Origin of the sequence: Shinella oryzae (assembly GCF_023038235.1) — a bacterium.
GTDB classification, from domain to species: domain Bacteria; phylum Pseudomonadota; class Alphaproteobacteria; order Rhizobiales; family Rhizobiaceae; genus Shinella; species Shinella sumterensis.
Window position 1 is genome coordinate 170,938 of sequence record NZ_CP081988.1, and the last position, 57,253, is coordinate 228,190.

A 57,253-nucleotide genomic window follows, 5' to 3' on the forward strand; every position below is an offset into this window, starting at 1 on the left:
GATCCAAGGCGCTTCCAGCTTCGCCCTGGTGTCATCGGGAAGCATGGCCGCAGGCTCTCGCTTGAGGTTCCGGTCTTCAATCCAGTACGCGACGAGTTTGCAGCGTTCCGCCGGTAGCTTTAGTGTTTGACGCACATATTTGCGGACCGTGCGGACCGGCTTTTCCTCGGCTGCCAGCCAGATATAGCCTGCCGTTGAGGGAAGCGGCAGCGTTTCGAATGCTTTATCGAGAAGGCTCGGGCCGATGCCGTTTCCACCCTCTATCCACGTTGCCGTCATAAGCGGATGCGCAGGAAGGTTCTGGCGATGCTCCGCTTCGCCGACCTCGACCACGACACGGGTTTGGACTTGTGGTGGAGTTTGTTCGAGGATGCGGGCAAGCGCGGGCAATCCGGTCGCGTCCGCCATCAATACCTGCCATTGCATGTCTGCGGGCGGGGCGTAGAGGCCGCGGGGACGATTGATCGTCATGCGGCTTCCCGGGGTGGCCGATCGCGCCCAGGTGGCGGCAACGCCGCCCTCGTGCAGGACGAAGTCTATATCGACCGCGCAGGCGGCGCGGTCGTATCGACGGACCGTATAGGTGGCGCAACGCACCGGTGGCTTGTCCTCTCTGTAGGTCCAACGACCCTCCTCGCTGATGATCGGCAGCACGACCTCGCCACTTGCCTCGTCGGGAAAGAAGAGCCGGAGATACTCATCGCCGATACCCGTCGATTGAAAATCCGCGAGCGCTTCGCCTTGGAAGGTCAGCCTCACCATACCCGGTGTCAGCAGCGCCTTATGGCTCACTTTCACATCATAGAACATCGCCGTCATTCCGCTCTCGTTCTCGCCCTACCACGTGTAACGAAGTGTGCCGATCACCGAGCGGCCGGTGTCGAGGTAGCAGTAGCCGCCCGTGCAGGTTGTGTCCCGGCGGTTGAACAGGTTCGTCGCGTTGACCTGCAGGCTCAGACCGTCGAATTCGGGGTTTATGGCCTTGAAATCGAAGCTGACCGAGGCGTCGACGAGTGCGCGCGCGCCGTTGATCAGCGTGTTCGTGTCGTCGCCGTAACTCGATCCGATAAACCGGACGCCGGCTCCCAAACCAAGGCCGTGCAATGGCGTGTCCTCAGGCATGGCATAATGCACCCAGAGCGACGCCATGTTGAAGGGAACGCTAGAGACGAAATTACCTTTTGTAGCGGCATTGCCTTCGCGGATTCTGAGGTCGGTGTAGGTATAGGAGGCCGCAATCGACAAGCCATCGTCAAGACTTGCGACGGCTTCCAGCTCGACGCCTCTGGAGCGCAGCTTGCCGCGCTGAACCTGGGTGTTGATGCCGTTGATGACCTCGTAAAACAGCCCGTTGTCCTGATCGATATTGAACAGCGACGCGGTGATCATCGCATTGTCGTCAGGGAGAAGATATTTGACGCCGACTTCCTGCTGCGTACTCGTAGTAGCCTTGAACGGTGAACCGGTGACGGCGCTGATGCCGATATTGGGCGAGAAGGCCGTCGAAAGGCTGGCATATGGAACAATACCGAACGGCGTCTCATAGGTGATGCCGACGCGGCCGGAGAACTCGCCATCGGTCTGCTTCATCGAGGTGGACGTGCCGCTCGCAAGATCCGTTGTCGTCGTTGATGTCGACACCCAATCGTAGCGCCCTCCAAGGGTCAGCGTCCACGCGTCGTAGCGAAGTTGATCCTGCAAGTAGAGGCCGGTGTGAAGTTGCTTCTGGTCCGAGCGCGAGGTCAGGTCCGGCGTGGCGATGAAGTCGCCGTAGTTGGGAACCAGGGTGTTGAGCGGCGACGCCGCGCCATAACCCGTCGTCGAGCTGAATTTCGCCCATGTGAAATCCACCCCGCCAAGCAGGGTATGCTCAACAGCGCCGGTGTCGAACTTGGCTTCCAGCTGATTGTCTATCACGAAGACATCAAGCGTCTGCAGCTCATAGCCGGTTCCGCGGTCGATGAGGGTCGGGTCCGCTGCATGTGCGACACCGTTGTAGGTGTAGACGTATTTCGAATCGATATCCTGCTTCGAATAGCGTGCGTTCTGCCGGAAGGTGAAGGTCTCGTCGAACGCGTGTTCGAACTCCCAGCCGAAGCGCCCCTGCTTGTGGTCGAGGTCACTGAAGGCGGGATCATCGGCCTGGAACGGGCTCACGTGACCATAGGCATCATTGTAGTAACCCGGGTTGCCGCCCGTCTGCGAGCGCGAATATTCTCCAAGAAGCGTGAGGCGTGTTCCCTCTTCCGGCTTCCAGGTAAGGCCTGGTGCCAGATAGAGCTTATCGTCCGAAACGGAGCTGAACTCGCTGTCGGCCGCCCTTGCGACGCCCGTCAGCCGGTAAAAGAGGGCATCGTTTTCGTTGAAGGCGCCGGAAAGATCGAACTGTCCTTGATAGCGCTGGTCCGTTCCCCATTGCATCGCCGCCTCACGCAGCGTCTCTTCCGTTGGACGCTTCGTGATGACGTTGTAGAGGCCGCCAGCGCCCGTTGCGCCATAGAGCGCGGAGGAGGGACCCCGCAGGATGGAGATGCCCTCGATGCCGTAGGGCTCCGTCAGAAAATATCCGTAGCCGGCAACAGGCTGGCGCAGATTGTCACGGAAAACACCGGTATTGGTGAGATTGAAGCCGCGTACGAAGAAGGAATCGAAGCGCGGATCGGTGCCGTAGGCACTCACGCGGGCGCCGGGAGTATAGGCGATAGCGTCGAGTAACGATTTCGGATTGCGGTCAACCATCTGCTTCTCCGTAACGGAGGAGATGGATTGCGGTGTCTCGACGAACGGCGTGTCCGTCTTGGCTCCGGTCGCGCTGCTTTTGCCGACATAGCCGTCCGCGTTGATGACGCCGCCGCTGCCGCCATCGACGATGATCGCCTCCAGTGTCGAGCCGCCGGCGTCCGAACCGACGGCCGAGGCGGCCTGGGGCGACGACGCAAGGACCGTTGCCGTATGGGAATTGGAAAAATCGTAGTAGAGACCCGTGCCCGAGAGCAATGCGGCAAGCGCATCCGGAGCCGTATAACGGCCGGTCAGGCCCGGCGTTGTCTTACCGGCAACGGTCGCGCTTTCGAAGCCTATATGGATGCCGCTCTGGCTCGCGAGTTGGTTGAGCGCCCGCGAAAGGGGGCTTGCCGGGATGCTGATATCCCGTGCGGCATCCTGCGCTATGGCGGGTTTGGCTATCATGACGGCCGTCGCCGGAATGCCCGCGCCGAGTATGAGCGCCAGCACGCTTGAAACAGAGATCCCGACCTGCCCCAGGACGCCTGACCGCTTTTCCATGACTTTTTCCCTCTTGTCTGAATGTGCGTTCGGATCGGTCCGAACGTCTGTCCGGCCATCAGACGAATGAAGGGCCGCCTTGAGGCTGTGCCCTTGAAACTTTTTTCAATAGATGATGGTGAGAAGGTCACCTGCGCGCACGATCCGCACGTTGAAGACCTCTCCGAAGCTCGCAAGTGCATCGGCCGGATTGCTGAGGTCGAACGAACCGCTGATCCGTTTGTTGGCAATTGACGGCCTGGCGACGACCACCCGGCCAGGAATGTGGCGGAAAATCTGTGCGGCGACGGAGGCGAGACGTTGTCGCTCGAAGACCAGGCGACCGCTTCGCCAGGGGGCTGCAAGGTCTGCGGGCAATGTTTCGACCCTGCCAATGGCCCCGGCGGTGTCATAGAAGACGGCCTCGCCGGCCTCTACGCGCACGGACTGCATTTCGTCGCGTCCTGTCACAACAACGCCGTGCTGCGTGACGGCAACCTCGGTGCCGCCGTCGACGAGGTTCACATCGAATGCGGTCCCCGTGACTTTGACTTCGCCACCGCCTGCCTGCACGATGAATGGACGGTCAGCGTCTTCCGTCACTTCGAAATAGGCTTCGCCCTTCAGGAGCTCGATCCGACGTTCGCCGGCACTGAAATGCTCGGCGATGGCGCTTTTCCCGTTAAGATGCACGCGTGAGCCATCGGTCAACGTGATGACAGGCATCTCGCTTGCGGCGGACGTGACATCGGCCTTCAACCAGATGAGTCCGTCCAACGACACGAAGAGGCCGCCGCCTATAAGGCTCGCAAGAAGGATCGTCACGGTCGGCATGCCGCCCGTTCGACCGCGCCGCAGCTGGCGGCGTGTGAAGCCGGGGTCTGCCACGAGCAAAGAACCGGTATCACCCAGCAACCGGCGCGCTCGTTCCAGCGCGGCGGCGTGTTCAGGGTTCTCCGATACCCATTCGTCGAGCGCTTGTCGGTCCGCGGCGGTCAGGTCGCCATCGTGAAGGCGAATGGCCCAATCGACCGCCTGCTCCTGGATTGTTGTGTGCTGCATCTGGCAATCCCGCGGTTAAATCCCTTCCATCCGCATCCTAGACGAATGAAAGCGGTCGAACGGGCTGTCATTCGAAAATTTCGGTTTTTGCCAGGCATGAAAGAAGTGCGTTGCGGATATGGCGGTCGACCATCCGGCGCTTGATGCAGAGGCTTTCGGCGATCTCGTCCTTGCTCATGCCGCCGATCCGGTAGGCGATGAAGACGGTACGGCATTGATGCGGCAGCTCGGCGATCGCGTCTTTCAGAACCATGATGCGCTGGCGCACCATGATACGATCTTCAGCGGAAAGGCGATGCGCAGGGATCGTCGCGGCCTGTTCGTCGAGAATGGCAAAGAGCCGGTTTTCGAAGGCGAGGCGCCGCGCCCTGTCTATGCCAAGATTGACGGCAGCGCGGATGAGAAAGGCGCGTATCGAAGATTTGCCGGCAAGGCGGTCCGGGTTTCGAGACAGAAGGACATAAAGATCGTGAACGACGTCAGCAGTCTGCCCCGCCGCAAGTCCACGCCGGCGAATGGCATGCTGCATGTCCTCATAATACGATACGACGGCATGATCCAGGAGATCCTTGCCCGCAAGCCCACCATTGCCCACTTGATTACTCGATATTCCCGCCGTCGCAGCTCTGTCTCTCTCCCTGCACCATTGCACGGACGACAGGACTGCGCAAGATACATGACGAAACAACTCATATTTTGCCGGACCGGCAACGCCCCCAGTTGTATCAACGCAACATTGCTCAAGACGGCCATCCAGCCATATCCATGTCGACGCGGGAGCTATCAAAGCAGCGTTGATGGGCGATTGCGGCGACGCCTATGGCGCATTCGTACGGCTCAAGGCTGAAAAGGCGGATCTCGGGCGCCGGCAGTCCCGGCACGATACCACCGGCCACATCCTGGCGGATGTCCTCGATAATGAGGGAAAGGACGGGACCCAGCGCGCCGCCGAGGAAGATCGTGGACGGATTGAAGATGTTGGCGAGGCTGACGACGCCCAATTTGAGCCAGCCCGTAAGATCTGCCACTGAGGCAATGGCGGTCGGATCGCCGGAACTGAAACGCTCTGCGACCTCGGCAGATAGAATCTCGAATTGCGCCTCTTCGAGATCGTCTGTTCCCCAGTAGGATCGGGCAAGTGCATCCAGCCCGACACGGCTTTCAAAGCAGCCACGATGCCCACAGCTGCAAATTGCACCGTCACGGGCGATCCGCATGTGGCCGAGTTCCCCTGTGGCACCGCTCGCGCCGCGCAAGAGCCGGCCATTCATGACCGCAGCCCCGCCACAGCCCCGGCCCATAACAAGAAAGACGGAACAGCCGGTCTGGAGTTCCGGCATGGTGTAGACCGAGCCGAACGCTGCTGCGCCTGCATCGTTTTCCACGAAGCAGGGCCGGTCTACGGCGGCCTGCAATGGTGTCAGGAGATCGACCCCCTTCCAGCCCAGGATCGGCAGGTTGATGACGAAACCTTCAAGATTGACCACACCCGGTACAGTGACGCCCACGCTGTGCACGCGGCCGGCGTAACGGATGTCGTGCTCCAGCGTCGCAATATGTGCGGCGATCGCATCGACGACTTCCGCCGGGGTAATCGTGCGACTGACATGTACATCCGACGTGGCAACGCTGTTTGCAGTCAGATCGATGAGTGCATAGCGCAGAATGCCGATGCCGATCTCGACACCGAGAAAGAAGACAGCATTCGGATTTAAAGCGAGTGCCACACCGGGCCGGCCGGCATCACGCGCAGTTCTCCCCCTTTTTGCTCCAGGTTGAACCTCGCGTACCAGCCCGCGCATCGTTAGCCCGTTGACAAGACGCGTTACAGAGGCCGGTGTCACTTTTAGGTGGCGGGCGATATCGGCTCTGCTAGCCGACCCGAAGAGCCGCAGGAAACGAAGGATCTGCCGCTCGTTGACTTCCTTGGCTAGGGTCTGATCCGCCATGTCGAGATCTTCCACCTTTCATTTGCGATCCGCGTTTCGTATCCGGCATAGCCGGATTTATGTCTTTTGTAAAAAAATGTCATTCCGTTCCGTTCGAAATTTTCCGTTAAAACGATGGAATTCAGAAAAAATGCTGAGATGATGGTGGCTTAAAGGAACCATGTCAGGCCTACTGACATAATTTTCGCGGTTTTGGCAAAAAAATATTGTTCATTGACAAAGAGAGATACGTTCTATTTCTTACTTTAAGAAAGATATCTATCCAAGCTCAGGGAGGAGGTTGGATGAGCAAGCTTGCCAGTCTCGAAAACATAGTCATGGAATTTGGCGCCATCCGCGCACTCGACGGCGTGTCCATCGACATCAACCGTGGCGAAGTGCTCGGCCTGATGGGTGATAACGGTGCGGGCAAGTCGACGCTCGTGAAAACCATTGCCGGCAATTTCCAGCCGACCTCTGGCCGCTATGTCTTCGAGGATCAGGATGTCCGTTTCTCGGGACCAGCCGATGCCCGCCGGCACGGTATCGAAGTGGTTTATCAAGACCTGGCGCTTTGCAACAACCTCACGGCTGCAGCCAATGTCTTCCTCGGCCGAGAGCCGATGCGGCAGGTCGGGCCATTCCGGGTGCTCGACAAGAAGCTGATGAACACGCGCTCGGCCGAAATCTTCCGGGAGCTGAAATCCGAGACACGGCCGGCCGATCTGGTTGACCGCATGTCCGGCGGCCAAAGGCAGGCGGTCGCGATCGCCCGCACGCGGCTTTCCAACTCCAAGCTGGTGCTGATGGACGAACCGACGGCAGCCATCAGCGTCCGGCAGGTGGCCGAGGTTCTGGCGCTGATCCGGCGGATGAAGGAGCAGGGCCTCTCGGTCATCCTTATCAGCCACCGCATGCCAGATGTTTTCGATGTCTGCGATCGTGTCGTGGTCATGAGGCGCGGCAGCAAGGTCGCTGACAAGCCTATAAATCAATCCAGCCCGGAAGAGGTCACCGGCCTCATCACCGGCGCCATCAAGACCGCCTGAGACGGGAGGAACCATGTCCCAGCAAGACGTCTCCGACATGAATGTCGACCTCCTGAAACGCCATGACCGATCGCTTTTGCGCCGGCTGATGCTCACACAGGAAATGTGGATCGCGATCGCAATCGTCGTCCTTGGCCTTGCCGTCTCGATGATCTCCGGCAAGTTCGCCACGTCCGGCAATCTCATGAACGTGCTGCAGAATGCCTGCTTTATCGGCCTGATGGCGCTCGGCATGACGCCGGTGCTGATCAGCGGCGGGATCGACATTTCCGTCGGCTCGATTCTCGGGTTGAGCGGCGTTACTTTAGGCGTACTGCTGAATGCCGGTGCACCGCTGCCGCTCGGAATCGCCGGCACGCTCGCCGTCGGCCTCGTTTTCGGCGGTCTCAACGGCGCTGTCATCACGCTCGCCAAGCTGCCACCCTTCATCGTGACGTTGGCGACCTTGTCGATCGGGCGCAGCCTTGCGCTCGTGGTCAGTGACAACCAAGTGTTCTACGAATTCGGCACGGCGACGGAATCGATACTGGCGCTCGGTGGCGGCTATACGCTTGGCGTTCCCAATGTCGTTTATGCGCTCGTGGTCTTCGTCATCGTGCTGCATTGCCTGCTGACCATGACGCGCTGGGGCCGGTACATCTTCGCGATCGGTGGCAACGAGAGCGCTGCGCGTCTCGCTGGCATCTCCGTCGATGCCATCAAGATCTCGGCCTATGCCTTCAGTGGCCTGATGGCCGCCATCAGTGCGATCTTCCTCGTCGGCTGGCTGGGTGCGGTCACGAACGCCATCGGCACCGGCTACGAATTGCAGACTATCGCCTCGACGGTCATCGGCGGCGCGTCCCTGGCGGGCGGTTTCGGCACAGCGCTAGGCGCAGCGATCGGCTCGATCCTGATCGAGGTGATCCGCAATGCGCTTCTCATCGCCGGCGTCAATCCGTTCTGGCAGGGCACGTTCGTCGGCGGTTTCATCCTCGCTGCCGTCCTTCTCGAACGCATTCGGTCACTGCGTCGCTGACGCCGCGTCCACCAAAGTCAGGGAGCGGGGGAGGAGTGCCGCCGCGCCGTGAAATGAATGTCTTTAACAGCGAACCAAGGAGGAGATACCATGTCGCTGTCAGGAAGCCTGAAATTTACCCTGTCATCCGCGGCAATTGCGCTTTGCGCCTTTGGCGCGACGGCCAATGCCGCAGACCGGGAATTCGCGCTGGTCTTCAAGGTGCTCAACAACGCCTTCAGCCCACCGATCGATGCCGGCTGCAAGGATGCTGCCAAAAAGCTCGGTGATGTCACCTGCACCTATATTGGCCCGACCGAGTATGACGAAGCCAAGCAGGTGCAGCTTGCACAGGACATGATCACGCGCGGCGTCGACGGGCTCGGCATTTCCGCCGGCAACCCGAAGGCCATGGCGCGCATCCTCAAGATGGCGAACGACAAGGGTATCCCGGTCGTCACCTTCGACACCGACGTGCTGCCCGAAGATGCAGGGCTGCGCGCCACCTATATCGGCACGGACAACTACTCCTTCGGTGTGGAACTCGCCAAGAAGGTCCTGGAGAACAAAAAGGAAGGCGGCACGGTCTGCATTCAGTCCGGTGCGCCGGCCTCTGAAAACCTGAAGGCCCGCGTCCAGGGTATTCGTGACACCCTCGCCGGTGCTTCGAAGGACCAGCCGGTCGCCACGCTCACGGGCCAGAACGGCTGGACGGAGCCGGCCGGCTGCCCGGTTTACAACAACGACGACATCGCGCTTGCGGCCCAGCAGGTTCGTGACGTCATGACCAACCATCCGGATCTCTCCGCCTTCGTCGCCGTCGGTGGTTGGGCGCAGTATGCTCCGCAGGCCTACAAGCAAGCAATGGAACCGCTGAAGGAACGCCTCGACAAGAAGGATCTCGTCGTGGTCTTCGGCGATAACTTCGGCCCACAGCTTCCGCTGCTCGCCGAGGGCCTGAGCCACTACAATATTGGCCAGCGCCCCTATGACATGGGCTACGAGACGATCATGGCTCTCGACAAGCTCACCAAAGGCGAGAAGCTCGAACCGTTCATCCAGACGGGCACGGAGACCTGCACGCCGGCCGACGCGCTGACGACCTGCGGCAAGGTCGCCGCCAAGTAAAATCGCTTCCGAAGGGACGGACCGGCGAAACCGTCGGGCCGTCTCACTCCAGACAGGATAGGACATGGGAACGCTGAAACTGGGTATGGTCGGCGGCGGGATTGGTGCGTTCTTCGGCGCCGCCCACCGTGCTGCCGCTGCGATGACGGGACGCTTTTCGCTGGTCGCGGGCGCCTTCTCGAGCGATCCGGTTCGCGCGCGCGAAAGCGGACATGCTCTCGGTCTGGCACCGGAACGCTGCTATGGCGACTTCGAGACGATGGCGAAGCGTGAGGCAGGCGACGACGGTATCGACCTCGTCGCCGTGGTGACGCCAAACCACCTGCACGCGCCCGCCTGCCACGCCTTCCTTAGCGCCGGTATCAACATCCTCTGCGACAAGCCGTTGACGGCCACGTTGGATGACGCGCTCGCACTCCAGACGGCGGCGGCCGGCAGTTCATCTTTATTCGGTGTCGCCTATACCAATGCCGGCTTCGACATGGTGCGCGAAGCGCGCTCGATGGTGGCGGCGGGCGAAATCGGCACGGTGCGCCTGGTTCGTGTCATCTTTCCGCAGGAATGGCTCGCGACCGCCGCCGAGACGACCGGCAACAAGCAAGCCGAATGGCGTACCGATCCGGCAAGAAGCGGTGCCGGTAGCCTTGGCGATATCGGCACCCACGCCTTCCACCTTGCGGAATTTGTCACGGGCCTTACGGCGACCGCTCTCTCAGCGGAAGTCGATACCTTCGTCCCGGGCCGCCGTGTCGACGACAACGTGACGGCGAAGCTGTGTTTTGCCGGCGGCGCCAAGGGAATGGTCTGGGCAAGCCAGGTGGTGATCGGCGAGACAAACGGGCTCAGGATCGATGTGCATGGCGACAAGGGTTCACTCGGCTGGACGGTCGAGGCGGCGAACCGGCTGACCTTCGCGCCGCTTGGCGGCCGGCGCATGGTGATCGACCGTGCCTCGCACGGAACGGCTTTCAAGGGGACAATGCCGCCTGGCCATCCCCAGGGCTTCATCGAGGCGCTCGCGCGGCTTTATCTCGACATGGCCGACCAGATCGACGCGTACCGCGGCGGCCGCGCCCCGGCGGCGGATGCCTTGCTGCTGCCGGGCATTCACGATGGCGTGCGCGGCTTGCGTTTCGTCGATGCCGCGCTTCGCTCGGGTGCCGAAGATGGCCGCTGGACAGATATCTGAAGGGAAATGTTCATGACCGCACCGTTCCGTACCTTCATCATGGCGCATCCGCGCCTCGTGGAAGATGTCTTCACAGAGGCCCATCTGGCGCGTCTGCGTGCGCTTGGCGACCTCGTCATCCACGAGGGTGACGTCCTGACGGATGAGGATTTCGAACGGCATGTCGTGCCGGCCGATATCGCGATGGGCATTTTCGACATGCCGGCCGAGCGGTTGGCGCGGTGTCGAAATCTCAAGGCCTTCGTTAACAGCGAGGGAAACTTCCTGCCTAATATCGACTACCGTCATTGCTTTGAGCACGGCATTCGCGTGTTGTCGGCAAGCCATGTCTTTGCCGAACCGGTCGCAGAAATCGGGCTGGCCATGGCGATCGACCTCGGCCGCGGCATTACCGAGGCTGACCGGTTGATGCGCGAGGGCAAAGAAGAATACGGATTTGCGGCGAACCGCACAGCACAGCCGTTGATGCGTGCCCGGGTCGGGCTGATCGGCTTCGGCGATCTTGCCCGCGCCCTGCTGCCCCTGTTGAAGCCGTTCACCTCTGCGATCGAGGTGTACGATCCATGGGTGCCGGCCCTTCTGATCGAGCAGGCCGGATGCCGCCCAGTGACATTGGATTCTATCCTCACCCGTAGCGATTTCATCTTTGTGCTCGCGGGCGTGACCTCCGAAAACACCGGTTTCCTTGACAAGCGTGCATTCGATTCGATGAAAATGGGAGCATGCCTGCTGCTTCTGAGCCGCGCAGCCGTAGCCAACTTTCCCGACATGCTGAATGCGGCCGCGTCCGGCCGCATCCGTGTTGCGACCGACGTCTTCCCCGTCGAACCAGTCGCTCCCGATGACCCGGTGCGCCGGACGCCGAACATCATTCTTTCGCCCCATCAGGCCGGCGCCATGGAAGCGACGCTCAACGCCATGGGCGCGTCGATCACCGCCGATATCGAGCTGATCGCCCGCGGGCTTCCGCCCGCCGTCTGCAAGGTGGCGCAGCCGGAGACCGCCATGCGCTTCCGCAGCATGCCTGTGTCGAAGAGCTGAAGAACAAGGGGCGGTCTTGAAAGCATGCCCACCACGGAAAGGACAATGGGATGAATGAGGGAAAGCCGCTGCTCAAGGTTGGCATTCTCGGTTGCGGGCCGATCTCGCAGGCCGGTCATTTCGAAAGTGCCGTGAAAGCGCGCAATGCAGAGCTTTACGCCATTTGCGACGTTGCCGACGATCTGCGCGCCCGCATGGCTGCGACCCATGCGCCAAAGAAGGCATTCTCCGATTACGATGTCATGCTGGCCGACCCTGAAGTCGATGCGGTGATCATCGCGACGGCGGATGCCTTCCACGTCGCGGCCGCGGCCCGCGCGCTGGAAGCCGGCAAACATGTACTTTGCGAAAAGCCGCTCGGCATGACCGTCGAGGAGGTGGAGGGCCTGCGGCCCGTCGTCGAGAAAAGCGGGAAGGTCTTCCAGGTCGGCCATATGAAGCGCTATGACGCCGGCCTTCAGAGCGCCAAGCACTTCATCGATACGGACATGGGCGAGATGCTTGCGTTGAAGGCCTGGTATTGCGATTCCACCCACCGCTACGCGGTGACCGACGCGGTCCAACCCTACATGATCCGCAGCGCCGATGCGAAGAAGCCATCGCGAAATCCAAAGGCCGATCTCGAGCAGTATTTCATGCTCGCCCATGGCAGCCACCTGCTGGATACCGCCCGCTATTTTGCCGGTCCCATCCGGGCCGTCGATGCGCGTCTGCGCCAGAGGTTCGGTGCATACTCTTGGTTCATCGATGTCGAGTTCGAAAATGGCGTCATGGGCCATCTCGATCTGACGGTCGCTGTGCGGATGGACTGGCACGAAGGCTTCCAGATCTACGGCGAATACGGCAGCATTCTCGGCAAGACCTATAATCCATGGCTGTTCAAGAGCAGCGAGGTGGACATCTTCAGCGAGAAGACGGGCGCGACCAGCCGCGTGCTGGGCGCGGACGGCCATTTTTACCGGCGCCAGCTGGAGGGCTTTGCGGATACCGTTCTCCAGGGCGGACCGCTGACCGGTGCCGGGATCGAGGACGGTATCGCGTCGGTGCGCGGCATGGCCGCGGTGATGCAGTCCGTTCGCGAAAAAACGCCGGTGAAGCTCGCCGACGCGCACGGGAGCGTCTAATGCGTGTCGGTATCTTCGCCAAGACCTTTGCAGGCACGACGCCGGACGTCGTGCTCGCGGCCGCGCGCAGCGCTGGCTACGCGTCGGTGCAATACAATTTCGCCTGCTCCGGCCTTGGTGCCTTGCCGCAGACGATTCCGATCGCTGCGGTCACGGCGATCCGTGAAGCATCGGAACGAACCGGCGTCGCCATCGCTGCGTTCTCCGCCACCTACAACATGATTCATCCGGATAGCACCGTGCGAGAGGCCGGCCGTCGCAGTTTCGCCGCGATCGCCGCAGCGGCACGCCCGGCGGGAGCGACCCTTCTCACGGTGTGCACGGGAAGCCGGGATGCGGCCGACCAATGGCGCGACCATCCAGACAACCAGGGCGTCGAGGCCTGGCAGGACATGGTTGCCGAGTTCGGACATCTGCTGGCTGTTGCGGAACAACACGACATCTTCATCGGCGTCGAGCCGGAGCTCGCCAATGTCATCAACTCTGCTGCAAAGGCACGGCGCCTGATCGAGACGATGGCGAGCGAGCGTATCCGCATCGTGCTGGATCCGGCCAATCTCTTCGAGAGCGAGGATACCGAGACACGCGGCCGCATCATCGATGAGGCCATCGACCTGCTGAAAGATCGGATCGCCATCGCGCATGCCAAGGATCGCAATGCTGACGGCTCCTTCGCCACCGCGGGCAGGGGCGTCATCGACTATCCGCGCTACGTTGCCTCACTGCGGAAAGGGGGGTTCGATGGCGACGTGATCACCCACGGACTTTCCGCGGTGGAAGCGCCGGGTGTCGCCGCCTTCCTTGGCCCGCTCGTCGCGTCGGAAGGGCCCAATACATGAAGCACGCCCGCCATCCCGTCGCAGGGGCGAGCCTCGCGGTCTACGAGGAAGGCGTGGGCATGCCTTTCGTTTTCCAGCACGGCCTTTGCGGGGATCAGGCTCAGCCGGGTCAGGTCTTTCCGGCTGACGTCGGCTTCAGGCGCATTACCGTGGAGTGCCGCGGCCACGGCGTTTCGGAGGTGGGTGCCAAAGCGGCCTTGTCGATCGCCACCTTCGCCGCCGACATTGCCGATTATCTTGCGGCACAGGGCTCGGGGCCGGCCGTTGTGGGCGGTATCTCCATGGGAGCGGCGATTGCGCTGCGGCTTGCCGTGCGCCAACCCGAACGGGTTCGGGCACTGGTTATTGCGCGACCCGCCTGGATATGTGACGCCAACCCCGCAAACATGGCGCCAAACCGCATCGTCGGCGAACTTCTGGACCACTATCCGATACAAGAGGCGCGCCGGCGATTTGAGGCCTTGCCCCTGGTGAAGGAACTGGAACGAGACGCGCCGGACAATCTTGCCTCGATCCGCGGCTTCTTCAATCGCGAACCGATCGACGTTACAGCAGCGCTGCTCCGGGCAATCTCGATGGATGGCCCTGACGTTACCGAGGCAGAGGTCTCTGCCATAACGGTGCCGACGCTCGTGATCGGCCATGGGCGCGATCTCGTTCACCCGATCGGTCATGCCCGGGCGCTTGCCGGGATGATCCCTGCCGCGCGGCTGGTGGAGATCACGCCGAAGGCCGATGACGCCGATGCGTATCGCGCCGATTTCCGCGCTGTCTTATCGTCCTTTCTTAGGGGGCTCTGAGATGCGGCCTTCTCCCGATTGGCTCGAAAGCCTGCCCAAGGACCGGCTGATGGCCGAGATGTCGCTCTGGTCGGCCGACCTCGCCAGGCTCGGTGCGGAGATCGCCCGGACCGAGCCGTTCACCGACCTCTATCATATCGACGTCGCAGACGGTCACTTTGCGCCAGCATTGCTGTTCTTTCCGGATCTCGTCGCCGTCTGTCGCCGAAGCACGGCAAAGCCTCTGCATGTCCACCTGATGGCATCTGATGTGATCCTCGAGGCGCAGATCCGTCAATTCGCCGATGCTGGCGCGGACGCAATCAGCATCCACGCCGAAAACCAAAATCTGGAGGTTTGTCTCGATCTCATCGGCAGCCTCGGACTCGTCGCCGGCATCGTGCTGCAAGTGCAGACACCCGTCGCGGCCGCAGGCGCCGTTTTAGATCGCATCGGGCTGCTGACGCTGCTCGGCACGCGGATCGGCGTCAAGGGTCAGGCACTGGATGCCCAGGCCGCAGACAGGCTTCGCGAGGCGAGGGCGCTCATCGCGAAACGGATGACGCCAGGCCCCATCGTTCTGTGCGCCGATGGCGGCATCCGCGAGAATACGGTACCTGATCTCGCCAAGGCAGGTGCCAGGACCGTCGTCATGGGGTCGCTCGCGTTCGCGTCGGAGAACCTCGCAGAACGCATGGCGTGGATCCATGCGCAACCGGTGGAGCGAGGTCTTGCATGAATAGCGATTTCACCATCGGCCTCGACCTCGGCGGCACACAGGTTCGCGCCGCGCTGGTGCGCGCGGGAAAAGTCTTGGCGCGCACGGCGGCGCGCACCGATGTGAGTGGACCGGAGGAAGTAATGCGGCAGTTCCGCGCGCTTGTCGCGGAGGTATCGCATGCGGCAGGCAGTGCTCCAATTCGCGCGATCGGTATGTGCGCCCCAGGGCCGCTCGACACGATGAGCGGAGTTATCGATCACATTCCGACCCTTCCCGGCTGGGAACTGTTCCCTCTGCGCGACCGTCTGTCGGCGATATTCGGCATACCTGCGATCGTCGAAAATGACGGCATCGCCGCGGCGTTCGGCGAATGGCAATACGGGGCCGCGCGCGGGTTGGACCACGTGGTCTACGTCACGGTCAGCACCGGCATCGGTGGTGGTGTCGTTGTCGATGGGCGCCTGATGCATGGTGCGCGGGGAATGGCCGGCCATGTGGGTCATTTCACGCTTGCTACGGAGGGGCCGACCTGCTCCTGCGGGCGCGTCGGTTGCTTCGAAGCGGTTGCCGCCGGTACCGCGTTCGGTAAGCGGGTCCGCGTGGCAGCGAACGAAAACCCGACCTCCTTTTTAGGCAGGATGGCCGAGAAAGGGATAGTCGAGGGGCGCCATGCGGTCGAGGGCGCGCGGGCGGGCGACGCTGCTTGCCTTGCCCTCATTGCAGAGGAGGCTGATTGGCTTGGCTCCGGCTTCGCCAGTCTATTGCATCTCTACAGCCCGCAGATGCTCGTGATGGGCGGTGGCGTGTCTGTCGCATTTGATTTGCTTGAACCCGGTATCCGTGCGCGCATCCGCCATGATGCCATGGCGCCCTTTCGGGAAGTGCCCGTCGTACAGGCAAAACTTGGCGACGACGCCGGCTTGGTCGGTGTGGCCGAGCTGGCTGTTCTCCAGCAACGCACAGCGGGCAGCTTCCATGGCCGGACATCGAAAACGTAGCACGATGCTCCGGCGTCCAGCCGGGCGCGTCAGCATCGCCAGAGCTCCGTTTGAAACTTAAACCGGAGTCGCAGTTTTTGCCGCCGCGACGCATTTTCTACAATGGTCAAAGCCCGCTAACTTCATCGATATCCGGTGCCACTTCGTAGAATAGGTGTACACAAAACCCTCGCCCGTTTGACGGCGGACGAGGGGTTTGTGCGGATAAAATCAAGCGGCCTTTTTGTTGCGGGCTGCGAGTGCGGAGATTGCATGCTTTATGGTCGACACAACGAAATCACGCTCGGCGCCGACAAGCGGCAACCGGGGAGCACGGGTCCATTCCGGAGCACCGTAGACAAGGCTCTCGGCAAGCTTGATATATTGGACAAGCTTGACATGCGTATCAAGATGGAAGGACGGCGTGAGAATCCTGTAGAGCGCTCGCGCTTCAGCGTAACGATCTTCAGCGCAGAGTTTGAAGAGCTCGACACATTCGACGGGCCAGACGTTCGTCATACCGGAAACCCAACCGGTAACGCCAAGCGCTGAGCTCTCGACGATGAGGTCATCGACACCACAAAAAATGCTGAAGCGATCACCGAAGGCCACGTACATGTCCGTTACGCGGCGAATATCACCAGTCTCTTCCTTTATGCATACGATTTCGGGCACATCGACAAGATCCTTCAGAACGTCAACGGTGCAATCGACGCCGTAAGCGATCGGGTTGTTGTAGATCATGATCGGCAGTGATGAGGCGCTGGCGATGCCCTTGTACCAGGCGACAGTTTCCCGGTTGTCAGTCTTGTAGCCAAGACTTGGGAACACCATGAGCCCCTGCGCTCCAAAGGATTCGTAGAGCTTCGCGTTCTTCTTCGCATTTTCAAGCGTGATTTCAGCAAGGCCCGAAAGCACAGGGACACGACCGTCGACCACGTCGACCGCGGCCCGAATGACAGCTTCCCGCTCATCCATGTTCATCGATGCATTTTCACCGAGCATCGGGAGAACGATAATCCCCGACACACCCGATTTCACCAGGCGGTCGATGCTCGCTTTGGTTTGCTCGATATCAACCTTGCCGTCCTGCGTCAGTTTTGTCGTCACTGCCGGAAATACGCCTGTCCACTTCGTCATGTCCACTCATCCTGTCATGTTGATCTTAAGGTAAGATTGGATCCAATCTACAATCAAACAATTGTGCTGTCCACTCTCTCCGAGAAACTTTTTCGGCGTCCATCGCCGTTCGCCTGTCTGATTTAACCGCGCTCGCAGCGATTTGCCCGCGTCAATACTAGACGCAGCCTTCGGAATATAATAGATTGGATACAATAATGGCATAGGCGTTTTCCTCAGTTTGGTTCTGCATTGGCGAAATCCGCATGGGTAACCTCACGACAAACGGTCATGCCGACTGCTGCCAGTCTGATCGAAATTCTAGTTTGAGGACGTGAAATGCCAACGAAAACATATGATTACATTATAGTCGGTTCAGGCGCTGCCGGGTCGGTCGTTGCCGCTCGGCTCGGTGAGGACCGCAATCTGAAGATTCTTGTTCTCGAGGCGGGGCCTCACGACAATTCGATTTACGTACGCATGCCGGCGGCCATGTCGTATCCGCTGACGGACAAGGCCCGCACCTGGGAATTCGATACGGGGCCGGAGGCCGCATTGAATGGCAGGATGGTGCCCCATATCCGCGGGAAGATGCTGGGCGGCTCGGGGTCGCTTAACGGGATGGTGTATGTTCGCGGCAATCCGCGAGATTTCGATCGTTGGGCCGAGGACGGTCTAACAAATTGGTCCTATGCACATTGCCTGCCGTACTTCAAAAAGCTCGAGACCTATGACGGCGGGGCGAACCAGTATCGCGGTGGAGAAGGGCCGATCGCCATCACGACGCTGAAGGCGCAACTTGAGCCCTTCCAGGCATTTCTCGAGGCCGGGCAACAAGCTGGCCATGCACTCAATCCAGACTACAATGCCTTTCGTCAGGAAGGCGTGCATGCGTACCAGGCGAACATCGACAATGGAATTCGCGCAAGCGGGGGACGCGCTTATCTTCGGCCGGCGATCAAACGCGGAAACGTGGAACTGCAACTTGGCGCGCTGGCGCATAAGGTGCTGTTCGAGGGCAAGCGGGCGGTCGGCGTACGGTATGAACAAAAGGGACAGATTGTCGAAGCACGGGCGGCTCGTGAGGTTATCCTTGCGGGAGGCGCTTTCAACTCTCCGCAATTGCTCCTTCTGTCTGGTATCGGTCCCGCTCATGAACTCGCCGAACACGACATAACGGTCGTCTCAGACCTGCCGGGCGTTGGCAAGAGCCTCCAGGATCATGTTGCTGTATCCATCAAGTACAGGGCGTCGCGTAAGGGCGTTTCGCCGGCCGTGGACATGAACCTGTTCAAGATGGCCCTCATCGGCGCTCAATGGATGTTCCTGCGCAGCGGCCTTGGCACTACAAACCTCTGGGAGGTCGGCTCCTTCTTCAAGAGCAGCGATAACGTCGACTATGCGAACATCCAGCACGAGTTCTTGCCGATGCTCGGTGAGCTCATGCACGGTAAGGTCAATATCGAGGAGGGGTTTCAATACCAAGTCTGCCTCGGTCGGCCGAAGAGCAAAGGTGCGGTCACGCTTGTGAATGGAGATCCACGCAAGCACCCGTCGATCGTGCTCAATTATCTCTCGGACGCCGAAGATCGCCGCAACCTGATTGACGGTGTCCGGCATACGGATGAGATCATCCAGCAGCGTGGCTGGGACAAGATCAGGGGGGAAGCAATTTTCCCGGGTCTGCGCAATTGGAGCGATGAAGACGTGTTCGCATGGTTGCAGGAAAACATGGGCACACAATATCACCCGTGCTCAAGCTGCCGTATGGGTAACGATGACCTCGCCGTGGTTGACGACGAAGGACGTGTACATGGGCTTGATGGCCTTCGCGTTGTCGATGCGTCCATTCTGCCGCGGATCACTAACGGCAACCTGCATTGCCCGACGATGATGATCGCCGAAAAGATTTCGGATCGCATCAAGGGTGTTCCGGCCCTTGCGCCGCAGCCCATGTCCTATGAGGGCCAGAAGGAAGCTGCCTGATCGGCTCCGACGGAAGAGTGCCTGCGCACATGGCGCGGGCACCGGCCGTGAAAATGAACTAGGACGTGACCTTTGCGCCGCGGTGTTGAAGGCCGCGGATAACATCATCACGAGCATCGGCGATGTGCTTCTTGAGAAGCTTTTGCGCGGCGCTGCTGTTGCCGTCCGCAAAGTATTGCGCGAGCGCGTTATGCTCCTCCAGCGCTTTCGTCTGCGCTGTCTTGGCGTCGATCTGGAGCCGTAGATATCGATCGGCGGAATTGTAAAGCGAGGAAAGCACCGACAGAGACCGTGGCCTGTCAGCTGCGTAAGAAAGTGCGATATGGAAGGCCCAGTTCAACTGGCTGAGGACCGCCGGGCTTTCTCCTGCCAGAAGCGCCTTCTCATAATCGCGATAGGCGCCCTGGACACGCTCGACATCTTCGGACGTTGCCTTTTCCATTGCTTTTGCGAGGATGAAGGGTTCGAAGATCAGGCGCGCCTCGAATATGTCGACGGCGTCTTCCGGGGTGAGCTTCGCCACGACCGCACCCTTATGCGTATGAATGACGACAAGCCCTTCAGCCTCCAATTGGACCAGCGCTTCACGCACCGGAATGCGACTGACACCAACTTCCTCGGCAATCGCCTCCTGGCGTATCTGGTGACCGCCTTCATAGTAACCGGATATAATCCGGTCACGAAGCAGATCGAGGACAGAGGATGTAACGGTTCGGCGCTTGATAGAAGGGGAGGGTTTCATCACGGACTCATTTGTGTGCTGGACCGTATATTGAATACAAAACCCTCACTGGGCAAGCAACTGACACGCGCAATTTAGCGGATAGATCGATTTAGCTGTACGATCCACACGCAAAAAATGCAAAGGAGTCCAGACGGGTCTGCTTCGTGACGGCGCGTAGCTTCAAGCAAACCACGTATCTGAAAGTCGATATCCTTCCGGGAACGGATCCTCCGGATCGACCCCGTAGTGGCTCACACCCGTAAGCCATGCCCGCCCTGAGACCTGTGGCGTGACGGCGGGGATCGGGCCGGCGGTTCCAGTCTCCAGTATTTTGCAGTCGAACACCGTATCGAGGATCGACAGGTGACGGAACGTCTCACCAACCTCCAGGTCTCCACGGGCATGAAGCAGTGCCATACGGGCCGACGTACCGGTTCCGCACGGGCAGCGATCGAGCCGGCCCGGCGACACCACCACGGCATTCTTCGACGTTTTAACTCCGTCCACAACCTGGAGCGGACCAGCGAATTCGACCTGGTTTATCGTGTGGATCTGCGGGTTTTCAGGATGGACGGATGGCAACTGGTTTGCCGCTGCCGCCTTGATCTTTTCACCCAACTCCACCAGCAGACGGGCTTCGGCCCGATCAAGCGTCAGGTTCAGGTCCTCGGCGTTCACGATACAGTAGATCATGCCGCCATAAGCGACATCCACGCGCAGGGTCCCGAGGTCAGGGACTTCGATGGTTGCATCGCGATGCATTACGAAAGACGGGATGTTGCGGAACGTGATGCGCTTGCACTTACCGTTCCTGCATTCCGCCACAACTTCCACAAGCCCTGCCGGAGTGTCGACACGGACGATCGTCTGTGGCTCGGCCATCGGGATCATGCCGGCTTCGAGCGCCACCGTCACGGTGCAGATTAGATTCGAGCCGGACATCGGGACGAAATAATCGGATTCCATCACGATCATCCCGATATCCGCATCGTCGCGACACGGCGGCGTGATCAGGTTGACTGCGGCATTGACACTTCCGCGAGGATCGAAAAGCAACATGTTTCGAAGCCAGGCGCCGTCGCGTTCGAGATTTTGCATCCTCTCGAACATCGTCTTGCCCTTGGGAGGCAAGACGCCGCCGGTGATCACCCGGCCCACTTCGCCCTCCGCATGGGCGCCTACGACTGTAATAACGCGATCAAGTTGCATGTCTTTCCTCTATCAAAATGAACGTCGCCGGCCTGTGGAACCGTTGGGCGGTGCGAGCCGAAGCGCGGCTCACGGGCCCTTACTCAAGAATTCAGGCTCTTTGTAACATCGTCTCGTGCTGCGGAAATATGCCGGGCCAACAGGCGTTGCGCCAGTGCCGCATCGTGCTGCACGAACGCGGCTGCGATCGCCCGGTGATCTTCGAGCGCGCTTTGCCGAGCCTCGGTATTGTCGATTTGCAAACGCAGATACCGGTCCGCCGATCTATAGAGGGAGGACAGGACGGCAAGCGACCGCCAGCGCCCGGACGGGCTGGAAAGCGCATTGTGAAACGCCCAGTTCAATTGGCTGAGTTGCGCCGGTGACGCGTCGTTGGCGACTCCGCGCTCGTAGTCCTGCAGCGCTTTTTGCACCCGGCTGATGTCTTCCGGCGTTGCCTTCGTCACAGCTTGACGAAGAATGCTGGGCTCCAGGATGAGGCGCGCCTCGAAGATGTCGATGGCGTCTTCGACGGTCAGTTGGGCGACGATTGCGCCCTTGTGCGTGTGGATCTGCACGAAGCCCTCCGCCTCCAGTTGGACGAGAGCCTCACGGATAGGAATGCGCGACACGCCGAATTCCTCGGCAATGGCCTCCTGACGGATCTGCTGCCCGCCTGCATAGAGTCCTTCGACAATGCGATTCCGGATCATTTCAAGCACGCTGGCGGTAACGGTATGGCGCTTTATGACGGGAGAACTGGGGGTCATATCTTCAACGCTCAGTGGCCGGGGGAGGCCGGCAGGACGACGGACCCGTCGTGAGGCCAGCAGACATGTACACGGTCGCCCACATTCGGCCGGCTCAGGCCCGGCATGTTCTGAACCTGCGCGCGAAGTGTTTCTCCACCGTCGCTGACAAGATGATAGAAGGACCGGCTGCCTGTGAAGAGCACGTCGGTTACTGTCGCCGGTATGGCATTGTCCCGTACGGGGTTTTCAGCGTGTAGCGACATCGCTTCCGGACGCACCGACATGATGGCAGCACTTTTTGAGGCGATCTCGTTGGTCGGCTGATAATGGAAGCTCCCTTCAGACGACCTGAACGCCCTTCTGCCGGCCGCGTCTTCGACGACCGTTCCATGCAGGATATTGGTCTCGCCAAGGAACTTGGCCGAGAAAAGACAATTAGGCTTGTTGTACATATCTTGTGGCGTATCGATCTGCACGATTTGCCCACGATCGATTAGCACCACGCGGTCCGAAAGGATCATCGCCTCATCCTGGTCGTGCGTCACATAGATGAAGGTCGCCCCGGTTTCGGCATGAATACGCTTCATTTCCGTCAGCATATGCTGTCGGATTTTCAGGTCGAGTGCGGCAAGCGGCTCGTCGAGAAGCAAAACCTTCGGACCGTTAACGAGCGCGCGCGCAAGCGCAACACGCTGGCACTGGCCGCCGCTAAGCTCGGTGATAAAGCGCTGCTGAAGGTGATCCATCTGTACGATGCGCAGCATGTTGCGGACCCGTTCGCGAACCTCATCCTTGCCGATGCCCTTTACTTTGAGGCCGTAGGCAACATTTTCGAACACATCCAGGTGCGGGAAGAGAGCATAGCGTTGGAACACCATGTTGACCGGCCGCTTTTCCGGCGGAAGACTGGAGACATCTTTTCCATCGATCCTGAGCGACCCGCTCGTGAGGCTTTCGAAGCCGGCGAAAATGCGCATCAACGTCGTCTTGCCGCAGCCACTCGGGCCAAGCAGCGTGACAATTTCGCCTTGGGCGATGGAAAGATTGATGTTCTGAAGCGCCTTGAAGCCGCTGAAGGCCTTGTTGCCATCCGTGATTTCAATGATTGGGGGCATGGGCGTTTTCCTTCAAGCAGCGTTGCGGCTGGAGAGATTTGTCGCACGCTTCATCGCGGCGATGGCAAGAGCGATGGAAATGATGGCGATGGTAAAGACCATCGCGAGCGTCGAGATGGCGTTGATGAGCGGCGTGACCGTGCGGCGCATCATCGACCAGATGTACATCGGCAGCGTCGTCTCGGTGCCCGATACGAAGGCCGTGACGACGAACTCGTCGAACGAAAGCGCGAAACTGAGCACGGCACAGGAAATGAGCGTCGGCGCTATGAGAGGGAGCGTGACCCGCCGAAACGTAAGGACCTGGGAGGCCCCCAGGTCGCGCGATGCTTCCTCGAGGTTCGGATCGAACAAGACGAGCCGCGCTCGCATCGCAATCATCAGCATCGGAAGTGCAAGCACCACATGAGAGATGACGATGGTGATCATCGAGAGCTGAACGCCGACCTGAGATGCAAGCACCAGCAGCGACACGCCGAGGAACAGACCCGGAAGTGCGATCGGGGTGATGCAAAGCACTTCGAGAACGGTGCGGCCGTTGCGCCCCAGGCGCAACCAGGCCAGTGACGCTGCCGCCCCAAGAATGAAGGTGATGATCGCGGTCAATGTCGCAATCCAGAAGCTCTTCCACAGGGCCGAAGCGAGCTGAGGGTCCGAGAAGATTTGCGCATACCACCGTATGCTGTAGCCCGTTATGGGGAAGGTGAAAGAGGGGCTTTCGTTGAAGCTGAACAGAAAGATCAGCGCGAGCGGGACGAGCAGGAATGCCATGATCAGATAAACTGTGACACGCAGGATCATCTATTTCTCCTGTCGTAAGATGCTTTTGCGAGGGCGGGTGAGGCCTGACGCACGGGCAAGTGCTGTAATGATCACGTAGACCAGGATCGATAGTGCGAACATGATGAACGCCTGCGCTGCGCCGAGCGGCCAGTTACCGGTTTTTCGGAACTGATCAGCGATAAGCAGGCCGGTGGTCTGCCCGGAGGAGCCGCCCACCATCTGCGGGGTGACGTAGTCGCTTGCCGCGAGAATGAAAGTGAGCATGAATGCACCGATCAAGCCCTGTGCGGCATTGGGAGCAACGACCCGCACGAATGCACCGAGCGGGCTCGTTCCAAGGTCGCGAGACGCCTCGATAAGCTCCTTCTTGATTTCGCTCATCGCGGAGATCACCATCAGGATGGCGAAGGGGAGATAGATGTGCACGAGAGTGATACCCACGGCGAAGGGACTGAACAGAAAGGCCTCGACAGGTGTCGCGATTATGCCCAGTTGCAGCAGTGCCACGTTGAGAAGGCCGTTGGTGCCGAGCAACGTCCGCCAAGCGTATATCCGCACCAGATAGCTGGAGAACCAGGTGACGAGGATAAGGTAGAATATCACCTTGGAGCGGGTGACGTAGGTCAGATAGTAAGCGATCGGGAGCGAAAGCAGCACGGAAATCGTCGCGGTGACAAGGCCAATGAAGAGCGCGTTGAGCGTGACCTTGAGAAACAGCAGGGACTTCATCGACGAGAGATAGTTCGTCAGGACGAAGTCCGGGACGATACGGAACGAGCTTGCCGTCCAGAAGCTATATGAAAAGAGAAGGAGGCTGGGGGCGACGAAGAAAATCACCATATAGGTGACTGCCGGAGCCGCCAGGAAACTGCCCGTTTTTTGTGAGCTGACCAACGAGATAACTCCTAGAGCATTTCTTGCCGAAACGGCATCGTTTCGGCGTCGGACAATGCGGCAGAAAACTCAGCACATTCCCGGCCGCCAAGACGCCGCCGGGAATGCCGATGCACTTACATGCCGGCCTTGAACTGCTGCCAGGCCTGAATCCAATCGTCGTAGCTTGCCATCTCCCCCTCCGCCTCGACAGGCGGAATGCCGGGAAGTCCCGCGGAGAAAATCTCTTCGATCTTGGAATAATCGATACGCTGGCGGGCGGGTTCATCCAAAAGCTCGACTGCTTTCTTTGAGACAGGGGCTTGATGAATGCTCATGCAGACATTTGCCTGCACCTGCGGGTCAAGCGACTGATTTATGAAATCATGCGCGGTTTCAACATTATCCGCCGAAACGGGGATGAACCATGCGTCGACCCACAGGACCGGCCCTTCTTCGGGAACCGCCATCTTCAACGGCACGCCCTGAGCGGTGACCTGCTGAATGATCTGCGGATCTGCCACGACCACGGCCAGCACTTCCTTGGATGCGATGAAGTTCGCAACATCGCCCTGGTTGATTGCGATCAGTCGGGCTTGGTCGCGGAAGGCACCGAAACCGTCAAACGCGGTTTTCAGCTCATCCTTCGTCAGGGACGGATACTTCTTGCCGAAGCCGGCCAAACGGGCAATCAGCGGCCAATTGCCTGTCGCATCGTCCATGATGGCGATCTTGCCCTTGAGCTCCGGCTTCAAAAGATCCTTGTAGGATTTCGGCTCGTCCATTTCCGCTGAGTTGTAGAGGAGCGTATTGAAGCCCCAGATGTAGGGGGATCCATAGAGCGTACCGTCCTTGAACCAAGTCGGCTTGTCAAAAAAAACGCTGAACAGGTTGTCTGCGTTATAATTCGGGATTTTCGAGACATCGAGCGGCGAGACGATCTTGAGCTGGTCGATGTAAAGCTCGCTATAGGCCTGATTGTATTCGGCCAGATCAAGCGGCGGCGGATTGCCGGCAATGAACTTGGTGTGTACGTCATCCTGCGATGCGATCGACGTGGTTTCGACAGTGACGCCGTTCGCCTCTCGCCATCCCTTCAACTCGTTCGTCAGGTCATAGCCCTCCCATGCCATGACTTGAATCGTGCCGCCCATTGCGGCTGAGGCAGGCGTCGAAAACAATCTTCCGAAACTGACCGTGAGGCCGGCGGCTGCGCCACCGATCAGAAGGGCTCGGCGGGTTTCATCAAAGTTTGGAGTTTCGTATTTCGGTCGCATAGCTGTGTTCCCTTGTTTTATGTTAAACAATATATTGGATACATTATTTAAAATGTCAACGGTTTTTAGCGAAGAGAGCCACCCCTCGTCCTTTCGTATCGCCGCCCGCTAGGCGCTGGAAATCCGAGCCTAATCGCCTGAGCATATAAAAATGAAGATTGGATATGATATAACAATAAGGCAATCTGAAACGCAACTGTCTCCGCATAAATGGATCGGCGCCAGATCAGTGTTGGTCGGATTTGTTGCATTCAAGCCCACGATATCCAGACCCCGCGGTCTTGCTTATCCCGCAGGGTCGAAATGTGTTCAGTCGTGCAGCTCGCGTGCGATCGGAGGCCCGATAACAAAATCCTTGAAACGAGCGGTGAACCCCGCTCGCTCCGGCGAGCAGCACATCACGCCGACTTGAACTTTCTTCGTAGGCGGAAAATAGGCGAGGCGGACGGGTATCCATGTGCCATTCTCGCCGTTGAGATACTGGACCCGGATCGCCTCGTGATGGCGTGTCAGCCGAATGCGCATCCCACCGGTATCGACGGGCACCTGGACCAACGACCAGTCGGATTGGTTGTTGGTAACGACGACGGAGAAATACATCTGGCCATCGGTGAATTCTATGCCTGTCTTGATCCAGTGGCTTTCGCTCAGGCGCATCATCAGGCCCGCCTGATCATAGAGAGCCTCATAGTCGCCCTGAACCGTGACCTCGGCGCTGAAATCACCCTCGACCTCCCTCGACAGGAAGTGGCCATCGTCTCGCCAGAATTCGTAGAATGTTTCACGCCAGTAATCGGTCTTGTCTCCGGTCACGACCTCCAGAGTCCCATCCTTGTATGAGCAGGATGAGGGTGCGCTGTACCATTCGAGCTTCATTCCAAACGCATCCATGCGGCTTATCCTTGTGTTGTGGGACAGGTAAATGGTTCTGTTCCGGACATGCTAATGATGTGCCGGTGATCGCCGTCTGCTGACGAGCAGCATCAAGATGATTGTGCTGCCGTATATGATCAGTCGCAGCGCCTCGGGCGCCTGCATCAGGGAAAGGACATTGGAGAGGAGCGTAAGCGCAAGCACACCCATGACGGTGCCGAGGTATCTGCCTTCGCCGCCGGTCACCTTCGTTCCCCCGACGACGACGGCTGCGATGCTTGGTAGCAGCATGGGATCGCCCATGGCCTGAAAGGCCTGGCCGGAATAGCCCGAAAGCAGCACGCCTCCGACGGCCGAGCAAAATCCGGCCCATAGGAAGGCGAACAGAACCACGACACGCGTGGGGACGCCGGCAAGATAGGCAACGCGGGAGCTGCGACCCATCGCGTAGATCCACGCGCCAAGCGGCGTTAGTCGCAGGACGAGGACAAGAACGCTTCCGACGAACAACCAGATCAGTACGGCCACCGGAACGACGTCGAACACGCGTCCGACGGCGAGGCGGCGCATCAGGGGAGAGGCATTCGTTTGGGGGCTGTAGCCACCGGCATAGACCACTGTCAAACCGAGAAGGATAGCGTTGACGCCAAGCGTCCAAACCATGGACGGGGCACGAAGGATGGCAACGCCGAAGGCGTTGACACCACCAATCGCCAAGCCCAGCAGCAGTGCCGCGGAAATAGCCGTGCCGTCATTGGCCCAGGCTGCCCCGCTACTGAAAGCCCCGCAGGCAAGCATACCCGCTGCCGTCGCAGTCCAGGGCATCGAGAGATCGATCTCGCCGAGCAATAGAACGACCATGGCGCCGCTGGCAAGAACCCCGACGAATGCCGCGATCTGCAACTGCTGCATGTAATAGTTTACCGAGATCGTCGCCGGATATGTGATGCCGATAACGATGGTCAGAGCGAGAACGAAGAGGCAGGCGATCCAGATCGACCGCTCCACGCGGAGAGCTATGGAGAACAAGTTTATCATTGATAAGCCCTCAGGCGGTTGGGATCGCGCACCAGCGCGATGGACGCTGCGGCAACGGCGGTGACGAGCACCATGCCCTCGAAAAGCGGCTGGGCAAGCGGCGGTGCGCCGGTGAAAAGCAGAACGGCGCCGATCGCGCGCAGCGCATAGGCCCCGAAGATCGCGCTGAGTGGTGAGCCTGCACCTCCACGCAGCGACAACCCGCCGATCACAATTGCGGCGATGGAGTTGATTGTATAGGGCGCGCCGATCGTCGCATCGCCCGAGAGGGTCTGAAAGCCGAGATACAAGCCCGCAAGGGCAGAAAACAACCCGGAAAGCACGTAAGCGGCGATGATGGATCGCTCGATGCGAAGGCCCGACAGTCGTGCTGCCTGTGGCGCCGATCCGGCAGCGAATATTCCCCGCCCAAGAGATGCCCGCGATATCGCAGCCCATGTACAGGCGGCGATGATCGCGATCATCAGTGTCGATACCGGTAGGAAGCCAAAAAGGATTGATGTCATCGCGTAAGCAAACCCAGCGTCCACCTCGCCCCCGGGAAAAGGTCTGATGAACAGGGCAAGGCCGCTGAAGACAGCGCCTGTGGCCAGCGTGCCGATGATCGGCTGGAGGCGACCATACACAATAAGCGCACCGTTCAACGCGCCACAGAGCGCGCCGACGGAAAGCACAATGAGGACACCAGAGGCAATCTCGAGGGGAGAGCCATGCACCAGCTCCGAGGCGAGGGCATTGGTGAGTGCCACCATCCCGCCGACCGAAAGATCGAGCCCGCCAGTGAGGACCGGAAAGGTCTGGGCAAGAGCAGCAAGCGCGAGCGGGGCAGCCGAATTCGCGTAGGACTGGATGACGAAACTGGAAATCCCGCGTGGATGCACAGCGAGATAGACAGCAAGCACGATGACGAAGACCATCGCGCCGAGCAGGACCGGCATGTGTCGCGATGTCAGGATTTTCATGTCGGGATTTCCATTTCCGCAGGGTTTCGGATGGTCTCGGGGCGTGTCATGTTGAGCGACGCTTCCATGACGTTGACCTCGTTGAGCGCCTCGCCCTGAAGTTCACGCGTGATTGCGCCGCCATAGAGAACAAGGACGCGGTCACACATCCCGATGAGTTCCTCGAAATCGGTCGTGAGGAAGAGGACGGCCGCACCACGATCCGCAAGGTCGCGAATGAGCGCATAGATTTCCTGCTTGGTCCCCACGTCGATGCCACGCGTCGGATCCATGAGGATATAGACTGCAGGCTCATTGAGCAGCAGCCGCGCCAGCAAGACCTTTTGCTGGTTGCCGCCGGAGAGGGAGGAAACCGGCGCCTCGGGTGAGGCAATCTTGATGGCCAGTTTGCGTATCATGTCACCGCTGCGCACGACCTCGGCAACCTGATTACGCAAACCATATCGACTGAGCCTTCCTCTTACGGAGAGCAGCATGTTGTCACGGATTGATTCCGCCAGCAGCAGGCCTTCCGTCTTGCGATCTTCCGGAAGAAGCATAACGGGTCGCTCGCCAGCAATGGCCGCCGCCGGACCGGTCGGGTTGAATGGCTTGCCGTCGAGCGTCACCGAACCTGCCGCCGTGCGAATGGCGCCGTAGAGAGTTTGAAGAAGCTCCTTTTGGCCTTGGCCTTCGAGGCCGCCGATCCCGAGCACTTCGCCACGCCGGACCGCAAACGAGATGTCTTTCACCTTATCGACTGCCGAGAGCCCCGAGACGCTCAGCACGACGGGCGCATCGGTCGGCAGCGAATGCCGGGGCGGGAAAACCTGCGAAATCTCACGGCCGGCGAGCATTCGGCAAATCTCGTCGTGCGAACGCGAATGCGTGGGGAATGTCTCTATTAGCTGACCATTGCGCAGCACGCTGCATCGATCGGCGATACGCTCTATCTCGCTCATTCGATGCGAGATGTAGATGACGGTAAGGCCTTCGCGCCGCGCGTCGGCGATGATCTTGAAGAGCCGATCAACATCGTTACCGGGCAGGGATGCCGTCGCTTCGTCGAGGAGCAGGATCCGCGGCGTCCTGGCAAATCCCTTGGCGATCTCCAGCAGCTGTTTCTGGGTGAGCGACAGCTGACCGGCATGGGTGCCTGGATGAACGTCGCCCAAGCCGACCAGGTCGAGCCAACGGCGCGATTCTGCACGCTGTCGACGCAGGTCGATCCAGCCGAATTTCGATCGCGGCGGCTTGGAAAGAAAGAGATTGTCCTCGACCGAGAGATGCGGAACGAGGGAAAGCTCCTGAAACACGGTCGCAAGGCCAAGTCTTTCGGCGGCTTGCGGGCCGTCATGGTCCAGACGCTCGTCGAAGAGATCGACGGTGCCGGTATCGGGAGCGAGGACCCCAGTCAGAATTTTGATGAGCGTGCTCTTGCCCGCCCCGTTTTCCCCGAGAATCGCATGCACCGTTCCCGCCTCGATATCGAGACTCACGTCGGAAAGTGCTCTGGTCGGCCCGTAGGATTTGCCGACACCTCTTAATCGTATGGCATTCACCGTCATTGCAGTCCCTTCTCGTCGGTTTGGGCAAACGCGGCGGGCCTCAGCGCGGCCCGCCGGCGCCGCTCAATTGGCGGTCAGTTCATCCGCAGTGAAGAGAAGGTTGCATTCCTTGAAACCCGTCGCGGTGTCGAAGGAAGCCGGAAGTTGCGAGAAATAGGCAATGCCGTCCTTCCAGTCCGTCGACGGCAGCGACGGTGGCGGGAGCTTGATGCGCTGTGGCATCTGTTTTCCCTCGAAGCTTGAGAAGGCGGCGAGAATGGCCACTGCCGAAACCGACGGTGAGGATCCGATCGCAACGCCGGTGAAGCCGTTTTCGGCGAGCATGCGCACGGCGCCGTTCATCGTGTCCGAACCGAAAGGCACGGCGGGATGCTTGGCGTCGAGCAGGGCCTGGATCGACCCCATACTGCCATAGGCATTGGCAACGCCAACAAATTTGCCGTGCGCCGCAACCGCTTCCGCAGTCACGCGCTGCGATGTGCCGACATCCCAGTTCCCGACGACTTCGACCACCTCAAAGGACGTCCCCTCGAATACCTTCTTGAAGCTTTCCGTCTGCTGCTTCTCCGTTGCATTTCCCTGCAGGCCACGCACCCAGAGCACCTTGCCCTCGGTGATGTTCTTCGCCTTCAGGTCGTCGAGAATGGCCTGCGCCTTCTTGGCAGCGATTTCGCCATGGTCGATATCGACAATGAGGTGGTTGTCGTTGAAGACGACATTGTCGAAGGAAACGAGAAGTGTTCCTGCCTGGTTGGCACGGTCGATCACGGCGTCGAACGCCTCCGGGTTGACGGCGATGAACAGCACCGCATCATAGCCGGCTGCAACGTAATTCTCGATCGCCGCAATCTGTGCCGCGACGTCGTTGCCGACGCTGACGGCGGTGAATTCCTTCACCTTCGCTGCAATCTCCGGGCGCTTAACGTAGGACTCCGCAGCGCGGATCATCTGGATGCGCCAATCGTTGCCAGTAAAGCCGTTGACCAGCGCGATGCGGTACGGGCCTTCGCGCGGCGTTACGGCAGACAGTTGTTTGGTATCGGCGTCCCAGGGTGCAAAGCACTCCGGAAAATAGCTTTCCGCTGCCATGGCACTGGACGCGCCAAGGCCCATCGCCAACATCAGCGCGGCCGTTTTCAATTTCCAAATTTTTCCCATCTGAAAGCTCCTTATTGTTGGTCGGCTAAGCCTTACATCAACAGAATAGTATCCAATATATTGATGTCAATATACGATAATGCGACTTGACGGGCTCTCGCTAACCTAGCGCTCAAGCGGCTCGCACAGTCAAAATCTGGGTTGATGGCTTGACACGCGGCATGACTGAAGATTGGATGCAATCATACAATCTGTTGCAATATGTCTTCTGCCGCTGTCGTGCTGCGGTTCATGACGCGATGGTAGCCAGACGGAAAACCAAACGAATTTTCGAAGGAAAACAGGTGAGTGCAATGTTTCATCGTCAGTACGGGCTCTGGATCAACGGCGTGGTGGAACGCCCTGAAGGAAACCAGAGCCATGACCGATACTCGCCAGCCAACGGCGAACCGGTCGCAAAAGTTTGCCTCGCCACGCCTGAAGATGTCGGAAGAGCGGTCGCATCCGCCAAAGCGACGTTCAAATCGGGTGTCTGGTCAAAAATGCCGGCCATCGAACGTGGTAAGATCATTCAGCGCTTTGCCGACTTGATCGTGGCTGAACTCGATCACCTCAGCCTCATCGAGGCCGAAGAAGCAGGCAAGACCATGGCCGCCGCCCGCGGCGAGATCGAATGGTCGGTGGAGCTCGCGCGCTTTGCGGCCACACTGGCGTGGAACATACCGGGCAAGGTTATCAACCACGAGGGTGCCGAGAAACTCGGTCTCGTAACCCACGAAGCACTACCGGTCGTCGGGATGATCCTCCCTTGGAACTTTCCTACTGTCACGCTTTTCCAGAAGCTGCCCTACGCCTTGGCGGCGGGCTGCTCCGTGGTGATCAAGCCCTCGACCTTCACGCCGGGAACAACGCTGGAATATGCCCGCCTTGCCAAGGAGGCTGGAATACCCGATGGGGTGATCTCCGTCCTTCCAGGCAACGGCGACGACGTCGGGCGCACGCTTTGCCTTCATCCGGATATTGACATGATTTCGTTCACGGGTTCGACCACCGTCGGCAAGGAGATTGCCGCTCTGTGCGGGCAAACGCTCAAGAAGGTCGCGCTGGAGCTCGGAGGCAAGGGCGCCAACATTGTCTTCGCCGACGCCGATCTCGAAGCTGCCGTCGACGGCGCACTTGCCGCCTTCACGATCAATCAGGGAGAAGAATGCTGTGCCGGTGCCCGTCTCCTCGTTGAAAAGTCGATTGCGGATGATTTCGTCCAACGCCTCGCCAGCAAAGCTCGCTCGTTGAAGCTTGGTACTTCCAAGGATGCAGAGGCGGATATCGGCCCCATGATCCACGAACAGCACCACGCTAAGGTCATCTCCTATATCGAAGCATCGAAGCGGGAAGGGGCAACGCTCGTCACGGGCGGCGGCCGCCCCTCCGATGCACGCCTCGATTCAGGCTACTTCGTCGAGCCGACGATCTTCACCGGCATTACGCCTGAAATGACCATTTTCAACGAGGAAGTCTTCGGTCCCGTTCTGGGGGTCACCACCTTCGAAAGCGAAGCGGAAGCGGTCGCGCTCGCCAATGCGACGCCCTATGGCCTTGCGAACGGGCTCTGGACGAAGGATCTCGATCGCGCCATGCATGTATCCGCCGCGCTCGAGAGCGGCTTCGTTTACGTCAATTGCTATCTGGAAACCGTGCCTCAGCTGCCCTTCGGTGGCGTAAAGGCGAGCGGGTTGGGTCGCGAGAATGGCACGGAAGGCCTCTTGGAGTTCATGCAAACCAAGTCGACTTTCATTCGCCTGCGCGCCGGCCATTAAGCACCATCGATATTGAGGACGTAAAGAATGAAACCAGTTCGTTTCGGCATACTTTCGACTGCGAAGATCGCGCGCGATTGGGTTATCCCTGCCATGAAGGCGGTCGAGGAATGCGAGGTCGTCGCAATTTCCTCGCGCGACCCGGCGCGCGCGGCATCCGTCGCGTCCACATTCGATATCCCGCGGAACTACACATCGCTGAGCGAGATGCTGCGCGATGACGCCGTCGAGGCCGTCTACATTCCGACGCCCAATAATTGCCATGTCGATGAAGCCATCGAGGCGCTGGAGGCGGGCCGGCATGTGCTTTGCGAAAAGCCGCTTGGTCTCAATGCGAAAGAGGCCGAACGTCTTCAGGCCGCCCAACTGGCCACCGGCTTGCAGGTGTCGGAGGCCTTCATGGTGCGATACCATCCGCGCTGGCTTGCAGCACGCGACATTATCCGCAGCGGCCGGCTCGGTCGCGTCACCCAGATTCACGCGACCTATAGCGTGATGAACGACAATCCAGATGACATCCGCTTTCGACCGGAACTGGGCGGCGGCGCACTTGGCGACGTAGGCATATATCCCATTACGGCTGCGCGTTTTCTGTTTGAAGATGAGCCGTTTGCTGTGACTGCAACCTTCGAAAAGGCGCCCGACGATGGCGTCGACATCGCCGTCGCCGGCATGCTGGAATTTCCAGGCCATCGGAATTTGCTTTTCTCAGGGGCGCTGCTCCAGGCCTGGTCGCACTGGATCATGGTAACGGGCACAGAGGGGTGGATGGAGTTGCCGGTGGCTGTTTGGCCGTCCGCACAACAGGAAACAGTCATTCACCTGCGCGGCCGCGACGATCTATATGACCAGCGCGTCGAGACGATACGCTTTCCTCCAGCAAATCAGTATGAGCACGAGGTCCGAACTTTCGCAAAATCCGTGCGCGGCGAAATCGAGCAGCTCTGGCCGATCTCGAATGCTGTCTCCGGCATGCGTGTGCTTGACGCAGTAAGACAATCTGCGGCTACAGGGACGCGTATCAGGATCGATGGGTAGTCAGCTTCCCTCGTAATCTCGCTCCGGCGTTTGATTGATCCTACATCAGGCAACCGGCTTCCTCTGGCGACGGTGATCGGCGTCTTATAGGGGAGGGTGGGTTCCATTCAGATGGCAACGGCCATCGAAAGCTGCTTTGCGCCGTGGCAACGCCCCATCGATTTTTTGGGCTTGCCCGAAACCGCTTGCAAGCGGAAACTGAGACGCAGTAACACAGGATGCCGGACTGCGAAACGGCGGCCGCTGTTGTCATGTCGTCTCCGGCAAGCCCAAACGGCCTGACTAAAATGGAAGATTGCCAGTCTGAGGAGCCTTGTTGAACAGTTTGCGCAACCTTCCGCTTCCTACGTTGAAAACGTTCGAGGCGGCCGCCCGCCACCAGAGCTTTACGAAAGCCGCTGCCGAACTCGCTCTTACGGATAGCGCTGTCAGTCACCAGATCCGCAGGCTGGAAGAAGCGCTGGGTTGCAGCTTGTTCGAAAAGTCCGGACGGAGCGTCGTGCTCAGCGATGCCGGACGGATTTTTGCCAAGGTGGTCTCGGCCGCAATGCAAGACATCATTGGCGCAGCTCTTCGACTATCGGATGCCGGTCAGGTTCAGGGGCGGCTCGATATCGCGTGCCCCCCCATGTTCGCCAACACTTGGCTTGCCAAGAATATTCACGAATTCTGTCGCGACCACCCAGCAATCGAATGCCACATACGGCTGGTTGAAAACCAGAGGGTGCATGAACTGAGCGATATAGACGTCGGCGTCTCCTTCGGCGCGGGCGGTTGGGCCGATCGCTGGTCGACGCTCCTTGCGCATGTCAACATCACGCCGGTTTGCAGCCCTGTCCTCTTCGATAGCATTGGTGGGAGTCTTAGCCATCCTTCGGATCTTCACCGCGTTACCCTGCTGCACTGGGACGATGGATCGGAATGGCGGCGGTGGTTCTTCGAGGCGGGGGCTCCCGGCGCCGACCAGGAGGCACGCCATCTCTATTGCAGCGATCTCGGCATGGCGATCGATCTCGCCGTCCATGGAACCGGCGTGGCGCTTGTCAGCGACACTTTGTCGGGCGGTGATTTCAGACGCGGTGTTCTTATCAAGCCTTTCCCCTTTTCGATCGATGCTTTTGGTGGCTGGCACGTCGTGTGTAACACGGCGAGCCTGCATCGTGCCGGGGCACGCCTTTTTCTTCGCTGGCTCCTGACCGCTTTCGGCCGCGATATCGCGCTTGAGACGCTTCCATAGCCAGCAGATCTCAAACCAATGAATAAATTTCACATTTTCCGTTGGCTATGCCGCGGAAGCGGTCTGGGATCAGACATGATAGATGATCTCTCATCATCTTTGGTGTGAGGATTCATCAATTGTGCAAAATTGCATCAAGCGGGTAAATAGCCGAATAATTATGCACACGCGCAAAGCCTAGAGTGGAAAGATGCCGATGTTGACCGCCACGGACATTCACAAGTCGTATAGCGGCCATGAGGTGCTGAAAGGTGTTTCAATCAGCGCCAATGCCGGCGACGTCATCAGCGTGATCGGCGCGAGCGGTTCCGGTAAGAGCACCTTCCTTCGCTGCATCAATTTTCTGGAGCGTCCTAGCGCGGGTACCATCGCAATCGATGGGGAGGTGCTCGCGACTGTGAGGGAGCGCGATGGTACGTTGCGGCCGACGGATCGCCACCAACTTCGGCGGGTCCGCTCGAAGCTCGCTATGGTCTTCCAGAACTTCTGCCTGTGGTCCCATATGAGTGTGCTCTCCAACGTCATGGAAGCGCCGATGAGCGTGCTCGGTCTTTCGAAGGCGCAAGCAGCGGAGCGTGCGAAGGCAAATCTTGCAAAGGTCGGTCTCGGCCAAGCCGTTTTCGACAAGTATCCGGCGCATCTGTCTGGCGGCCAACAGCAGCGTGTCGCGATCGCCCGTGCACTCAGCATGAATCCGGACGTTATGCTGTTCGACGAGCCGACGTCAGCGCTCGATCCCGAACTTGTCAGCGAAGTGCTCAAGGTCATGCAGGTTCTCGCGGAGGAGGGGCGCACGATGGTCGTCGTGACCCACGAAATGGGCTTTGCGCGCCACGCGTCAAGCCGTGTGCTCTTTCTCCATGAGGGTCGTGTCGAGGAGGAAGGGACGCCGGACGCAATTTTCAAGGACGCGAAGAGCGCGCGACTGCAGCAATTCCTTGCCGGGCGCCTCAAGCACTAGCCTTCGCACACACCCTTTCACCCCGTTCAATCTTGGCCAACAACAACAACTCCAGAGGAGCCACCATGCGACTGCCAGCCATCTCCCTATTCGCAACCCTGATCGCTACGGGCACGATGCTGAACCCGGCCCATGCCGATCAGATCAAGATCGCCACCGACGCGACGTTTCCGCCATTTGAATCCGTCGACGCCAGCGGCAAAGTCGTAGGCTACGACATCGAGCTGATGGAGGCGATCTGCGAAGCCGCAAAGCTCGATTGCAACATTTTCAACGCCGCATGGGACGGCATGATCCCCGGTCTCATCGACGGCAAATATGACGCGTTGATCTCACAGTTGACCGTAACGGACAAGCGCCGCCAGGTCATTGCCTTCAGCGACATTTATAGTCATCCGACCTTCCGCTTCGTCGCCAAAAAGGGTGCGGGCCTCGACATCACACCGGAGGGCCTCGCGGGTAAGATCATCGCAGTGCAGACCGGCACTCCGATGGACGCCTATGTCACGGCCCACTTCCCCCAGGCGACCATCAAGCGCTATGACAGCGGCAGTGCGCCCTATCTCGAACTCTCAGCAGGCCGCGCGGATCTGCATATCAGCTATCAAGCACAGATCATTCACAGCTTCCTGAAAAGCGATTCCGGCAAGGATTTCGAGCTCGTTGGCCCACAGCTGACCGGCAAGGACGCCAAGGAATTCGGTGAGGGGGTCGCGATCGCGATCAACAAGAAGAATGTTGCGCTCGTTGAAGAGATTAACAAGGGTCTAGCGGCCGTCCGTGAAAGCGGCAAGCTCGACGCGCTCAACGCCAAGTATTTCGGCGAATAAGCGTATGGTCGCCGACTACGCCGCGGCAATTCTGTCAGCAGGGTCCACGACCCTGCTGGTTGCCGTCCTGTCGCTGCTGGTGGCGACTTTTCTCGGCCTCACGGCCGCCTTTGCAAAACTCTCTGCAAGTTCCGGCCTCCGCGCGGTTGCCGGCATCTATACCTTTGTCGTGCGCGGAATCCCGGATCTCGTCATCATGCTGCTGGTCTTCTATAGCCTGCCGGCGCTTTTGAACCAGTGGATAAAGATGCTTGGCTGGGATTTCCGCGTCGAGTTCTCTCCGACCGTCGCGGGCATCGCGACGCTCGGTGTCATCTTTGGCGCCTACATGACGGAGACGTTCAAAACGGCGTTGCAAAACATTCCGCGCGGGCAAATCGAAGCGGCAGTCGCCTATGGACTGACACGCCGCCGCATGTTCACCCATATCATCCTGCCGCAGCTCGTCCGTCTCGCTCTCCCAGGCTTCACAAACAACTGGCTGGTGTTGGCGAAAGGCACGGCACTGGTCTCGCTGATCGGCCTGCAGGACGTCATGTTCCGCGCAAAGGGGGCGGCGGAAGCCACCGCCATGCCGTTCACCTTCTACCTTATCGCCGCTGGCTTCTATCTTGCCGTGACACTTGTCTCCATGTCGCTGCTCTGCCTCGTCGCGCGCCGCTTCGACGTCGGCACCCGAAAGGTCTTGTCATGAACTGGGATGTGATAGTCGAAAACCTGCCGCTCTATCTCGAAGGCGCCAAGCTGACGCTCATCCTTGCCTTCGCGTCGCTCGGCATCTCCTTCTTCCTCGCTATTCCACTCGCCTTCTTGCGAAACAGCGAGAACGCGGCCTTTCGCTACACCGTTATGGCCTATACCCTCGTGTTCCGCGGCACGCCGCTTCTCGTCCAGCTGTTCCTGATCTACTTTGGCCTCGCCCAGTTCGGTCTGGTGCGCGAAAGCGTGCTCTGGCCATGGCTCTCCAGCCCGATGGTCTGCGTCATCGCGGCATTCGTGCTCAATACGACAGCCTATTCCACCGAAATCTTCGCAGGCGGTCTGCGCCATATCCCGGTGGGCGAGATCGAGGCAGCGAGGGCCTATGGCATGTCCGGCCTCGTACAAGCCCGCCGCATCCTCATTCCCGCCATGCTTACCCGTTCGCTGCCGCTCTACGGCAACGAGATGATCATGATGCTGCATGCCACCTCGCTCGCAAGCACGGTCACTCTCCTTGAGGTCACGGGCGTGGCGCGCAACATCACGTTGAACTACTACATTCAGTTCGAACCTTATGTGACGGCCGCTGCAATCTATCTGGTGCTGACCTTCGCACTTGTGTCTGCCTTCCAGCTCGTGCAGCGGCGGTGGGCCGGTTATCTCGAAAGCCGCATTGGCTGACCCTTCACCCATCCGAAAGTGAGAGACCCGGTTCGCCCGGGCAGAGGAGACGTTATGGACAATAAGGCAGATCTCGGCGCGCTGTTTGGCGCTGCGGCTGAAACGAAGACATTCCTGGGGCTGGAAGCCTGCGCCGATTTTGAGACGATGGCCGCGCCGGTAGCCATCCTCGGCGCGCCCTGCGCGACGCCCTATGCCGCCGTCGGCGCCTATTGCCGCAACGGGCCGGACGCCCTGCGCCGGGCGACCGGTTCGTTGACCGCCAACGTGGATCGGCACGATTTCGATCACGGCGGCCCCGTCTTCCCAAGCGCCAAGCTACGGCCGGTCGATTGCGGCAATCTCACCTTCGATGAGGCGGACAGCGCGGCAAACCGGCAGAAGATCGCCGACGCGGTTTCGACCTTCCTGAAACGCGGGGCGGTGCCGGTGCTTCTCGGCGGCGACGATTCCATCCCGATCCCGATGATTGAGGCAATCGGTGCGCAGGCGAATGGCGCGAAATTCACCATCCTGCAGATCGATGCACATATCGACTGGCGTGAGGTCCATATGGGTGAGCGGCTCGGCCTTTCCTCGACGATGCGCCGCGCGTCCGAAATGCCGCATATCGAGCGCATCATTCAGGTCGGCGCTCGTGGCATCGGCTCGGCCGCGACCAGTGATTACGAGGACGCGGTGGCATGGGGTGCAGAGTTTTTCCCGGCCTATGACGTGCACAAGAACGGCGTCGAAGCGGTGCTCGAGCGTATTCCCAACGGCAGCAACATCATTATCTGCATCGATGCGGATGCGCTCGACCCGGCCCTTATCCCGGGCGTCATCGGTCGGGCACCGGGTGGCCTCAGCTATTATCAGACCGTCGATCTCATTAAGGGCGCGGCGGCGCGGGGCCGGATCGCGGCAATGGATTTTGTCGAGTTCATGCCCGAGCGTGACGTCGATGGCATCGGCGCGTTGACCTTCGCACGGCTGATCACGACGGCTCTGGGCGTGCTTGTGCGCCAGGCCGACTGAGTTCAAACGCCTAACAAGCGAAAGGCCCGCGAGAGGCGGGCCTTTCCGTTCTTGCGATCAGTGCCGCGGCGTCAGATGGATGCCCGCCAACGTGCAGCGAACGGAGCCGCCCGCCCGCTCGATAGTCGGGATATCGAGCGCGACAAGACGGGCACTTTCCTCGATGGCCGCGCGCTGGTCAGCGTCGAGCGCATCGAGTGCTGTCGAGGAGAGGGCGAGGATGCGGCCTTCGGTTCCCTGCAACTCCAGCGCATTGCCCGCGAAGCGACCGATCTGCTCTTCGCTCAAATCGACGATCCGGCGACCGAAGCGTGCGAGGCGCCCCACAACCTCTTCGCGGCGTCGTCTATCGCTGATCATCCCGGTTCCGATTGCAGCGAAATCCGTGCCGATGCACATCAGCACATTGGTATGATAGATCGGCATACCCTTGCTGTCGCAGGCCTCGAAGGCCATGGGCTCGAAGTTGAAGTGGGTCGAGAACCGCTCCAGCGCGATCGGATTGGTTCGGTCCGAGCGAACGGCATAGGCGACGCGGTCGATGTGATCGAGCACCATGGCGCCGGTGCCCTCGAGGAACAGGGCGTCCGGCTCAAGTCCGGAATAATCTATGACATCCTGAACCCGGTAGTCCGTTTTCAACATCTCGATAATATCGGATCGCCGCTCTCGACGCCGGCTTTCAGCCTTCATCGGATAGATCGCGACATGACCGCCCGCATGGGTGGAGAACCAATTGTTCGGAAAGACGGAATCCGGAGTTGACGTACCTTCGTCCTCGAAGAGATGGACCTTGACCCCATGGCTTTCCAGGGTCGCCGCAGCGGTGGTGATCTCGGCATAAGCTCTCAAGGCCAGATCTTCACCGTGATCGGAGATAGTCTGGAAGCTGTTGTCTGCCGCCGTTTCGGTGTTGACGGTGAAATGGTGGGGACGAACCATGACGACGGCTGCGGGGGCTTGAATGGAATGGCGCATGCTGGAGCTCACTTCGCGCGCTGGAGCATACCGAACAGGTCCCGCGGATCGTCCGGATCCGCGATGATGTCGAGATCCTGTGAGAACCCGGTGCCGCTGAGTTTCTGGTGGACGTAGCGCAGTGCTGAAAAATCCTCGACGGCGAAGCCGACGCTGTCGAAGAGTGTGATCTGGTTCTGACCACGCCGGCCCGCCATCGCGCCGGAGACAACCTGCCATAGCTCGGTTACCGGGTAGTCTTCGGCCATCTGCTGTATCTCACCTTCGATGCGTGTCTGCGGCGAATATTCCACGAAGGTGTCGGCTCGCAGAAGGATATCTTTATGCAGCTCCGTCTTGCCCGGGCAGTCACCGCCGATCGCGTTGATATGTACCCCTGCGCCGACCATGTTATCGGTCAGGATCGTGGCGTACTGCTTGTCAGCGGTACAGGTGGTGATGATGCCCGCGCCTTCAATTGCGGCCTGCGCGGTGTTGCAGGTAATAAGCTCCAATCCGCTTCCCGTCAGATTGCGGCGTGTTTTCTCGGTGGCCTGCGGATCAATGTCATACAGACGAACGACCTTGATGCCGAGCAAGGCCTTCATCGCGAGGGCCTGGAATTCGGCCTGAGCGCCGTTGCCGATCATTGCCATGGTCGTCACGCCCTTCGGCGCCAAGTGACGTGCAGCCATGGCAGACGTCGCAGCGGTGCGAAGCGCCGTCAGGAGTGTCATTTCGGTCAGCAGGAGCGGATAACCGGTGGCGACCTGTGCGAGCAGTCCAAAGGCCGTGACCGTCTGGAGGCCTTGCGCCATGTTCTTGGGGTGTCCGTTCACATACTTGAACGCATAGATCTCGCCATCCGATGTCGGCATCAACTCGATGACACCGTCATTGGAATGCGAGGCAATCCGGGGCGTTTTGTCGAAAACGTCCCAGCGCCGAAAGTCCGCTTCAATGGCACCGGCGAGTTCGACGAGCATCGTCTCGATGCCGATGTGGTGGACAAGTCGCATCATGGTTTCGACGCTGACAAAGGGCACGAATGCCTTGGCGGATGGTTGCGGTGCGGACATGGGCTACCCTCTCACTTGTGATCGAACATCAGGATAGCTGTCAAACCTGCTGGCGAAAATTGCAGAATAGTGTCAATTTACGTAAAGCTTTGTGCGAAATAGCCACGGGAATTGTTAAAAAGGTCAATCACCACGTGAACATCGCAAAATACATCCCCGACGATCTCGACCGTCGCCTCATCGCGCATTTGCGCGCTGACGGGCGCGCGTCCCTTGCAAAGCTTGCAGACGCGCTGAGCGTCGCGCGCGGCACGGTTCAGAACCGCCTCGATCGCTTGATGGAAACGGGAACGCTGCTCGGCTTCACTGTCCGCGTCCGCGAGGACTATGACGAGCAGACTGTGCACGCGGTCATGATGATCGAGGTGGTTGGGAAATCAACCACTCAAGTCATCCGCAAGATGCGGGGCTTGCCCGAAGTGTATTCCCTGCACACGACAAACGGCAATTGGGACCTCATCGCCAACATCCGTGCCGCAAGCCTTTCGGATTTCGATCGCGTTCTGCGTGAGGTCCGCATGATCGATGGTGTCGCCAACAGCGAGACGAGCCTGCTCTTAAGCAGTGTGTGAGCGCGCTTTCCTCGATTGACACGTGGGGAGGTTCACCTACGCGCGGCATGCGCTTTGGCGGAATGCGCTTTCAGCGAAGATTAAGGAAGCTATTTCTGAATCCATCTCATATGGAGTGCCGGCTTGTGTCCATTGACCCAGGATATCGCGCGCACCATGTAGTTGGCATGCCAAAACACGAAAAGAACACCGTCGAATTGATCAGAACATGGACTTTGCCGGTTGCGGTGACGATGGGTTCATCCGTTCGCGCGAAAGGTATCCTACAGGAGATTCAGGCGCGGCTACCGGCCATCTCCAAAAAAGCGATCTCGCTCGACGGAAGCGATCTTATTCTGGCAATGCGAGCCGAAGAAAAGGCTGTTTTCAACGCTGCGGTCTTGGTCATCTCCAAGGCGCTGGATGATGCCCCGCTTCTGCCCGTCATCCCGCGTGAGATTGAAGACATCCTTGGCATGAAGACCAGCGAGCGGCATCGCTGGCTCGCGGACGGCCGTCTTCGCAGCGCGGGGACGAGAACCGTCAGGCTGGCGGGGCGAGCCCGGCAAATTACCTTCCACGTTTTTGAGCCGAAGGTCGTGGATGAGCTCCTCAATCGTGGCGCGGTCGATGAGTGGCGGGTCGAGGATGCCGAAGCAAAAGCCGAGAAAAGACTGCAAGCCTCCTATCAGGCGAAGCTGACGCGGCTGTCCAAGAAGAACAAACGGTCGAAGAAGGAGGATAAGAGCGCCGACGATCCCGGTCCACCCCTTCGAGGCTGGGAGGACTTCGACCTCGACGGCCTGCTTCGGTAGTTCGTCGACTGCGCATCCCCGTAATTGCCCTCCGGTCGTGCGATCCGCGCCGTTTCAATTCGGCTCAGAGAGCAGTCGAATGACCTCATTGGGCAGCGCCTTCTCGACATAGTCGATCAGAACTGACTTGGCCTGCGCCAAGGACAGATCGATGTCCGCATGCCCCCGACGCAGCCACAGCCCGTCGATCATCGCAGCAAAGCCAAGGTTGAAGTGATCGATCTTGTCTTGCTCGAGATAGGGTCTGAGGATGCTGGACACATTTGACCGAAGGCGGCGGTAATAGGGTCGTAGCAGGCGGGCGTAACGTTCGTTATGCGAGGCTTCGGCATAAAGCGAGACCCAGGCGCTCGCCGCCTGCTTGTCGAAGCGTTGCGCCGGGAAGTTTCCATCGATGAGCGCCATCAGCCTCTCCCAGCCTGAATGCGCACGACGGAGGTTCAGGACGATTTCGTTGGCCAGGACGCGGTTGTTCATCCGCACCATCTCAAAGAGGACCTCTTCCTTATCCTTGAAATAGTAGGTGAGGATGCCTTGGGAGAGGCCTGCTTCTGAACAGATTTTCGTGCTCGTCAATCCGCGCAATCCTTCCTTCAGGAAGATGCGGTGCGCCGCGTCGATCAACTCTACGCGTCTGATGTCCTCGATGCGGGTACGTGGTCTCTTGGGCTTCTGCTGCATGGATTTTCCGTAGCAGATCAATTTTTTGTACGCTTTAACAAAATTTTGCTTGCCTTAAAAATATCCGTTCCTATCCTCGTGGAAAACCAAAAGGGGAACGCTGATGAACAGGAAAGTTTTCGCGATGATCGTCGCCGCGGGCGTGGCGTGTCCAATGCAGACCCAGATGGCGTTTGCCGGTGAGGCCGAGGCATGCAAAGCGGTGCGTCTCTCAGACCTTGGCTGGACGGACATCGCCTTGACCAACACCACCGCCGAACTCATTCTGGGCGCCTTAGGATATGAGCCCAGCCAGACGCTTCTCGCCCTCAATATCACGTTCGATTCCCTGCGGAGCGGTGATATCGATGTGTTCTTGGGCAACTGGAGGCCGGTGCAGGACATCGACTACAAGCCCTATTTCGACGATGGCTCGGTCATTCCCGTCGTGACAAACCTGACGGGAGCGAAATACACCCTGGCAGTGCCCAGATATGTCCACGACGCAGGTTTGAAGTCGTTCGACGATTTGCAGCGATTTGCAGACCGGCTTGATCACAAGATTTACGGCATCGAGCCCGGATCCAACAAACCGCTGCTCGACATGGTCGAAAAGAAGGCCCACGGACTGGATGGTACTTGGGAGGTTGTTGAGTCCAGCGAAGCGGCAATGCTGACACAAGTGCAGCGCGCCGTCGAAACGAACGCGTGGATCGTCTTCCTCGGCTGGCAGCCGCATCCGATGAATGTCACCATGGACATGGCCTATCTGGCAGGCGGGGACGCGGAATTCGGACCCGATTTCGGCGGTGCCACGGTGCGCACGATCGTCCGAAAGGGCTATCCCGAACAGTGCCCCAACGTGACGAAGCTCTTCAGCAACCTCGTCTTCGACATAGATTACGAGAACGCCGGCATGAGCATGATCATGACAGACGGACTGGAAGCGCGCGACGCCGCGATCAAGATGCTGAAGGCCAACCCGCAGAAGCTCGATGCCTGGCTCAAGGATGTGCAGACGTTAGACGGCAAGCCGGGCTTGGCCGCGGTCAAGGCGGAGCTCGATATCCAGTGACGACAATGGCGACGATGTCGATGCGTGCCGCCGTGTTGGCTGGACATGGGAAGCCATTGCAGGTCAAACTTGTACCGCGGCCCGGTGCGGGACGCGGCCAGCTGCTCGTCCGATTGCAGGCATGCGGCATCTGCCATTCGGATGTCCATATCTGGAAAGGCGACGTACGGCCACCTCAAGCGCCGGAGCCGTTTATCCTCGGTCACGAGGGTGTCGGTGTCGTCACGGCGATCGGCGAAGGTGTGCAGGGCTGGACAGTCGGCGAAACGATCGGGGTTCCCTGGCTGCACGACACCTGTCTGCGATGCGATGAATGTAGCGATGGCTACGAGGCCTTCTGCCAGCACCAGCGAGCTCATGGATTGAACGTGCCCGGCGGCTTTGCGGAATATGTCGCCGTCGATGCTGCCTTCGCCGTTCGGCTACCGTCTGATGTCGACCCCTTGGCGACGGCACCGGTCATGTGTGCCGGTGTCACCGCCTACGGTGCCATTCGCAGGGCGGGTGTGACGGCCGGTGAACGATTGGCCGTGTTCGGCTGTGGCGGACTTGGCCTCTACGCGGTGCAGATCGCAGCCCGCATGGGCGTTCACGTCGTGGCCGTCGATCGCGATCCGGCGAAGCTGGAACATGCCCGGCGTTACGGTGCAGCCGAAACGGAAGTCGCAGGGGAGGGGCTTGAACAACGCCTGGCGGAAAATCCCGGCTTCCAAGCGGCAATCAATTTCGCGCCGACAACCGCGACCTGGTCGGCGATCGTCGGATCGATCCGGCCGAGGGGCCGCATCGTCGCGGCGGCACTGGTCTCCGATCCCGTCCCGCTCGTGCAGGAATGGCTGACTGCAACCGGCGTTACGATCACCGGGACCAGTGTCGGCACACGACAGGAGATGCGCGAGGTCGTCGCCATGCACGCCAAACAGCCGCTTCTCAATCCGATTGAGGAGATTGACCTATCCCGTGCCACCGACGCCCTCGTCGCGCTGGAAGCGGGTAAAGCACCCGGCCGCTTCGTCATACGATTTAAAGCCGGATGAGACGTCCGAAGCCGGGCCGGGCATCTCGGTAGCGCAGAGAATGTACTTACTCTTTTCCGCCCCACCCCGCTCCGGCACAAGTTCCAGCTTCCGTTTGCCGTAGCGAGAGAGGCCGCCGCCGGAAGGCGACGGAGGGGTTGCGGCCTTCAGCCTGAGCGCGATCAGGCGCTACGCGCCTGCTGCGGATGTTTCCCTTCCTCGAATTCTTCGACGATCTTGGCGCAAAAAGCCGGCAGGTCCTTTGGATTGCGGCTCGTGACCAATCCTTTGTCGACGACCACTTCCTTATCGACCCAGTTGCCGCCGGCATTAATGATGTCCGTTTTCACGGTCGGATAAGAAGTTACTGTGCGGCCTTTCAGAACGTCCGCTTCGACGAGAAGCCAAGGGCCATGACAGATCACACCGACCGGCTTTGCCTGTTCGAAGAAGGAACGAACGAAAGACACTGTCGTCGCATCGGCACGCAACTTATCGGCGCCAACGGAGCCGCCGGGGATGACGAGCCCATCGAAGTCGTCCGCGGAAACGTCCTTCACGGTCTTGTCGACTTGGTAGCTGCCGCCGGGATCAAGGTCATTGTTGTTTGTCTTCGCTTCGCCCGCTTCCAGCCCGAGGACCATCACCTCGGCCCCGGCCGCTTCGACGGCGTCCTTCGGCTGCTTGAACTCGGGCTCTTCGGTGCCTCGGGGTGCGATCAGAATCGCGATCTTCTTGCCTGCTAAGGTCATCAATTTCTCCATCGGTAATGTTGGGTCGCAACAAGAGCGTCGCGCTGAGCCAAACGATGGATAGACCCCGAAGTTCCCCATCAGGGGAACTCCGTCCTCATCGCCGCGATGTGCAACTCCGAGCGTGTCGATGAGGTTGACGGTGCGTGGGAAACAAAGAAGTCGCACACGGGAATTCAGCCCAAGCACTTTCGCCTGGGCTGAACAGGTGGGTGAACTCAGAACTTCACCGTGAAGTTGCTGCGAACCCAGATATCCGGATCCGCACCCTTCGTGGTCCCGTTGACCATGATGGAGGCGGTTCCGCCGCCGACGTCGAATTCAGCGCCGATGCCGCCGCGAACCCAGAAGTTCTTTCTGTCGGCGCCGTTAAGATCGAAATCGATACCGGCGACAGTGGCCTGCGTTCCCGCGGCGCGACCGCCGAACTGATAGTCGGCCTCTGCCTTGGCCAGCAGCCTGACGGTGCCCGTCAGCGGGTGCACGAAATCGACGCCGAGGCGCGCGATGGTCGCATGATCCTTGGCTGCGCCATAGCTGACCGGGAATGCACCGCCTTCTTCCGTGTAGGCATCGACCTTGGTGCTGGTGTAGGAAAGAGCCGTATACGGCGTGATTGCTGTGTTATTGATGGTTACAGCATCAAGCCAGTCGGCGCGGATTTTCGCACCCCAGGTCGTCGCATCGGTGTCGCCATCGGAAAAGTCCAGGGTTGCGCCGTTAGCGTATCCGCGATGCGTGTCGATGCTGCTTCTTCCCCAATATCCGCCGACAGTGACGAAGACATTGCTTCCGACGTCCACCGACACTTCCGGCGAGACGTAGAAGCCACGCTGCTTGATGTCGCCGCCGGCATCAAGATCCTGCTTGTTATAGACGCCGCCGAGCGAGAGACGGGCCGTGGCGGAGCCACCGAGTCCATAGCCCAGGCCAAACTCGCCAAGCCCCAGACCGCCATCGGCGCTCTCAGTATTGTCGTAGCCGCCGTCTACAGTGCCCCAGGCCGATACCTGGCCAGCCGACAGCAGGTTGCGCATCGGAGCGCCTTGCGCGCCGAACATGACCGTATCGGCGTGGGAGATACCGTTCTGGACGACGACATCACCCACAGCTGCCACCGTTGGAAGGAACTTTGCCGTATCGATGATACCGACCTGTTCGCCTTCGACCCTGGCAATGTAAGTCGTGTAATCGCTGGTGCTCCCGACAATCACATTGCCATCGTCGGAAACGAGTTCCGCGGTCGCGGTCTTGAGGTCTCCGACTGTTCCACCGTTTGCGGCGAGCCATTGCTCGACGGTCTGCATACCTGTGGCGTCCGTATAACGGAAGCCGCGGGTCGTGTTGGACCCATCTCTCGATTGTCCAACGATGACGGTTCCATCTGCATTGATGTCGTACGCCATGGACTCTGATCCACCAAGTGTGCCGAGGTTTGTGAGTCCAGTATCCCCGGCCGTGTACTTGAATGCTTGGGAATGGCCGGTGGCGTCATTGCCATAACCCGTGACCACGCCACCGTCCCGGCTCATCGCTGCGGCGGACAGGTAGCCACCGCCCCCGAGATTTCCCGCGTCGATCATCCCGGCTGACGTCCAGTAGAACAGCGATGTACTATTTCCCGTGTTCCCGGTACCCGCTACGGCCGAGCCGTTATAGCTTACGAGATTTGCGGTGGAAGAGTCGAAGATGGTGTCGATGTCGACAGTGCCGCCATTCGCGGTCCAGACGAATGCGTGAGAGTTGACTCCGGCCACGCGCTCCGAGTTGCCGATCACGGTCGATCCATCACCGCTAATGCCTTGCGAATACGTTCGTGCTCCCCCAAGACCATCGATTAATCGTGCGCCATTCGCTTTGGTCCAATAGAACGCTTCCGTTGAATTAAAGAAATCGGCATTCCCAGTTGCGGCAGTGCCGTTTGCGTTGATGGCTATGCCGAAGGATGATCGCGCGCCAGCCACATTGATGTCGGTAAATACACCGCCGGTCCAGACAAATGCCGTATCCCAGTTGCCAGTGGAACGAACTCCGATGACAGTTTTCCCGTCGTTGCTGAGAGCGTTGGCATGCAGCCAAGACTGCGCGTCCAAGCGGGTCTGGACACCCGTCAGCGTGTTCGTCAGGGCATAGTATGCGCTGGAGGATGAGTTCTGATCATAGACCCGCTCCAGCAGAATGAGCCCATCGCCGCTCAGGCCGACCAGGCCTGAAGACGCAGCATTCGCCTGCGACGCTGCTGCAAAGGCAAGTACGGCAAGGGCCGAACTTGAAAGAAGGTTACGACATTTCGAAGAGGAAAGCATGCTTGAAAACACCCGCCTGGATTTTCAGTTCTTGTTCAGACCGAAAATTAGGCGGGCGTTCCATGCCGGGATAGGACGCAATTGAAACGGATTGGAACGGGTTGGAACGAACAGCGTGCTGTCTCTGCATCAGTCGCTGTCAATCGCAGGCCTGCATTAGCAAGTCGTCACACAGGAAGACAAATTCGTGCGATCGTGCCGCCGTCCAGGGCATTGGAAATCTCGAATCGGCCATGATGCGCAGCAACGATTCGCGCCACCAGCGAGAGGCCGGTCCCGGTTCCCTCCAGATGCGATGCATTCGATCCTCGCCCTCCGAGTGTCACGACGTGATCCAGCTCATCCTTCGGGATGCCGATTCCATAATCACGGATTTCGATGACGACGAGACCTTGATCAGCGGTGAGCGAGATCGTGACCCGGGGAGTGTCGGCCGGTGAAAATTTAATACTGTTCTCAAGCAGATTGACGAGTGCCAGCGACAACATCTCGCAATCGGCCGAAATTTCGGTGTCGAGCAAGTCGCCATCATGGCGATCGATGAGAGCTGTAGGGAAAAGATCCTTGATGCGCGCCTCAGCGTGGTCGATGACGGTGCCCAGTGGCAATCGCGCCACGGTGGGTTCAAATGAACTCCCTTGGAGGATGCTGCGGGCACGATTTATTTCGATCACTTCAACAAGGCGACGGATGGCCTGCTGGGCTCTGTCCAGGCGTTCACGATTGGCGGCATCATCCTGCGGCAAGGTGAACCGCACACTCTCGAGGTTCGACCGCACCACCGCGAGCGGTGTTCGATACTGGTGCGAGATGACATCCATGAACCGAACTTGCATTTTCTGCGCCTCCAGTTCCGCTTGGAGTGCCGCTTCTGCCGTGCGCTTCGCCTCTTCCAGTTCCAATGTTCGCTCGGCAACACGTCGCTTGGCCAGGGCTTCGGCGGCAGACGCGGCTTCTATCGCTTTTCTATCGGCCTGCCTGCTCGTCTCTTCGGCCATGCGAAGGCGAATGGCCAGCGAGCCCGTAATCAGAATGAAATAAATCATGCTCGTCGCCCCGTAGGACTTCGAGACCCAGTTTGGCAGCGGCAGCACGCCGTAGCGCTGGCTGTTCGTGAGGAGGATACCCGCCCAGAGCAAAGCGAAGGCAGCAAGCTTCAGTGCGGCCTCGGCGTGGCGCAGGCGCCAAAAATCGATCATCGTCACGCCTAGTGCCGTTGTGGTGACGAAGAGGATCAAAGGTCCTGAAACCGGCGTGAACCAGCGGTTATGTCCCGTGAGGACAAGGGCAACCCCGACGAGACCGGCGACCGCACCAAGCTGATAAAGGCGCGCTAGCCTTGGATATCGCTCCCGGAGCTCGAGGATTTTGGCGATGCACAAGGTGCCGGTCGCGAGACCGAGCCAGTTGGACGAGCCGACGAAGAGGTCGTTGCCCGCTCCTCCCGACGGAAAGAGCAGCAATCTCGAAAGGCCGAGGCCGCCAAAGTATGCCAAGGCTGTAAATGCGATGTGGAGCGCGAGCAGGCCGTAAAGCGATCTGCGGTCGAGAAAGAAGAAGACCAGCTGCACAGCGATCAGGATCAGCATGCCCCCGATCCAGAGGCCGACGACGAGGTTCGCATTCAGGATCCGCTTGCCGTAGCCCTCCGGCGCGTAAATGGTTGCGGAAAGATTGAGGCTGGAATCGATATTTGCCGCGCGGATATAGACGACGAGTTTCCCGCGTGCGGGTAGTTGCAGTCTGAGGACGTTGTCCAGGCCATTGAAGCTCGATTTGAGAAGAGGTGCATAAGCACCCATCTCGAATTTCATGAAATCCTTCGGCGTCAGTCCTGGTTTGTCGACGGCCACGAACACATCGATGAAGTTTGTCATGTTCGGCAGCAGGGACAAAAGGATTGCCTGTTCCCGTTGTTCGACGGCGTTTGGGCTGCGCTCAATCGCAAATCGTAGCCATCCCGAGGCCTTTACAAATCCGAGATTGAGTCCGTGCCCACTGATCGGGTGAAACTTCTCCTCCTGATGATGAAACATCTCCTCGAAACTGATATCGTAAGCTTCGCGCGTGCTTGCATCGACATAGCCTTCAAGGGACAGGTTGCCCCGGAACTCATTGGGAATCTGCAGCGCCCTGATCGAGGCGGTCTTGCCCTCGTCGGCAATCGACGGCAGTGCGAGAAGAACGAAAAGGCCGAACCCTATAAGGGTCGATATGATGAGTTGCGAGACGTAGCGCCATCTCCGGCAATTCCAGGGAGCCGTAGTGAGGGGGCGCAGCGCCCTTGTTTTGAGACCGATTGATAGCATGAGCATGATAGCCAGATTCAACAGCATGACGGATAAGCCAATCAGGACCATCTTCCTGGAGGATGATCAGGTTTTACGAAAAAGTCTGGCTGACTTTCTCAGCTTGAACTCTATCTCGGTGGTCGATGTCGCATCTGTCTCGGCGTTTCGCAAGGCGATCGTGGTTGGAGACTTTGATGTCGCGCTGATTGACCTTGGCTTGCCCGACGGCAGTGGCTTCGATGTCGCCAGGGAACTGCGAGGCACCGGCATCGGCCTGATCATCATCACGGCGAGAAGCGGGCTCGCCGATCGTCTTCAGGGCTACCAGGATGGCGCCGACCTCTATTTTACCAAACCGGTCGACGGGACTGAACTCGTTCTCGCCATCAGAAATCTTGCGCGACGTCTTCGTCGAGCCGAGAACGATGCAGAGCCCCGTCCGACGACCCATGCCAAATGGACGTTTGATCGCACCGGTCAACGCCTTATTGCTCCAACAGGTTTGTCGATCAAGCTTTCGGGGAGGGAGGCAGCATTCGTCGAGCAGCTTTCCAAGGCGGGCGGGGAAACGGTCTCGCGCGAAGAGCTGACATTGGCACTCGGCTACCGTGACATCGACAGTGAAAGCCGTCGCGTCGATGCTGTGCTCCGCCGGTTACGGCAAAAGGCGAGGGCGCTCGACATGGAGCTTCCCGTCCACGCGGTTCACTCTCTAGGCTTCCGATTTTCTGCCAAGCTGTCGACCATCAAGTAGGATAGATCGCAACAGCACCTTCTCCCGCAGCGAGGCATGCGGTCGGGGAGGCGGCGCGCCGAAGCGCGCCACCGTTGGGGTCAGACAACCTTGAAGATCACCTCGTCGACGCCGTCCACATGGGCGACCATCTCATCGCCCCTGACGATCGCGCCGACGCCGGCGGGCGTACCCGCGAAGATCAGGTCACCCGGCTTCAGCGTGAAGAGGCGCGAGAGGTAAGAGATCATTTCCGGCACCTTCCAGATCATCTGGTTGAGATCGCCTGTTTGGCGGACTGTCCCGTTGACTTTTGCCCAGATCGCGCCTTCGGTCGGATGGCCGACTTCCGAGACCGGATGCAGCGGGCCGCATGGGGCGGACGCCTCGAAGGCCTTGCCAGTTTCCCACGGCCTGCCGGCCTTCTTCGCCTCTGCCTGCAGGTCGCGTCGCGTCATGTCGAGGCCGACGGCATAACCGTAAACGCAGTCGAGCGCCTTATCGAGTGGAATATTGTCGCCGCCGTCCTTGAGCGCCACGACGAGCTCGACTTCGTGATGGACGTCGTTGGACTCGCCCGGATAGGGGAAATCAGTGCCCGCCGGAACGATCGTGTCGGGATTCTTCTGGAAGAAGAAGGGCGGCTCCTTGTTTGGGTCATGGCCCATTTCGATGGCATGATCGGCGAAGTTGCGCCCGACGCAATAGATGCGGTGCACCGGAAAGAGCGCCTTGGTACCGGCCACGGCAAGGGTGGGGATGGCGGCCGGTTCGATGACATAGGTTGTCTGGTTGATGGAGGTCATGTCGTTCATTATCGCGCTCCTGCGTAATATTCGATACGTTTTTCAAAATGTTCCACGGCCGCGGACAGTAGCATGGCTGCCGCGAAGAGGAGGATTGTCAGAGCCCAGAACCGTTCCATGTCGAAGGAGCGGGAATAGAGCTCGAAGAGTTCGCCATATCCGATGATCGAGACGAGGATCTGCCCGATCACGACCCCTTTGACGCCGCGGATCAGGCCGATGCGGATGCCGGCGAGGATCTCCGGCAAGGCGGAGAAGAGGATGATCTTTGTGAAGATCGTCAGCCGCGACGCGCCGTAGCTTCGGCCCATCTCGATCAGAGATGTCGGGACCTGCATGACGCCGGCGCGCGCGTCGAGCACGATGATCCAGACGGCGAAGAGGAAGACGGTGACCACGACAGTCGTTTCGCCCAGACCGAACAGGATCATCAGCACCGGGACGAGGGCTGATAGTGGTGCGCTGACGAACATGTTCACCCAGAGGCCGAAGATGTTGTCGACGATCTTGAATCGGCCCATGGCGATGCCGAGCGGCACGCCGATCCCGATTGCCATGGCCATGCCCGTGACGAACGAACGCAGTGTAACGAGGGTCGCGCTCTGCCAGGAATTCGTAGCGATAAGGTCGAAGCCGGCAGAAACGATTGCGCTCATCGGCGGAACGAGAAAGATAACGTCCATCCTGCCGACGATTTCCCAGACGAGCGCCCAGACAAGGAGGGCCGTCATCATGGGGATTTTGATGCCGAAGAGTTTCATGGCGCGTCACTCCGCATATTGCCGCAGGCCCTGCCAGATCTCCTCCACCACGTCGAGATAGCCCTTGTCGCGGCGGATGACATCCGGAGCGGCGGAGCGGTCGATCGAAGGTTCGATGATCTGAGAGACCCGGCCGGGGCGCGGGGAGAGCAGCACGATGCGATCGGAGACATAGACGGCCTCCTCGATGGAGTGGGTGACGAAGAGAAAGGTCTTGCGCTCCTTCTCCACCAGCATCAGCAGGTCTTCCTGGAACTTGCGTCGGTTCTGCTCGTCTACCGCCGAGAAGGGTTCATCGAGAAGCAGCACATCCGCATTGACCGCGAAGGCGCGGGCGATGCCGACGCGCTGGCGCATGCCGCCGGAAAGTTCGTGTGGGTATTTCTCCTCGAAGCCGGACAGTCCGACCTCGGCGATATAGTGTCGGGCCGTTCGGTTGCGCTCCGCCAGGCCGATACCCTTCAATTCGAGGCCGAAAGCCACATTGCGCAGCACGGTGGCCCAGGGCATCAGGGCAAAATCCTGGAAGACGAACGCGCGTTCAGGTCCAGGGCCGGTCACCACCTTGCCATTGACCCGGATCTCGCCGGACGTGGCAGGCACGAGTCCAGCAATGATCTTCAGCAACGTCGTCTTGCCGCAGCCGGAGGGGCCGAGCAGCGTCGTCAGCTTGCCACGCTCGAATTCGAGGTTGATGCCGCGCAGCGCCTCGATATCGCCGTAGCGCTTGCCGATGTCACGCACCTCGACGATGGCATCGGATGTCGTGATAGCTGCAGGATTGGCCACGCGGGCACTTATGGATGTGGCCATGTCACTTTCTCCTCTTTTCGGGCCGCAGGAAGCGCACCTCGACATATTGCAGCCCGGCGAGCGTCAGCGTCGAAACGGCGATGATGGAGGCGACAGCCGCGTACATGTGCGCGTAGTTGGCAATCGAACGGTGATAGGTAATGAGATCGCCGATGCCGGTCGGCGTGATCAGCAGTTCGGCCAGCATGACGCCGATGAAACCGGCGGCGATGCCGAGACGAAGCCCCGCAAAGAGAACGGGCGTCGCATCCGGAATGATGATCTTAAAGATCTGCTGCAGCCGGCTGCCCTGGAAGGAGCGGCACATGTCAACGAGCGACGGGTTCACGTGCCGGACCGCCTTGTAGGAATTGAGCACGATGACCGGCAGGGCCAGCATGATGACGGCGAGCGTCTTGGCAACGAGGCCGATGCCATAGATGAAGGTGACAAGCGGCACCAATGCCGCCATGGGGGCTGCCTGGAGCACGATGAAGACCGGCGCCAGAAGCCATTCCGCCTTGTCCGAAAGCCCCATCACGATGCCGAGGCCGATGCCTAGCACGGCGGAAACGGCAACGCCGATGACGAGCGGCTGGAACGTGATGGCATAGGCGGGCAGCAGCGTGCCGTCGAACGCCATCTCGAGAAGGGCGGAGACGGTTTCGAGGAAGGTCGGGAAGGCGAAGCTGATCGGCACGCGACCGGCGATTTCCCAGACGGTAAAAAGGGTCGCGAGCGACACCAGCACCCAGAAGGATTTCCGGCGTGTGGCGAAGTCGGCGATCATGTCGGTGAGGGTGGAGGAGCCATCCGTGGCCCCTCCCGTCGCGCCGACCTTTTGCGGTGTAGCGGCCATGTGCATCACTTGGTTCCGATTTTTGCGAGAACGGCGTTGAGCGCGTCGAGGTCCCAGAAGTCCTCGACCTTGAGATCCGTTGCCTTGCCTTCCAGCGCGCCCGAGACGGTATAGAACTCGAAGTCGTCCTTTGCCGCGTCCTCGCCGCCACCGTTGAGCGGCAGCGTCGCCGCAGCCTCGGTGAAGTAGGGTTCGATATCGGCGATCATGTCCGGTGTCGCGTCCGGCAGGAGCTTGTACTTGTCGCGGAACGCGATCGCCGCCTTCGGGTCCGCCGCGACCTCGCGCCAGGTGGTGAGGATCGCTTCAACGAGAATTTCCACGTCCTTCTCGTTCTTCGAAAGATAGTCCGTATTGGCAAAGAGCGCTTCGTCCGTCGCGCTTACCTCTCCGAGTGGCAGGAACGCGAACTTGCCGGGCGCCTCCTTCTCCAGCACGCGCTTGCCGGAGCTGTCGACGATCGTCGCCTTGACATTGCCCTGCAGGAGCGCGCCGGTGCGCACTTCCGCGCCGGGAACGTAGGAGATGTTGGAATAGGCGATGCCGTTCTTGTCGGCCATCAGGCGCATGATCGCTTCAGTGCCGGAGCCACGCGAATGCACGGCGACTTCCTGTCCGTCGAGGTCCTTCCACTCCTTGTAGAACGCCGTGTTGACGACGGGGTAGAACTGGAGCTTCGAGAGCTGCAGGAAGATGCGGATCGGCGCCTTCACCTTCTGAAGCAATGCGTAGGGGCCACCGATGCCGATATCGGCCTGGCCGCTGACGACCGCCTGGGCGGCGATGTCCTCGCTCTTGAGATAAGTTACGTCGATCTCGACGCCTTTTTCCTTGGCGCGCTCAATCGCGGCTAGGAGATGAAGCGATTCCACCGTCGCGATATCGCCAAAGGCGATCCGCATGGGATCGGCGAATGCAACACCGGGCACCATGGCTGAAAGGCAGAGCGCGGCCGCAACGGCCGACGCCCTCATTCGTCTGGCAAACATGTTCATTGTTATCCTCCCAAACTGGGTTTTCCTCCACCCAATATGTAACCAATTCTCCATTAATCCGGCATTGTGTCAATCTACTAAACGTGCTGCAGCGCCGAAACGCACGTGCGGACTTCAACGTTATCATATATAAATAACTGATATAATTGAAAAATATATCCGCTTTACTAAGCACCCTTGAAGCGTTGACACTGCCCAATCGATCCCATATAAGCGAACCAATGCAGAATTGGTTCGGGCAGCGCAATGATTGAAAACACCGACACGGCCGTGCTTTCCCGCCTCCGGGACTTCCTCGCGACGGCGCAACTCCCTGACGGGGGGCGGTTGCCGCCGGAGCGCGATCTTGCTGAGTTACTTGACGTCGGTCGCAGTGCGCTGCGCAAGGCGCTGGCGACCTTGCAGGCGGAGGGTGTGGTGTGGCGGCATGTGGGGAAGGGGACGTTTACCGGTGAGCGGCCGATCGACACGGTCGCCGACATTAACGCCATGGTGCACCGGACCAATCCGCTGGAGGTCATGGGAGCGCGCATTGCCTTCGAGCCGGAGGTTGCGCGGTGTGCAGCGCTCAACGCGACGCCGAGCCAGATTGCGGAATTGCGGAGCGCCATGCTCAAGGCGCAGCAGGCGCCGACGTGGCGGCTCTACGAGCAATGGGACAATCGCCTGCACCGGCTGATCGGCGAAGCCTCGCAGAATTCGCTGCTGCTTGGCTTGCTCGACACGCTGAACGCGGTGCGTCGTGCCGTCACGTGGGGGCGGCTGCGCGACACGCCCGTCCGCCCGCCGCCGGACCACCACTCGTTCGAGGAGCACGCCCGCATCGTTGACGCGATCGCCAACCGGGACGGAAGTGCTGCGGCTGACGCCATGCGCCGCCACCTGCGCAGCGTAGAGGGACATATGCGGGACGTCCGCTGATATCGGTACAAAGAAAAGTCGGCATAATGCCGTCGGGGGAGTAGACGTATGACGAAAATCAAGGTCGCCAATCCCGTCGTCGAACTCGATGGCGACGAGATGACGCGTATCATCTGGCAGTTCATCAAGGACAAGCTGATCCATCCCTACCTGGACATCGACCTTGAA

55 protein-coding genes (2 of these 55 running past the window's edge) are annotated in these 57,253 nt (G+C 59.6%); 26 read left to right on the top strand and 29 right to left on the bottom strand.

The window, feature by feature from the left end; translation table 11 throughout:
- The 5 genes from K6301_RS17045 to K6301_RS17065 all read right to left on the bottom strand — a co-directional run.
- Positions 1-819 carry the 5' portion of a siderophore-interacting protein gene (locus K6301_RS17045; protein ID WP_247221717.1) on the bottom strand. Its footprint begins 39 nt before the window's first position, so 819 of the gene's 858 nt are visible here — the first part of the coding sequence; the start codon lies at positions 817-819; its stop codon lies off the left edge, out of view.
- Positions 820-837: 18 nt separating this feature from the next.
- A complete protein-coding gene (locus K6301_RS17050; protein ID WP_247221718.1) occupies positions 838-3,285 on the bottom strand; it encodes a TonB-dependent siderophore receptor in 2,448 nt (815 codons plus the stop codon).
- Between the two features lie 105 nt (positions 3,286-3,390).
- Entirely contained in the window at positions 3,391-4,326 is a 936-nt protein-coding gene (locus K6301_RS17055) for a FecR family protein (protein ID WP_247221719.1), read from the bottom strand.
- Positions 4,327-4,393: 67 nt separating this feature from the next.
- Complete coding sequence (locus K6301_RS17060) at positions 4,394-4,921, bottom strand: RNA polymerase sigma factor (protein WP_247221721.1); 528 nt, start codon at positions 4,919-4,921, stop codon at positions 4,394-4,396.
- Between the two features lie 145 nt (positions 4,922-5,066).
- A complete protein-coding gene (locus K6301_RS17065) occupies positions 5,067-6,275 on the bottom strand; it encodes an ROK family transcriptional regulator (RefSeq protein WP_247221722.1) in 1,209 nt (402 codons plus the stop codon).
- Between the two features lie 284 nt (positions 6,276-6,559).
- Between K6301_RS17065 and K6301_RS17070 the strand changes: the two genes are divergently transcribed.
- From K6301_RS17070 to K6301_RS17115, 10 genes are all read left to right on the top strand, one after another.
- Positions 6,560-7,303, top strand: a complete 744-nt coding sequence (locus K6301_RS17070; protein WP_134651582.1) for an ATP-binding cassette domain-containing protein — start codon at positions 6,560-6,562, stop codon at positions 7,301-7,303.
- Between the two features lie 37 nt (positions 7,304-7,340).
- Entirely contained in the window at positions 7,341-8,321 is a 981-nt protein-coding gene (locus tag K6301_RS17075; protein WP_343298969.1) for an ABC transporter permease, read from the top strand.
- Between the two features lie 90 nt (positions 8,322-8,411).
- The gene (locus K6301_RS17080; RefSeq protein WP_160872769.1) at positions 8,412-9,428 is read left to right on the top strand and encodes a sugar-binding protein; all 1,017 of its coding nucleotides are present in this window, start codon (positions 8,412-8,414) and stop codon (positions 9,426-9,428) included.
- Between the two features lie 64 nt (positions 9,429-9,492).
- Positions 9,493-10,617 (top strand): Gfo/Idh/MocA family protein, encoded by a 1,125-nt coding sequence (locus tag K6301_RS17085; RefSeq protein ID WP_247221724.1) that lies wholly within the window; start codon positions 9,493-9,495, stop codon positions 10,615-10,617.
- 12 nt (positions 10,618-10,629) lie between these two features.
- Positions 10,630-11,658 (top strand): hydroxyacid dehydrogenase, encoded by a 1,029-nt coding sequence (locus K6301_RS17090; RefSeq protein ID WP_247221725.1) that lies wholly within the window; start codon positions 10,630-10,632, stop codon positions 11,656-11,658.
- Between the two features lie 50 nt (positions 11,659-11,708).
- Complete coding sequence (locus K6301_RS17095) at positions 11,709-12,782, top strand: Gfo/Idh/MocA family protein (RefSeq protein WP_247221726.1); 1,074 nt, start codon at positions 11,709-11,711, stop codon at positions 12,780-12,782.
- Positions 12,782-13,621: a sugar phosphate isomerase/epimerase family protein gene (locus tag K6301_RS17100; RefSeq protein WP_247221727.1), complete on the top strand. Its 840-nt coding sequence runs from the start codon at positions 12,782-12,784 to the stop codon at positions 13,619-13,621. The genes K6301_RS17095 and K6301_RS17100 overlap by 1 nt, the downstream gene beginning before the upstream one ends.
- Positions 13,618-14,421 carry an alpha/beta fold hydrolase gene (locus K6301_RS17105; RefSeq protein ID WP_247221728.1) on the top strand — a complete coding sequence of 268 codons (804 nt, stop codon included), beginning with the start codon at positions 13,618-13,620 and terminating at the stop codon, positions 14,419-14,421. Before K6301_RS17100 ends, K6301_RS17105 begins: the two co-directional genes overlap by 4 nt.
- Before the next feature lie 49 nt (positions 14,422-14,470).
- A complete protein-coding gene (locus K6301_RS17110) occupies positions 14,471-15,139 on the top strand; it encodes a ribulose-phosphate 3-epimerase (protein ID WP_247221730.1) in 669 nt (222 codons plus the stop codon).
- On the top strand, positions 15,136-16,119 hold the full coding sequence (locus tag K6301_RS17115; RefSeq protein WP_247221732.1) for an ROK family protein: 984 nt from the start codon (positions 15,136-15,138) through the stop codon (positions 16,117-16,119). The genes K6301_RS17110 and K6301_RS17115 overlap by 4 nt, the downstream gene beginning before the upstream one ends.
- 210 nt (positions 16,120-16,329) lie before the next feature.
- On the opposite strand, the gene K6301_RS17120 is transcribed toward K6301_RS17115, so the two are convergent.
- Positions 16,330-17,238 (bottom strand): dihydrodipicolinate synthase family protein, encoded by a 909-nt coding sequence (locus K6301_RS17120; protein WP_247221733.1) that lies wholly within the window; start codon positions 17,236-17,238, stop codon positions 16,330-16,332.
- A 318-nt stretch (positions 17,239-17,556) separates the two neighbouring features.
- On the opposite strand from K6301_RS17120, the gene K6301_RS17125 reads away from it, so the two are divergent.
- The gene (locus tag K6301_RS17125; RefSeq protein WP_247221734.1) at positions 17,557-19,203 is read left to right on the top strand and encodes a choline dehydrogenase; all 1,647 of its coding nucleotides are present in this window, start codon (positions 17,557-17,559) and stop codon (positions 19,201-19,203) included.
- Positions 19,204-19,261: 58 nt separating this feature from the next.
- On the opposite strand, the gene K6301_RS17130 is transcribed toward K6301_RS17125, so the two are convergent.
- The 12 genes from K6301_RS17130 to K6301_RS17185 form a co-directional block, all read right to left on the bottom strand.
- On the bottom strand, positions 19,262-19,945 hold the full coding sequence (locus K6301_RS17130; protein WP_247221735.1) for a GntR family transcriptional regulator: 684 nt from the start codon (positions 19,943-19,945) through the stop codon (positions 19,262-19,264).
- A 162-nt stretch (positions 19,946-20,107) separates the two neighbouring features.
- Complete coding sequence (locus K6301_RS17135; RefSeq protein ID WP_247221736.1) at positions 20,108-21,136, bottom strand: proline racemase family protein; 1,029 nt, start codon at positions 21,134-21,136, stop codon at positions 20,108-20,110.
- A gap of 83 nt (positions 21,137-21,219) precedes the next feature.
- Entirely contained in the window at positions 21,220-21,885 is a 666-nt protein-coding gene (locus K6301_RS17140; RefSeq protein WP_247221737.1) for a GntR family transcriptional regulator, read from the bottom strand.
- A gap of 11 nt (positions 21,886-21,896) precedes the next feature.
- Positions 21,897-22,982 (bottom strand): ABC transporter ATP-binding protein, encoded by a 1,086-nt coding sequence (locus K6301_RS17145; protein ID WP_247221738.1) that lies wholly within the window; start codon positions 22,980-22,982, stop codon positions 21,897-21,899.
- A 12-nt stretch (positions 22,983-22,994) separates the two neighbouring features.
- Positions 22,995-23,783 carry an ABC transporter permease gene (locus tag K6301_RS17150; RefSeq protein ID WP_247221739.1) on the bottom strand — a complete coding sequence of 263 codons (789 nt, stop codon included), beginning with the start codon at positions 23,781-23,783 and terminating at the stop codon, positions 22,995-22,997.
- A complete protein-coding gene (locus K6301_RS17155) occupies positions 23,784-24,659 on the bottom strand; it encodes an ABC transporter permease (RefSeq protein WP_247221740.1) in 876 nt (291 codons plus the stop codon). It abuts the gene before it with no gap.
- A 116-nt stretch (positions 24,660-24,775) separates the two neighbouring features.
- Positions 24,776-25,915, bottom strand: coding sequence for an ABC transporter substrate-binding protein (locus tag K6301_RS17160; RefSeq protein ID WP_247221741.1), 1,140 nt, complete (start codon positions 25,913-25,915; stop codon positions 24,776-24,778).
- A 309-nt stretch (positions 25,916-26,224) separates the two neighbouring features.
- Positions 26,225-26,791 (bottom strand): DUF1349 domain-containing protein, encoded by a 567-nt coding sequence (locus K6301_RS17165; protein ID WP_247222528.1) that lies wholly within the window; start codon positions 26,789-26,791, stop codon positions 26,225-26,227.
- 66 nt (positions 26,792-26,857) lie between these two features.
- On the bottom strand, positions 26,858-27,826 hold the full coding sequence (locus tag K6301_RS17170) for an ABC transporter permease (protein WP_247221742.1): 969 nt from the start codon (positions 27,824-27,826) through the stop codon (positions 26,858-26,860).
- Positions 27,823-28,764 (bottom strand): ABC transporter permease, encoded by a 942-nt coding sequence (locus K6301_RS17175; protein ID WP_247221743.1) that lies wholly within the window; start codon positions 28,762-28,764, stop codon positions 27,823-27,825. The genes K6301_RS17170 and K6301_RS17175 overlap by 4 nt, the downstream gene beginning before the upstream one ends.
- Positions 28,765-28,784: 20 nt before the next feature.
- On the bottom strand, positions 28,785-30,335 hold the full coding sequence (locus K6301_RS17180; RefSeq protein WP_247221744.1) for a sugar ABC transporter ATP-binding protein: 1,551 nt from the start codon (positions 30,333-30,335) through the stop codon (positions 28,785-28,787).
- 63 nt (positions 30,336-30,398) lie between these two features.
- Positions 30,399-31,493, bottom strand: coding sequence for a substrate-binding domain-containing protein (locus K6301_RS17185; RefSeq protein WP_247221746.1), 1,095 nt, complete (start codon positions 31,491-31,493; stop codon positions 30,399-30,401).
- A gap of 149 nt (positions 31,494-31,642) precedes the next feature.
- On the opposite strand from K6301_RS17185, the gene K6301_RS17190 reads away from it, so the two are divergent.
- The 8 genes from K6301_RS17190 (at position 31,643) to K6301_RS17225 (ending at position 39,716) form a co-directional block, all read left to right on the top strand.
- Positions 31,643-33,250 (top strand): aldehyde dehydrogenase family protein, encoded by a 1,608-nt coding sequence (locus K6301_RS17190; RefSeq protein ID WP_247221747.1) that lies wholly within the window; start codon positions 31,643-31,645, stop codon positions 33,248-33,250.
- Between the two features lie 27 nt (positions 33,251-33,277).
- Positions 33,278-34,288, top strand: a complete 1,011-nt coding sequence (locus K6301_RS17195) for a Gfo/Idh/MocA family protein (RefSeq protein WP_247221748.1) — start codon at positions 33,278-33,280, stop codon at positions 34,286-34,288.
- A gap of 316 nt (positions 34,289-34,604) precedes the next feature.
- A complete protein-coding gene (locus K6301_RS17200; RefSeq protein WP_247221749.1) occupies positions 34,605-35,525 on the top strand; it encodes a LysR substrate-binding domain-containing protein in 921 nt (306 codons plus the stop codon).
- 190 nt (positions 35,526-35,715) lie between these two features.
- Entirely contained in the window at positions 35,716-36,486 is a 771-nt protein-coding gene (locus K6301_RS17205; RefSeq protein WP_425475422.1) for an ABC transporter ATP-binding protein, read from the top strand.
- A 32-nt stretch (positions 36,487-36,518) separates the two neighbouring features.
- Positions 36,519-37,316, top strand: a complete 798-nt coding sequence (locus K6301_RS17210) for a transporter substrate-binding domain-containing protein (protein ID WP_247221751.1) — start codon at positions 36,519-36,521, stop codon at positions 37,314-37,316.
- Between the two features lie 4 nt (positions 37,317-37,320).
- Positions 37,321-38,010: an ABC transporter permease gene (locus tag K6301_RS17215; protein WP_247221752.1), complete on the top strand. Its 690-nt coding sequence runs from the start codon at positions 37,321-37,323 to the stop codon at positions 38,008-38,010.
- Complete coding sequence (locus K6301_RS17220; protein ID WP_160872792.1) at positions 38,007-38,699, top strand: ABC transporter permease; 693 nt, start codon at positions 38,007-38,009, stop codon at positions 38,697-38,699. The genes K6301_RS17215 and K6301_RS17220 overlap by 4 nt, the downstream gene beginning before the upstream one ends.
- Before the next feature lie 54 nt (positions 38,700-38,753).
- Positions 38,754-39,716, top strand: a complete 963-nt coding sequence (locus K6301_RS17225) for an arginase family protein (protein ID WP_247221753.1) — start codon at positions 38,754-38,756, stop codon at positions 39,714-39,716.
- A gap of 57 nt (positions 39,717-39,773) precedes the next feature.
- On the opposite strand, the gene ctlX is transcribed toward K6301_RS17225, so the two are convergent.
- Both ctlX and K6301_RS17235 read right to left on the bottom strand, forming a co-directional pair.
- Positions 39,774-40,694 carry a citrulline utilization hydrolase CtlX gene (gene ctlX, locus K6301_RS17230; protein ID WP_247221754.1) on the bottom strand — a complete coding sequence of 307 codons (921 nt, stop codon included), beginning with the start codon at positions 40,692-40,694 and terminating at the stop codon, positions 39,774-39,776.
- Between the two features lie 8 nt (positions 40,695-40,702).
- Complete coding sequence (locus K6301_RS17235; RefSeq protein WP_247221755.1) at positions 40,703-41,752, bottom strand: ornithine cyclodeaminase; 1,050 nt, start codon at positions 41,750-41,752, stop codon at positions 40,703-40,705.
- Positions 41,753-41,886: 134 nt separating this feature from the next.
- Here K6301_RS17235 and K6301_RS17240 point away from each other — a divergent pair, with 134 nt between their 5' ends.
- Positions 41,887-42,324 carry an Lrp/AsnC family transcriptional regulator gene (locus K6301_RS17240; protein ID WP_134651613.1) on the top strand — a complete coding sequence of 146 codons (438 nt, stop codon included), beginning with the start codon at positions 41,887-41,889 and terminating at the stop codon, positions 42,322-42,324.
- Positions 42,325-42,491: 167 nt separating this feature from the next.
- Positions 42,492-43,118, top strand: a complete 627-nt coding sequence (locus K6301_RS17245; protein ID WP_247221756.1) for a hypothetical protein — start codon at positions 42,492-42,494, stop codon at positions 43,116-43,118.
- A 54-nt stretch (positions 43,119-43,172) separates the two neighbouring features.
- Here the strand turns inward: K6301_RS17245 and betI are convergent, their stop codons facing one another.
- On the bottom strand, positions 43,173-43,799 hold the full coding sequence (gene betI, locus K6301_RS17250; protein WP_247221757.1) for a transcriptional regulator BetI: 627 nt from the start codon (positions 43,797-43,799) through the stop codon (positions 43,173-43,175).
- 103 nt (positions 43,800-43,902) lie between these two features.
- On the opposite strand from betI, the gene choX reads away from it, so the two are divergent.
- Both choX and K6301_RS17260 read left to right on the top strand, forming a co-directional pair.
- Positions 43,903-44,853, top strand: coding sequence for a choline ABC transporter substrate-binding protein (gene choX / locus K6301_RS17255; protein WP_343298955.1), 951 nt, complete (start codon positions 43,903-43,905; stop codon positions 44,851-44,853).
- 5 nt (positions 44,854-44,858) lie between these two features.
- The gene (locus K6301_RS17260) at positions 44,859-45,890 is read left to right on the top strand and encodes an alcohol dehydrogenase catalytic domain-containing protein (RefSeq protein ID WP_247221758.1); all 1,032 of its coding nucleotides are present in this window, start codon (positions 44,859-44,861) and stop codon (positions 45,888-45,890) included.
- A gap of 161 nt (positions 45,891-46,051) precedes the next feature.
- Here K6301_RS17260 and K6301_RS17265 read toward each other — a convergent pair whose 3' ends face one another.
- The 3 genes from K6301_RS17265 to K6301_RS17275 all read right to left on the bottom strand — a co-directional run bounded on the left by K6301_RS17265 (position 46,052) and on the right by K6301_RS17275 (position 51,263).
- On the bottom strand, positions 46,052-46,621 hold the full coding sequence (locus K6301_RS17265; RefSeq protein ID WP_247221760.1) for a type 1 glutamine amidotransferase domain-containing protein: 570 nt from the start codon (positions 46,619-46,621) through the stop codon (positions 46,052-46,054).
- A gap of 218 nt (positions 46,622-46,839) precedes the next feature.
- On the bottom strand, positions 46,840-48,927 hold the full coding sequence (locus K6301_RS17270) for an autotransporter domain-containing protein (protein ID WP_247221761.1): 2,088 nt from the start codon (positions 48,925-48,927) through the stop codon (positions 46,840-46,842).
- Between the two features lie 167 nt (positions 48,928-49,094).
- The gene (locus K6301_RS17275) at positions 49,095-51,263 is read right to left on the bottom strand and encodes a sensor histidine kinase (RefSeq protein WP_247221762.1); all 2,169 of its coding nucleotides are present in this window, start codon (positions 51,261-51,263) and stop codon (positions 49,095-49,097) included.
- On the opposite strand from K6301_RS17275, the gene K6301_RS17280 reads away from it, so the two are divergent.
- Positions 51,235-51,972 (top strand): response regulator transcription factor, encoded by a 738-nt coding sequence (locus K6301_RS17280; RefSeq protein ID WP_247221763.1) that lies wholly within the window; start codon positions 51,235-51,237, stop codon positions 51,970-51,972. The genes K6301_RS17275 and K6301_RS17280 overlap by 29 nt on opposite strands.
- 80 nt (positions 51,973-52,052) lie before the next feature.
- Here K6301_RS17280 and K6301_RS17285 read toward each other — a convergent pair whose 3' ends face one another.
- From K6301_RS17285 to K6301_RS17305, 5 genes are read right to left on the bottom strand one after another with little or no spacing between them, the layout of a single operon-like run.
- Positions 52,053-52,766 carry a fumarylacetoacetate hydrolase family protein gene (locus K6301_RS17285; protein WP_247221764.1) on the bottom strand — a complete coding sequence of 238 codons (714 nt, stop codon included), beginning with the start codon at positions 52,764-52,766 and terminating at the stop codon, positions 52,053-52,055.
- A complete protein-coding gene (locus tag K6301_RS17290) occupies positions 52,766-53,518 on the bottom strand; it encodes an ABC transporter permease (protein WP_247221765.1) in 753 nt (250 codons plus the stop codon). Before K6301_RS17290 ends, K6301_RS17285 begins: the two co-directional genes overlap by 1 nt.
- Before the next feature lie 6 nt (positions 53,519-53,524).
- Entirely contained in the window at positions 53,525-54,331 is an 807-nt protein-coding gene (locus tag K6301_RS17295) for an ABC transporter ATP-binding protein (protein WP_247221767.1), read from the bottom strand.
- A 1-nt stretch (position 54,332) separates the two neighbouring features.
- Positions 54,333-55,175: an ABC transporter permease gene (locus tag K6301_RS17300; RefSeq protein WP_247221768.1), complete on the bottom strand. Its 843-nt coding sequence runs from the start codon at positions 55,173-55,175 to the stop codon at positions 54,333-54,335.
- Entirely contained in the window at positions 55,175-56,164 is a 990-nt protein-coding gene (locus K6301_RS17305) for an ABC transporter substrate-binding protein (RefSeq protein ID WP_247221769.1), read from the bottom strand. The genes K6301_RS17300 and K6301_RS17305 overlap by 1 nt, the downstream gene beginning before the upstream one ends.
- A 246-nt stretch (positions 56,165-56,410) precedes the next feature.
- Here K6301_RS17305 and K6301_RS17310 point away from each other — a divergent pair, with 246 nt between their 5' ends.
- Positions 56,411-57,085 (top strand): FadR/GntR family transcriptional regulator, encoded by a 675-nt coding sequence (locus tag K6301_RS17310; RefSeq protein ID WP_247221770.1) that lies wholly within the window; start codon positions 56,411-56,413, stop codon positions 57,083-57,085.
- Between the two features lie 48 nt (positions 57,086-57,133).
- On the top strand, positions 57,134-57,253 hold the 5' portion of the coding sequence (locus K6301_RS17315; RefSeq protein ID WP_247221771.1) for an NADP-dependent isocitrate dehydrogenase. The gene runs 1,095 nt beyond the window's last position; the window shows 120 of its 1,215 coding nt (coding positions 1-120); it begins with the start codon at positions 57,134-57,136; the stop codon falls past the right edge of the window.

Bases quoted from the DNA above. Each gene is read 5' to 3' on its own strand.
- K6301_RS17220 (WP_160872792.1), top strand. From the start codon at position 38,007: ATGAACTGGGATGTGATAGTCGAAAACCTGCCGCTCTATCTCGAAGGC.
- K6301_RS17050 (WP_247221718.1), bottom strand. From the start codon at position 3,285: ATGGAAAAGCGGTCAGGCGTCCTGGGGCAGGTCGGGATCTCTGTTTCA.
- K6301_RS17180 (WP_247221744.1), bottom strand. From the start codon at position 30,335: ATGACGGTGAATGCCATACGATTAAGAGGTGTCGGCAAATCCTACGGG.
- K6301_RS17095 (WP_247221726.1), top strand. From the start codon at position 11,709: ATGAATGAGGGAAAGCCGCTGCTCAAGGTTGGCATTCTCGGTTGCGGG.
- K6301_RS17310 (WP_247221770.1), top strand. From the start codon at position 56,411: ATGATTGAAAACACCGACACGGCCGTGCTTTCCCGCCTCCGGGACTTC.
- K6301_RS17090 (WP_247221725.1), top strand. From the start codon at position 10,630: ATGACCGCACCGTTCCGTACCTTCATCATGGCGCATCCGCGCCTCGTG.
- K6301_RS17165 (WP_247222528.1), bottom strand. From the start codon at position 26,791: ATGAAGCTCGAATGGTACAGCGCACCCTCATCCTGCTCATACAAGGAT.
- ctlX (WP_247221754.1), bottom strand. From the start codon at position 40,694: ATGCGCCATTCCATTCAAGCCCCCGCAGCCGTCGTCATGGTTCGTCCC.
- K6301_RS17065 (WP_247221722.1), bottom strand. From the start codon at position 6,275: ATGGCGGATCAGACCCTAGCCAAGGAAGTCAACGAGCGGCAGATCCTT.
- K6301_RS17150 (WP_247221739.1), bottom strand. From the start codon at position 23,783: ATGATCCTGCGTGTCACAGTTTATCTGATCATGGCATTCCTGCTCGTC.
- K6301_RS17270 (WP_247221761.1), bottom strand. From the start codon at position 48,927: ATGCTTTCCTCTTCGAAATGTCGTAACCTTCTTTCAAGTTCGGCCCTT.
- K6301_RS17075 (WP_343298969.1), top strand. From the start codon at position 7,341: ATGAATGTCGACCTCCTGAAACGCCATGACCGATCGCTTTTGCGCCGG.
- choX (WP_343298955.1), top strand. From the start codon at position 43,903: ATGAACAGGAAAGTTTTCGCGATGATCGTCGCCGCGGGCGTGGCGTGT.
- K6301_RS17265 (WP_247221760.1), bottom strand. From the start codon at position 46,621: ATGACCTTAGCAGGCAAGAAGATCGCGATTCTGATCGCACCCCGAGGC.
- K6301_RS17145 (WP_247221738.1), bottom strand. From the start codon at position 22,982: ATGCCCCCAATCATTGAAATCACGGATGGCAACAAGGCCTTCAGCGGC.
- K6301_RS17070 (WP_134651582.1), top strand. From the start codon at position 6,560: ATGAGCAAGCTTGCCAGTCTCGAAAACATAGTCATGGAATTTGGCGCC.
- K6301_RS17135 (WP_247221736.1), bottom strand. From the start codon at position 21,136: ATGCAACTTGATCGCGTTATTACAGTCGTAGGCGCCCATGCGGAGGGC.
- K6301_RS17215 (WP_247221752.1), top strand. From the start codon at position 37,321: ATGGTCGCCGACTACGCCGCGGCAATTCTGTCAGCAGGGTCCACGACC.
- K6301_RS17125 (WP_247221734.1), top strand. From the start codon at position 17,557: ATGCCAACGAAAACATATGATTACATTATAGTCGGTTCAGGCGCTGCC.
- K6301_RS17080 (WP_160872769.1), top strand. From the start codon at position 8,412: ATGTCGCTGTCAGGAAGCCTGAAATTTACCCTGTCATCCGCGGCAATT.
- K6301_RS17105 (WP_247221728.1), top strand. From the start codon at position 13,618: ATGAAGCACGCCCGCCATCCCGTCGCAGGGGCGAGCCTCGCGGTCTAC.
- K6301_RS17185 (WP_247221746.1), bottom strand. From the start codon at position 31,493: ATGGGAAAAATTTGGAAATTGAAAACGGCCGCGCTGATGTTGGCGATG.
- K6301_RS17235 (WP_247221755.1), bottom strand. From the start codon at position 41,752: ATGTCCGCACCGCAACCATCCGCCAAGGCATTCGTGCCCTTTGTCAGC.
- K6301_RS17300 (WP_247221768.1), bottom strand. From the start codon at position 55,175: ATGCACATGGCCGCTACACCGCAAAAGGTCGGCGCGACGGGAGGGGCC.
- K6301_RS17115 (WP_247221732.1), top strand. From the start codon at position 15,136: ATGAATAGCGATTTCACCATCGGCCTCGACCTCGGCGGCACACAGGTT.
- K6301_RS17280 (WP_247221763.1), top strand. From the start codon at position 51,235: ATGAGCATGATAGCCAGATTCAACAGCATGACGGATAAGCCAATCAGG.
- K6301_RS17110 (WP_247221730.1), top strand. From the start codon at position 14,471: ATGGCCGAGATGTCGCTCTGGTCGGCCGACCTCGCCAGGCTCGGTGCG.
- K6301_RS17305 (WP_247221769.1), bottom strand. From the start codon at position 56,164: ATGAACATGTTTGCCAGACGAATGAGGGCGTCGGCCGTTGCGGCCGCG.
- K6301_RS17055 (WP_247221719.1), bottom strand. From the start codon at position 4,326: ATGCAGCACACAACAATCCAGGAGCAGGCGGTCGATTGGGCCATTCGC.
- K6301_RS17275 (WP_247221762.1), bottom strand. From the start codon at position 51,263: ATGCTGTTGAATCTGGCTATCATGCTCATGCTATCAATCGGTCTCAAA.
- K6301_RS17140 (WP_247221737.1), bottom strand. From the start codon at position 21,885: ATGACCCCCAGTTCTCCCGTCATAAAGCGCCATACCGTTACCGCCAGC.
- K6301_RS17260 (WP_247221758.1), top strand. From the start codon at position 44,859: ATGGCGACGATGTCGATGCGTGCCGCCGTGTTGGCTGGACATGGGAAG.
- K6301_RS17285 (WP_247221764.1), bottom strand. From the start codon at position 52,766: ATGAACGACATGACCTCCATCAACCAGACAACCTATGTCATCGAACCG.
- K6301_RS17085 (WP_247221724.1), top strand. From the start codon at position 9,493: ATGGGAACGCTGAAACTGGGTATGGTCGGCGGCGGGATTGGTGCGTTC.
- K6301_RS17205 (WP_425475422.1), top strand. From the start codon at position 35,716: ATGCCGATGTTGACCGCCACGGACATTCACAAGTCGTATAGCGGCCAT.
- K6301_RS17295 (WP_247221767.1), bottom strand. From the start codon at position 54,331: ATGGCCACATCCATAAGTGCCCGCGTGGCCAATCCTGCAGCTATCACG.
- K6301_RS17160 (WP_247221741.1), bottom strand. From the start codon at position 25,915: ATGCGACCGAAATACGAAACTCCAAACTTTGATGAAACCCGCCGAGCC.
- K6301_RS17130 (WP_247221735.1), bottom strand. From the start codon at position 19,945: ATGAAACCCTCCCCTTCTATCAAGCGCCGAACCGTTACATCCTCTGTC.
- K6301_RS17175 (WP_247221743.1), bottom strand. From the start codon at position 28,764: ATGCCGGTCCTGCTCGGCGCGATGGTCTTCGTCATCGTGCTTGCTGTC.
- K6301_RS17290 (WP_247221765.1), bottom strand. From the start codon at position 53,518: ATGAAACTCTTCGGCATCAAAATCCCCATGATGACGGCCCTCCTTGTC.
- K6301_RS17120 (WP_247221733.1), bottom strand. From the start codon at position 17,238: ATGACGAAGTGGACAGGCGTATTTCCGGCAGTGACGACAAAACTGACG.
- betI (WP_247221757.1), bottom strand. From the start codon at position 43,799: ATGCAGCAGAAGCCCAAGAGACCACGTACCCGCATCGAGGACATCAGA.
- K6301_RS17225 (WP_247221753.1), top strand. From the start codon at position 38,754: ATGGACAATAAGGCAGATCTCGGCGCGCTGTTTGGCGCTGCGGCTGAA.
- K6301_RS17245 (WP_247221756.1), top strand. From the start codon at position 42,492: ATGCCAAAACACGAAAAGAACACCGTCGAATTGATCAGAACATGGACT.
- K6301_RS17195 (WP_247221748.1), top strand. From the start codon at position 33,278: ATGAAACCAGTTCGTTTCGGCATACTTTCGACTGCGAAGATCGCGCGC.
- K6301_RS17100 (WP_247221727.1), top strand. From the start codon at position 12,782: ATGCGTGTCGGTATCTTCGCCAAGACCTTTGCAGGCACGACGCCGGAC.
- K6301_RS17170 (WP_247221742.1), bottom strand. From the start codon at position 27,826: ATGATAAACTTGTTCTCCATAGCTCTCCGCGTGGAGCGGTCGATCTGG.